Raw genomic sequence first — 55750 nt, forward strand, 5'->3', positions numbered from 1 at the left:
GCTGATGACCCCGGTCCCGCCGACGAAGAGTGTCCGTGTTGCCGCCATGCCTGTCTCCTGCTCCCTCGCCGACCGACCGATTCCCCCGAAGCCCTCAGCGTAGCGCGGCCCGGGCGTACACTCCACGGCACCCCCGTCCCGATCCCGAAGGAGCTCCTCCCGTCGTGTCCGCCCTCCGAACCTGGCCAGGACTCGCGGTCGCGTGCGTCGTCGCCGTCGTGCTCGCGATCGTCGTCACCGCCATCGTCGGCGCCGTCCTGCGGGCGGTCGCCCGCCGGCGCACCTGGCCCGAACTGCTGGTCAGGAACGCGCGCGTGCCGTTCCGCCTCTTCCTGCTCGTCGCCGTGCTCTGGATCGCCATCGCGGTCGCCCTGCCGCCGGAGGTCCCCGCGGGCTGGCAGCAGGGCATCCAGCACACCATGCTGATCCTGTCCATCGTCACCGGCGTCTGGTTCGCCGCGGCGATGGTGGTCTTCGTGGAGGACCTCGGCCTCGCCCGCTACCGGCTCGACGTGCCGGACAACCGGTACGCGCGAAAGGTGCGCACGCAGGTGCTGATCCTGCGGCGCCTCACCGTGGTCGCGGCGGTGGTCATCGGCCTGGGGGCGGTGCTGCTCACGTTCCCGGCGCTGCAGGCGGCCGGTGCGAGCCTGCTGGCCTCCGCCGGCGTCATCGGCATCATCGCCGGTGTCGCGGCGCAGTCGAGCCTCGCCAACCTGTTCGCGGGCATCCAGTTGGCCTTCAGCGACGCCATCCGCCTCGACGACGTCGTGGTGGTCGAGCAGCAGTGGGGGACGATCGAGGAGATCACGCTCACCTACGTCGTCGTGCACGTGTGGGACGACCGTCGGCTCGTGCTGCCGTCGACCTACTTCACCACGAAACCGTTCGAGAACTGGACGCGCCAGCACAGCGAACTGCTCGGCTCCGTCGAGTTCGACCTCGACTGGCGGGTGTCACCGGCGGGGATGCGGTCCGAGCTCAACCGCATCCTGGCCGCCACCGACCTGTGGGACGGCCGGACGGGCGTGCTGCAGGTGACGGACGCGGTCGCCGGCTGGGTGCGAGTGCGGGTGCTCGTCACCGCCAAGGACGCTCCGACCCTGTTCGACCTGCGCTGCCTCGTCCGCGAGCGTCTCGTCGACTGGATGCAGCGGTACGCGCCGGCGTCGCTCCCGCGCTCGCGCGTCGAGCTGGTGGAGCCTCCCGCGCCCACCGTCCCGACCGCGCGCGCCCAGTCGCAGTCGCACGACGAGGCCCGGCTCTTCGGCGGTTCGCCCGAGAAGGAGCAGCGCGGCGCGCAGTTCACCGAGGCGATCCCGGTGGTTCAGCAGGACGCGGAGGGGGAGGAGCAGGCCCGGCCGTGAGGACGCCTGGGGGACGTCGGCTCTCACGGCCGGCGTCGCTCAGCCGAGGGATTCCGCGGCGGCGACGATCACCCCGGTGACGACATCCGGCGCTGCGAGCATGGAGACGTGTCCGGCAGGGGTTTCCACGATCGTGGAGCCGGCGCGTTCGGCCATGCGGCGCTGGGCCGCGGGAGGGATGATGCGGTCTTCGGTGCCGACGAGCGCCCAGCTCGGCAGCTGACGCCAGGCGGGAGGGCCGGCGGGCCCGACGTTGGCGGCCAGCGCGATGGGGCGCTGGGTCGCGAACACGAGTTCGCGGACGGCGGGGTCGAGGTCCTGCGCGAACGAGTCGTGGACGGTGCTCGCCTTCAGGTACGCGTCCGCGTCGCCCTCCGGGGCTCCCGGGTAGCCGACGACGTCGAGCACGGCGGTCGGATCGGGCACGTCGAGCGCGGATCCCGTGCCGGCGAGCAGGCCGACCACGTTCTCCCCGTCGTCGGGCAGGAACGCGTCGACGTAGACGAGGGCGCGCACATCGCCGCCGCCGAGCGCGGCACCGCTGATGACGGCGCCGCCGTACGAGTGACCGGCGAGGACCACGGGTCCGCTGGTGCGCTGGGCGACGGCGGAGGCCACGTAGGCGGCGTCCCCGGCGATGCCGCGCAGGAGGTTCGGGACGGTGAGCACGGTGAAGTCGCGCTCACGCAGCGCCGTGATGACGGGGTTCCAGCTGGACGCGTCGGCCCAGGCTCCATGGACGAGGACGATGGTGGGGAGTGACACGGGGTTCCTTCCGTAGTGCCGTACCGGGACGAGGCAGTGGGGTCGTGCGGGAGAGGCGGTGGAACAGCCACAGAGTAGGGGACCGGTCCGCGCGCGGCTAGCCCCGCGACCGCTCACAGCGAAGACTCAGCATCAGTGGGACCAACCAGCGCCCCTGCGCTGTTCTCCTCAGTGCGGGCCGCAGCAGGCGGCAACCGCACCGAGGAGGAATCGTGACACAGGAGAACGTGACACCGCGCTACACCAAGGACCCGGATGCGATCGGGCGCCTCACCAAGCGGCAGTACGCCGTGACCCAGGAGGCGGCGACCGAGCCCGCCTTCCGCAACGAGTTCTGGAACAACCACGAGGACGGCATCTACGTCGACGTCGTCTCGGGCGAGCCGCTGTTCTCGTCCACCGACAAGTTCGACAGCGGATCGGGCTGGCCGAGCTTCACCCGGCCGATCGAGTCCGCCGAGATCATCGAGAACACCGACCGCACGTTCGGGATGCGCCGCACCGAGGTCCGCTCCGGCCAGGCCGACAGCCACCTGGGGCATCTGTTCGACGACGGTCCCATCGCCGAGGGCGGCATGCGCTACTGCATCAACTCCGCCGCGCTCCGCTTCGTCCCGCTCGCCGAGCTGGAGCAGCAGGGCTACGGCGTCTACCGCCGGCTTTTCGAGAAGTAAAGGAGAACGAACGAATGACGACAGAGAAGGCGATCCTCGCCGGAGGCTGCTTCTGGGGCATGCAGGATCTGATCCGCAAGCGCCCGGGAGTCACCGGCACCCGCGTCGGGTACACCGGCGGCGACGTGCCGAACGCCACCTACCGCAACCACGGCACCCACGCCGAGGCGATCGAGATCGAGTACGACCCCGAGCGCACCTCCTACCGTGAGCTGCTGGAGTTCTTCTTCCAGATCCACGACCCCTCGACGAAGAACCGCCAGGGCAACGACGTGGGCACCAGCTACCGGTCGGCGATCTACTACACCGACGACGAGCAGCGCCGCGTCGCGGAGGACACCATCGCCGACGTCGACGCCTCCGGGCTCTGGCCCGCGAAGGTCGTCACCGAGGTGGAGGCCGCCGGGCCGTTCTGGGAGGCCGAGCCCGAGCACCAGGACTACCTGGAGCGCATCCCGTGGGGCTACACCTGCCACTTCGCGCGCCCGGGCTGGGTGCTCCCGAAGCGGTCGGAGTCGCTCGCGAGCTGATGACCGGATCACGAGGGGTGCGTTGCGAGACGCGCCCCTCGTTGCGTGCGTGCGCCCGTCAGGCGCGTTCGAGCAGGACCGCCACCTCCAGGTGGCCGGTCTGCGGGAACATGTCGAGCACGCGGCCGGTGCGGATGCGGTAGGACGGCATGCGGGCCAGGTCGGTCGCGAGGCTCTTCGGGTTGCAGCTGGAGTACACGACGTGCGGGATGTCGGAGCCCTCGAGCCAGTCGGCCAGCTCCGTGCCGATGCCGCGCCGCGGCGGGTTCACGATCACCAGCTCCGGAGCCGTCTTCGCCCGCAGCGCGAACGCGGTCGCGTCTTCCGCGCGGAACGCGAGCTGGGGGAGGCCCGCCGCCGCGGCCGTCGAGCGTGCGCTCTTCACCGCCTCCCGGCTCGTCTCCACGCCGACCACGCGCCGCCCGGGCGCCGCGCAGTGCAGCGCGAATCCGCCCACTCCGCAGTACAGGTCCCAGACGCTCGCCGGCGACACCTCGTCGACCCACGCGCTCACCTGGCCGTACAGCTCCTCGGCCACCGCCGTGTTCGTCTGGAAGAAGCTCTGCGGACGCAAGCGCAGGGGGACCCCGCCGACCCGCATCACCAGCGACGCGTCCGGCGTCAGCACGATCTCCCGGTCGCCCTCGACCACCGCCTTGTGCTCGGACTGGATGTTGGCCGACACCACGCGTGTGTTCGGCAGCTCCACGAGCAGCGAGGGCAGCTCGCGCCGGATGCGCGCGACCGCCGACTCGTCCCGCAGCACGAACCGGATCATCAGCTCGTCGTCGGGGGAGAGGGTGACGAGCACGTACTTCAGCTCCCCGCGCCGTTCCGGCACGCTGTAGGGGACCAGCCGCGCGCGCGTGATGAACCGGGCGAGCACCGGCAGGGCGGCGCGCACCCCCGGCGCGCAGATCCCGCACTCCTGCAGGTCGACGCCCCGGCCGCGCTCGTCCAGGATGCCGATCGTCGGCTGCTCCAGCGTGCCGCCGACCACCATCTTCGCCTTGTTGCGGTACCCGGACTCCGCACTAGCGACCGGCGGCAGCCACGCGGCGTCCCCGAAGGGCGCCAGCAGCACACGGGCCGACCGATCCTTCTCCGCCAGCTGCTCGGCGTACGGCACACCCATCAGCGTGCACGACCGGCACACGCCGGCATCGAAGTACGAGCAGTCCATGACCGGTCAATGGTACGCGGTCACGGCCGGGCGGAGTCGCCCGCGCTGCTCAGCCGGGCTCTGACCCGGCTGCCGCCTCTTCCACGCGTCGTATCGCCGCGCGCGGGTCGCCGCCGAGCAGGTGTCGCCGAGCGGGATCGTGCAGGAAGTACCGGACGATCGGCGCGACCACGTTCGGATCGGAGCCGATCCAGTACGGCGCGATGCGAATCCGTTCGCCCGATGTGGTCGTGAGGAGGAGGTGAGCGCCGCGCAGGTCGACGACACCGACCGTCGCCACCTCGTCCCAGGTCAGGCGAATACGTCCGGCCCCTCGCGTTCCGGAGACGCCGTGCTCGGTCAGCGTGAGGCCGGCCGGGATCCGGAGGATCCACACCTCGTGTGCGACGACGCCCACCCCCACGAGGCCGATCCCCAGGACGTACCAGCGCTCGACGTCGACCGGCCCCGCGGAGGGGATCGCCAGGTACCGGAGGATGAGGAAGGCGACGGCGGGCGCGAGCAGGAGAAGCCCCAGCACGAGGAACGTCGAGCGCACGGCGCGCGTCGGAGTGAATCGAACGCCTCCGGGCGACGGATCGATCCGGATCGAGCGCGGGGATGTCGACTCCATCACTCCACGGAGCCCGACTCCGCACCCCAGAACCGCGACCGCCAGCAATCCCGTGCCCACCTGGAGCGCGACGCTCTCGGCGACGAACGCGACCACGGCGATGACGGCGGCTGCGAGCACGAAGAACGCGGTCACGCCCAGCGGGCTGTAGCCGCGTGGACGGATCGTCACGCCGGACGCCCCCTGCGTGGCCAGACGAGGACGGAGGACGGACATCGACATTCCCCCCGTGCTGTGCGTGTTCGACTCGGATTCAGACACTACCAATCGGTCCCCGCACACGACGAAGGCCCCTCTCCCGCAGGAGAGGGGCCTTCGTCGTGTTCCGGTGCCCCCAGTAGGATTTGAACCTACGGCCTTCTGCTCCGGAGGCAGACGCTCTATCCCCTGAGCTATGGGGGCCAGGAGTGCCCGTCCAGGCTAGCATCACTTTTCCGTCGCGCTCGCACAGCCGGGTGCGAGTGCCGGCGGCCGTGTGGGTCAGCCGGCGGGCAGGTTCCCCAGCACGTTCTCCATGAGCGGTGCGGCGTCGCCGGGCTCGAAGAAGGCGGTGGATTCGGCGACGATCCAGAAGGCGCCGCGGAAGATCTGCACCTGTCCGGAGTCGCCGGTCTTGAAGTAGCCCTCGATGGGCGGGGCGCCGTAGGTCGGGACGGGCTGCGCGTCGGTGATCGCGGCGTTCTTGAGCGCGTCGAGCTGGCTCGCCGGCGGCTGGGCGACGGCGATCTGGATGACGTCGCCGCTGGTCTGGTTGAGCCAGGAGCAGGTGGCGCCCTGCCAGTCGGCGACCTTCTTCTCGAGGCTGCCGTCCTTGGGCTTGTAGTCGGGGTTGGGGCCGAAGTTGGGGTTGTAGGCGTACAGCTGGTCGGCGGTGACGATCTGGTCGCAGGTGAGCGTGACGGGGGTGGCCGGCTCGGTGGGCGTCGGCGTGGGCGTGGCCGACGGCTTGGTGGTGGCGGCCCCTCCGCCGGTGGTGGCCGTGGGGGAGGCGGACGGGCTCGCGGTCGGGGCGCAGCCGGCGAGCGCGAGCGCACCGGTCAGGGTCGCCGCGACGACGACGGCGCGGAGGGCGGATCGGGCGGAGTAGGGCATGGTGGCGCTCGGTCTTCCGTGTCGGCGTGTACGTCCCGTCGAGACTATCAAGCGGTCGCGCGGCGCTCCCCGCCGGGACGGCACGGCCGCCCGCTTCGTTAGGGAATCGATGCCTTCCCGCGCCCGGTAGAATCGGTCCTCATGACTCCCGCAGACCTCTCCGCCGCCCTGCTCGACATCGTGACCGCGGTCGTCGACCGGCGCCGAGCGGAGGGTGCCGACCTCGGCGAGCTGACGATCACCCTCGACGACGTGCCCCTCGAGCGGCCGAAGAACCGCGAGCACGGGGACTGGGCGTCCAACGTCGCCATGCGCCTGGCCAAGAAGGTGGGCGCGAACCCGCGGGAGCTCGCGACCGAGATCGCCGAGGCCGCGGCCTCCATCGACGGCGTCGCCTCGGCCGAGATCGCCGGCCCCGGCTTCATCAACTTCCGTCTCGACGCGGCCGCCGCCGGCCAGCTGGCGCAGACGATCCTGGAGGCCGGCGAAGCGTACGGGCGCAGCGACGTCTACCACGGCCTGCTCGTGAACCTGGAGTTCGTCTCCGCCAACCCGACCGGCCCGATCCACATGGGCGGCGCCCGCTGGGCCGCGGTGGGCGACAGCCTCGCGCGCATCCTGCAGGCCGCGGGTGCCGACGTCACGCGCGAGTACTACTTCAACGACCACGGCTCGCAGATCGACCGCTTCGCGCGGAGCCTGCTCGCCGCCTACCTCGGCGAGCCGACGCCCGAGGACGGCTACGGCGGCGCCTACATCGGCGAGATCGCCGCGACGGTGGCCGACGGCTTCGACGGCGACCTCGCCTCCCTCCCGCGCGACGAGCAGCAGGAGGTCTTCCGCTCGCGCGGGACGGCGCTCATGTTCGAGGAGATCAAGAACCGCCTGCACTCGTTCGGGGTCGACTTCGACGTCTTCTTCCACGAGGACTCGCTGCACGAGTCGGGCGCCGTCGAGCGCGCCATCCAGCGCCTCCGGGAGCAGGGCCACATCTTCGAGGCGGACGGCGCCATCTGGCTGCGCACCACGACCTTCGGCGACGACCGCGACCGCGTCATCATCCGTTCGAACGGCGAGCCCGCCTACATCTCCGGCGACCTCGGTTACTACCTCGACAAGCGCGAGCGCGGCTTCGAGCAGAACATCATCATGCTCGGCGCGGACCACCACGGCTACATCGGCCGCATGATGGCGATGACGGAGGCCTTCGGCGACGTGCCGAACGTCAACCTCCAGATCCTCATCGGGCAGATGGTGAACCTCGTCAAGGACGGCGAGCCGATGAAGATGTCCAAGCGCGCCGGCACGATCGTCACGCTCGACGACCTCGTCGACGCGGTGGGCGTCGACGCCGCCCGCTACTCGCTGGTCCGCTCGTCCACCGACTCGCAGCTCGACATCGACCTCGACCTGCTCAGCAAGCGCAGCAACGAGAACCCCGTCTACTACGTGCAGTACGCCCACGCGCGCACCTGCTCCGTCGCGGCCAACGCCGCGAAGGCGGGCGTGGACCGCAGCGTGTTCCGCCCGGAGCTGCTCACGCACGAGAGCGAGAGCGCGCTGCTCGGCGCGCTGCAGGAGTTCCCGCGCGTGGTGGCCCAGGCCGCCGAGCTGCGCGAGCCGCACCGCGTCGCCCGCTACATCGAGGAGGTCGCCGGGCTGTACCACGCGTGGTACGCGGTCCGCGACGGCTCCACCCGCGTCATCCCCTTCGGCGAGGAGCCGGTCACCGACGCGCACCGCACCCGCCTCTGGCTGAACGACGCCACGGGCCAGGTCATCCGCAACGGCCTCGGGCTCGTGGGGGTGTCCGCTCCCGAGCGGATGTGACCGGATGAGCGAGCAGCCCACCCAGATCCTCCCCGACCCGGCGGCCACGCCGGGCACGACGTCCGCACGCACGCGACGGCCCCGCTGGGTGCGGGTGCTGCTCTGGACCCTGATTCCGCTGGTCGTGCTGATCGTGCTGCTCGTCGTCGCCGACATCGCCGCGCGCGCGTACGCCGAGCAGCGGGTGTCGTCCGAGATCGAGAAGAGCCTGCCGGCGGAGATCTCCGGCGACGTGCACGTGCACATCGGCGGGGTGTCGGTGCTGCAGCAGTACCTCGCCGGCACCTTCCAGCGCGTGGAGCTGGACGCGCCGGAGCTGACGGTCAAGGGGGCGCCGCTCAGCGCCTCCATCGTCGCGACGGGCGTTCCCACCGACTTCAGCAAGCCGATCTCGGCCGCGACGGGCACGCTCAGCATCTCGCAGGCGTCGCTCAACAAGCTGGTCACGATCCCCGGTGCGACCGGCGACATCACCCTCGGCGACGGCGTCCTCGGTTACAAGGGGAGCATCGACCTGCTCGGCCTGCCGGTCGGCTACTCGGTCACGGCGACGCCCAAGGCGGCCGGCAAGGAGGTGCTCCTCCAGCCGGACAAGGCGTCCCTCGACACGGGCTCCGGCGCCGACGTCAACCTCACCCGGCTGCTGCAGGCGCTCACCGACCAGGGCCCGTTCCCGGTCTGCGCCGCCCAGTACCTTCCCGACGGCGTCCAGGTCTCCGACATCGCGATCACCCCTGGCCACGCCACCGTCACGCTGACGGCGCACGATTTCGTGATGGACGAGAAGTTCCTCGGCAGCAAGGGGAGCTGCACGTAACACTGTCCGGAGGCTCCCGGCAGCATCGGTAGACTTCTCGTACTTCTCCACCGGCTTCAGGGGCCAATCCGGGTCCGCTCGCCTGAGAGACTCCCACTCGTCGTTCCCGTGAGGTTCTCCCTATGGCTCCGAATCCCCTCGCACCCCCGTGGCTGCATGTTCCGGACGATGCGAACGCGCTCGTCCCCGGTCTCTGGTCCCGCACCGTCGTGCGCGACGAGGGGGAGGTCATCGTCGGAGGCGTGCGCGCGTCCGATCTGGCCGCCCGGTTCGGCACCCCGCTCTACGTCATCGACGAGCGGGAGGCGCGGGAGCGCGCCGCCGAGGTGCGCGACGCCCTGCAGTCCGCCTTCGCCGAGGTCGGCACCGCCGCGAAGGTCTACTACGCGGGCAAGGCCTTCCTCTCCATCGAGGTCGCGCGCTGGATGGCCGACGCCGGTCTCAACATCGACATCTGCTCCGGGGGCGAACTGGCCGTGGCCCTGGCCGCGGGCGTCGACCCCGAGCGGCTCGGCTTCCACGGCAACAACAAGTCGATCGCCGAGATCGACCGCGCCGTCTCCGTCGGCATCGGTGCGATCATCATCGACAGCCTGCAGGAGATCGACCGCGTCGCCGATGCGGCCGAGCGGCACGGGCGCGTGCAGAACGTCCGGCTCCGGGTGAACAGCGGCGTGCACGCCCACACCCACGCGTTCCTGGCCACGGCCCACGAGGACCAGAAGTTCGGCATCGCGCTCGGCGATGCGGCCGACGCCGTGGCGCGCATCCGCTCGCACGCGGGACTGCGCTTCCTCGGCCTCCACTGCCACATCGGCTCGCAGATCTTCGGCGCGGACGGGTTCGTGGAGTCCGCCGCCCGGCTGCTCGCCGTGCACCGCGACCTCCTCGCCGGCGGCGACGTGCCCGAGCTCAACCTCGGCGGCGGCTTCGGCATCGCCTACACCTCCGTCGACGACCCCGCGCCGATCGCCGAGCTGGCGCGCCGCATCGCGGAGACCGTGGCCGCGGGATGCGCCGAGCTCGAGATCCCGACGCCCGTCGTCGCCTTCGAGCCGGGCCGGACGATCATCGGCACCGCCGGGCTCACCCTCTACACGGTCGGCACCACCAAGGACGTGCTCGTCGCGGCCGAGGACGACGGCGAGACCGCGGTGCGCCGCTACGTGAGCGTCGACGGCGGCATGAGCGACAACGCCCGCCCGGCGCTCTACGGCGCCGACTACTCCGTCCGGCTGGCCGGCCGCGTGTCGGACGCCGCCCCCGCGCTCGTCCGCGTCGCGGGCAAGCACTGCGAGAGCGGCGACATCGTCGTGGACGCCGAATACCTCCCCTCCGACGTGCGGCCCGGCGACCTGCTCGCCGTCCCCGCCACCGGCGCCTACTGCTGGTCGCTGGCGAGCAACTACAACTATCTCGGCCGCCCGCCCGTGATCGCGGTGCGCGACGGCGACGCCCGCGTGATCGTGCGCGGCGAGACCGAGGCGGATCTGCTGGCGCGCGATGCCGCGTACGACGGCACCGCCGGTGAAGGAGTCAACCGATGATCGAGTACCGCAACCTCCGCGTCGCCCTGCTCGGGGCCGGGTCCGTCGGATCGCAGGTGGCGCGTCTGCTGCTGGAGCAGGGCGACGAGTTCGCCTCCCGCGTCGGGGCCCGGCTCGAGCTCGTCGGCATCGCCGTGCGCGACGTCGACGCCCCGCGCGACGTCGACCTGCCGCGCGAGCTGTTCACCACCGACGCGAGCTCCCTCATCCTCGGTGCGGACATCGTCGTGGAGCTGATGGGCGGCATCGAGCCGGCCCGCGGCTACGTGCTGGAGGCCCTCAACTCCGGGGCCGATGTCATCACCGCGAACAAGGCGCTGCTGGCCACCCACGGCCCCGAACTGTTCGAGGCGGCCGAGCAGGTCGGCGCACAGCTCTACTACGAGGCCGCCGTCGCGGGCGCCATCCCGATCATCCGTCCGCTGCGCGACAGCCTCGCCGGCGACCGGGTCAACCGCATCCTCGGCATCGTGAACGGCACGACGAACTTCATCCTCGACCGGATGGACGTCAACGGCGAGAACCTGCAGGACGCCCTGGCGACCGCCACCGAGCGCGGCTACGCCGAGGCCGACCCGACCGCCGACATCGGGGGATACGACGCGGCGCAGAAGGCGGCCATCCTCGCCAGCCTCGCGTTCCACACCACCGTCCCGCTCGACCGGGTCTACCGCGAGGGCATCACCGGCATCACCACCGCCCAGGTGGATGCCGCCCGCGAGGCCGGCGCCGTCATCAAGCTGCTCGCCATCTGCGAGCGCATGACCGATCCGGAGACGGGAGAGGAGGGCGTCTCGGCCCGCGTCTACCCGGCCCTGATCGACCGCCACCACCCGCTCGCCGCCGTGCACGGCGCGCACAACGCCGTCTTCGTGCAGGCGGGAGCCGCGGGCGACCTCATGTTCTATGGCGCAGGTGCCGGCGGTGTCGAGACGGCCTCGGCCGTGCTCGGCGACGTCGTCTCGGCCGCCCGCCGCCACGTCGTCGGCGGCCCGGGTGTGGCGGAGTCGACGCACGCCGACCTCCCCGTGCTCGACATCGGCCGGGTGGTCACCCGCTACCAGATCACGCTCGACGTGACCGATCAGCCGGGCGTGCTCGCGTCGGTCGCGCGCATCCTGAGCGACGGCGGGGTCAGCGTCGAGACCATGCAGCAGTCGGTGCCGAGCACGACGGGAGCCGTCGTCATCTCGGGTAACGCTGCGATTCACGGCCCGGGCGCGCCCACCGCTACCCTGGTCATCGGTACCCACGAGGCCGAGGAGGCCGCTCTGGCGGCGACCGTGGAGGCGCTCGCGGCCAGCGATGTCGTGACCGCCATCTCATCCGTTCTCCGAGTCGAAGGATCGTAATGCCCGAGAAGTCCTACAGCCGGCAGTGGCGTGGCGTCCTGCGCGAGTACGCGGACCGCCTGAACATCTCGGAGGCGACGCCGATCGTGACGCTCGGCGAGGGCGGCACGCCGCTCATCCCGGCCGCGGCGCTCTCCGCCCGCACCGGCGCCGACGTCTACGTCAAGTTCGAGGGCATGAACCCGACCGGGTCCTTCAAGGACCGCGGCATGACCATGGCGATCTCGAAGGCCGTCGAGCACGGCGCGAAGGCCGTGATCTGCGCCTCCACCGGCAACACCTCCGCCTCCGCCGCGGCGTACGCGACGCACGCCGGCATCCAGGCCGTCGTGCTCGTGCCCGAGGGCAAGATCGCGATGGGCAAGCTCAGCCAGGCCATCGCCCACAACGCCCAGCTGCTGCAGGTGCAGGGCAACTTCGACGACTGCCTCGACATCGCCCGCGACCTCGCCACGAATTACCCGGTGCATCTGGTCAACTCGGTGAACCCCGACCGCATCGAGGGCCAGAAGACGGCCGCGTACGAGGTCGTCGAGGTGCTCGGTGACGCACCGGACTTCCACATCGTCCCCGTCGGCAACGCCGGCAACTACACCGCCTACCACCGCGGCTACACGGAGGAGCTGCAGCGCGGCGAGACCACCAGGCTGCCCCGGATGTTCGGCTTCCAGGCCGCCGGCAGCGCCCCGATCGTGCTCGGCCACCCCGTCAAGGACCCGGACACCATCGCCACCGCGATCCGCATCGGAAACCCCGCCTCGTGGGAGCTCGCGCTCAACGCCCGGGACGACAGCGACGGCTACTTCGGCGCGATCGACGACGCCAAGATCCTGGAGGCGCACCGCATCCTCTCGTCCGAGGTCGGCATCTTCGTCGAGCCGGCGTCCGCGATCAGCGTCGCCGGCCTGCTCGAGCGTGCCGAGGCCGGCGTCATCCCCGCGGGCTCCACGGTCGTCCTCACGGTCACCGGCCACGGCCTGAAGGACCCGCAGTGGGCCCTCCGCACCGCGGACGGCTCGGACGTGCAGCCCACGGTCGTCCCGATCGACACCGCGACCATCGCCGACGTGCTCGGGCTCGTCCCGAGCGGAGCGACGGCGTGACGTTCTCGGCCGACGCGCTGCGCGGCCGCTCCGTCCAGGTCAAGGTCCCCGCGACCAGCGCCAACCTCGGCCCCGGGTTCGACACCCTCGGCCTGGCGCTGGCCCTCTACGACGAGCTGCAGGTCTCGGTCCGCGACGAGCCGGGCGCGACGGTCGAGGTCATCGGCGTCGGCGCCGGCGAGGTGCCGACCGACGAGACCAACCTGGTCGTCCGCGCGATCGCGCACACCTTCGAGTCCGTCGGCCACCCGCTGCCCGGCCTCTCGCTGGTCGCGCGCAACAGCATCCCGCACGGTCGGGGGATGGGATCCTCCGGCGCCGCCATCGTGTCCGGCATCATGGCGGCCAAGGGCCTGCTCGAAGGCGTCGTCGAGTTCGACGCCCAGAGCCTGCTCGCGCTCGCCAACGACATGGAGGGGCACCCCGACAACGTCGCGCCCGCCCTGTTCGGCGGCCTGACCATCGCGTGGGTCACCCCCGAGGGACCGCAGTTCAAGAAGCTGATCGTGCACCGCGGCGTCTCGCCCCTCGTGCTCGTCCCGTCGCACGTCATGTCGACGGCGCTGGCCCGCAGCCTCCAGCCGGAGTCCGTGCCGCACGAGGACGCCGTCTTCAACGTCTCCCGCTCCGCCCTGCTCGTCGCCGCTCTCATCCAGAGCCCCGAGCTGCTGCACGCCGCGACCGAGGACAAGCTCCACCAGAGCTACCGCGCCTCGGCGATGCCCGAGACCAACCGTCTCATCACGCTGCTGCGCGCGCGCGGCTTCGCGGCCGTCGTCTCCGGCGCCGGTCCTTCGATCCTCGTGCTCTGCAGCGATCCGAGCCAGCGGCTCGCCGCCGCCGAGCTCGTCGCGAGCGAGGCCGAGTCCGATTGGCAGCCGCTCATGCTGGCGGTCGATTTCAAGGGCGCGACGGTCACCCCCGTCGCCGTCGAGAGCGCGGACACGCCCGCCGCCTAGCGTCAAAAACGCCGGGGGCGAGGTGGTAAACTGTGCGTGCACCCGTGAAGAACCCGCCTCACGAGCGAATTCAGCTTCCGGGTGATCTCATAGCAATCATGCCGTCATTCCTGCCTGCGTGCCCGGATGTCCGGGGCGCACCGTAGCGCGGATCAGAACGCAGCTCGGTCAAGGCAGTTCATGTGACGAGTGCTCCACAGCGACGCGCAGAGAGCGCGTCGGGGGAAAGGAATCCTCTTCAGTGACTGATGTCGAACTCCACGCCGGGGGCGTGGACACCAGCGACCTGACCTCGCTCAAGGTGGCGGAGCTCCAGGCTCTCGCCTCCCGGCTGGGCCTCCAGGGCGCAAGCAAGCTTCGCAAGGGCGAGCTCGTCGAGGCGATCGCGGCCGCCCGCGCCGCCACCCTGCCGGAGGTCGCGGTCGAGGCCGCCGCCCCGGTCGAGGTGATCGCCGAGACCGTGCCCGCCGACGCGCCGGCCGCCGACCACGCGACCGCCGCCTCCCAGGTGCTCATCGAGCCGCTCATCGCGGAGCCGGCCGCCGCCGAGTCCGTCGAGCCGGCCGCCGAGACCGCTGTCGCGGATGCCGCGCCGGCCGCTCAGCAGGCGCAGGAGCCGCGTCGCCGCGGCTCGCGCCGTGCCTCCAGCCCCGACGGCACCAGCCTCACCGCCAACGGGCACGTCAACTCCGGCGAGACCGGCGTCGAGTCGCTCATCCCGGACGTCGACGCCCTCCTCGACTCCGCTCTCGCCTCGCGCGAGCAGGCGCAGCGCGACGGCCAGGGCGGCGGACGCCGTCGCCGCGGCCGCGGCCAGGGCGCCCAGCAGGACCAGAACGGCGAGCAGCAGCAGCCGGAGCAGAGCCGCGAGGCCGAGCAGAACGCGCAGGGCGCGCAGACCGCACCCGCCGAGCAGGGCGACGCCCAGGTTCCGGCCGAGGGCGAGCAGCAGTCCCGCTCTGGCCGCCGCAACCGCAACCGCAACAAGAACGGCCAGAACCAGAACGGCCAGGGCAACCAGGGCGACCGTCAGCAGGGCCAGCAGGGTCAGCCCAAGGACCTCCAGGGCGGCGACGAGCAGAAGCAGGGCGACCGCCAGCAGGGCGACCGCCAGCAGAACCGCGGCCCGCAGCAGCAGGACGCCGAGGGCGAACGCTCCGGCCGCTACCGCGACCGCAACCGCAAGCGCCGCGGCGGCCCCGGCGACGAGTTCGAGCCCGAGCTCGCCGACGACGACGTGCTGCTCCCCGTCGCGGGAATCCTCGACGTGCTCGACAACTACGCGTTCGTCCGCACGACCGGCTACCTCCCGGGTGCGAGCGACGTCTACGTCTCCCTCGGCCAGGTCAAGAAGTACAACCTGCGCAAGGGCGACGCCGTGGTCGGCGCCATCCGCCAGCCGCGCGAGGGCGAGAACAACAGCCGCCAGAAGTACAACGCGCTGGTGAAGGTCGACTCCATCAACGGCCAGACCGTGGAGGAGGCGGCCAGCCGCGTCGAGTTCGGCAAGCTGACCCCGCTCTACCCGCAGGAGCGCCTGCGCCTGGAGACCGAGCCCACCAAGGTCACCCAGCGCATCATCGACCTGGTCGCCCCGATCGGAAAGGGCCAGCGCGGTCTCATCGTCGCGCCCCCGAAGGCCGGCAAGACCATCGTGATGCAGCAGATCGCCAACGCGATCACCACGAACAACCCCGAGGTGCACCTCATGGTCGTCCTGGTGGACGAGCGTCCCGAAGAGGTCACCGACATGCAGCGCACGGTCAAGGGCGAGGTCATCGCCTCCACCTTCGACCGCCCCGCCGAGGACCACACCACCGTCGCCGAGCTCGCCATCGAGCGTGCCAAGCGCCTGGTGGAGCTGGGCCACGACGTGGTCGTGCTGCTCGACTCCATCACCCGCCTGGGCCGCGCGTACAACCTGACCGCTCCGGCGTCCGGCCGCATCCTGTCCGGCGGCGTGGACGCGGCGGCGCTGTACCCGCCGAAGCGCTTCTTCGGCGCCGCCCGCAACATCGAGCACGGCGGCTCGCTGACCATCCTCGCCTCGGCGCTGGTCGAGACCGGCTCCAAGATGGACGAGGTGATCTTCGAGGAGTTCAAGGGCACCGGCAATATGGAGCTCCGCCTGTCGCGCCAGCTGGCCGACAAGCGCATCTTCCCCGCGGTCGACGTCAACGCCTCCGGCACCCGCCGCGAGGAGATGCTGATGGCGCAGGACGAGGTCAAGGTGACCTGGAAGCTGCGCCGCGCCCTCGCCGGGCTCGACCAGCAGCAGGCCCTTGAGATGGTCCTCGGCCGCCTCAAGGAGACCTCGAGCAACGTCGAGTTCCTGATGCAGGTGCAGAAGTCGATGCCGCAGCCGACCAACGGCCACGGCACCGCGCACTCGCACGGTCACGAGAACGACCACCGCTAGCTGAGAGAGTGCCCGTCCGTCACGCCGTGTGCGTGCCGGGCGGGCACTTTTCCGTTCCCGGACCCCGCCGGTCCCGGATCCCTCCCGCGAGAAAGCAGCCCCCATGTTCGAATCCGTGAACAGCCTCATCGCCGAGCACGACGACCTCCAGCAGCAGCTCTCCGACCCCGAGCTGCACAGCGACCCGGTGCGCTCCAAGAAGGTGAACCGCCGCTACGCCGAGCTTTCGCGCATCGTCGCCGCGTACAACGAGTGGAAGCAGCTCTCGGACGACCTGGAGGCCGCGCGCGAGCTGGCCGCGGAGGACGCCGCGTTCGCCGAGGAGATCCCCGGCCTCGAGCAGTCCGTGGAGGAGACGGGGGAGAAGCTGCGCCGTCTGCTCATCCCGCGCGACCCCAACGACAGCCGCGACGTGATCATGGAGATCAAGATGGGCGAGGGCGGCGCGGAGTCGGCGCTCTTCGCCGGCGACCTGCTGCGGATGTACCTGCACTACGCCGACTCCAAGCGCTGGAAGGCCGAGATCATCGAGCAGACCTCGAGCGATCTGGGCGGCATCAAGGACGTCCAGGTGGCGTTCAAGGGCTCCTCCAGCGACCCGGCCGAGGGCGTGTGGGCGCACCTGAAGTACGAGGGCGGCGTGCACCGCGTGCAGCGCGTGCCGGCGACCGAGTCGCAGGGCCGCATCCACACCTCCGCCGCGGGCGTGCTGGTCTTCCCCGAGGTGGATGAGCCGGAGGAGGTCGACATCAACCCGAACGACCTCAAGATCGACGTGTTCCGTTCCTCCGGCCCCGGCGGGCAGTCGGTCAACACGACCGACTCCGCCGTGCGCATCACGCACGTGCCGACCGGGATCGTCGTCTCGATGCAGAACGAGAAGAGCCAGCTGCAGAACCGCGAGGCGGCGATGCGCGTGCTGCGTGCCCGCCTGCTCGCCAAGCAGCAGGAGGAGGCGGACGCCGAGGCCGCGGAGTTCCGCAAGGGCCAGATCCGCACGATGGACCGCTCCGAGCGCATCCGCACGTACAACTTCCCGGAGAACCGCATCGCGGACCACCGCACCGGCTATAAGGCGTACAACCTCGACTCCGTCATGAACGGCGCGCTCGAGCCCGTCATCGAGTCGAACATCCTCGCCGACGAAGAGGCCCGCCTCGCCGACCTCGGCAACGACTGACCGCCGAGTACGAAGAGACCCGGCGGCTCGTCAGATGTAGAGGGCGGGGTCGAGCCAGTCGTCGCCGGCGATCTGCTCGTGGCCGGAGCGACGATGCGCGCGGGCGGGGACGCCGGTGAGCACCGAGTCGGGCTCGGCGTCTTTCGTGACGACCGCGTTCGCGCCGATCACGCTGCGCTCGCCGATCGTGATGGCGCCGAGCACCTTCGCACCCGCGCCGACGATCACGCCGTCGTGGATGGTGGGGTGGCGCTTGCCGTGCCCGCTCCCGCGGCCGCCGAGCGTGACGCCGTGGTAGAGCATCACGTCGTCGCCGATCCACGTGGTCTCGCCGATGACGACGCCCATCCCGTGGTCGATGAAGAACCGGCGGCCGATGCGGGCGCCGGGGTGGATCTCGATCCCGGTGAGGAACCGTGCGAACTGCGAGAGGAGGCGGGCGGGCGTGCGCAGCCCGCTCCGCCACATCCGGTGCGCGACCCGGTACGCCCAGACCGCGTGGAGCCCCGAGTACGCCAGAGCGACCTCGGTGGTGGTCCGTGCGGCCGGGTCGTGCCGGCGTGCGTTGCGGATGTCCTCCCGCACTCGTCCGAAGGGCAACGTCAGTCCTGCAGATCCGCCCACAGCGGCGTGGAGATGTACCGCTCGCCGGTGTCGCAGACGATGGCGACGATGGTCTTGCCGGCGTTCTCTGGCCGCTTGGCCTGCTCGAGCGCGGCCCAGACGATCGCACCGGACGAGATGCCGGCGAGGATGCCCTCCTGGCTCGCGAGCTTCTTGGCCACCTCGATCGCGTCGTCGAACGACACGTCGGCGACCTCGTCGTAGACGGTGGTGTCGAGGATCTCGGGGACGAAGTTGGCGCCGATGCCCTGGATCTTGTGCGGTCCGGGCTTGCCGCCGTTCAGGATGGGGGAGTCGAGCGGCTCGACGGCGACCACCTTCACGCCGGGCTTGCGCTCCTTGAGCACCTGGCCCACGCCGGTGACCGTGCCGCCCGTGCCGACGCCGGCGACGAAGACGTCGACCTCGCCGGCCGTGTCGGCCCAGATCTCCTCCGCGGTCGTGGCGCGGTGGATGGCGGGGTTGGCCTCGTTGGCGAACTGCCGGGCCCAGATGGCGTTGTCGGAGGCGGCGACGATCTCCTGCGCCTTCTCGACGGCGCCGCGCATGCCGTCCGGCCCGGGGGTGAGGACGATCTCGGCGCCGAACGCGCGCAGGAGCACGCGGCGCTCCTTGCTCATCGTCTCGGGCATGGTGAGGATCACCTTGTAGCCGCGGGCCGCGCCGACCATCGCGAGCGCGATGCCGGTGTTGCCGCTGGTGCCCTCGACGATCGTGCCGCCCGGGCGGAGCGCGCCGGCCTTCTCGGCGGCGTCGATGATCGCGACGCCGATGCGGTCCTTGACGCTGCCGGCGGGATTGTCGAACTCGAGCTTGACGAGCACGGTGGCACCGGTGCCCTCGGCGAGCCGGTTCAGCCGGACGAGCGGCGTGCGGCCGACCGTCTCGGTGACGTCGGCGTAGATGTGACCCTTGACCTGTTCTGACATGGCCTCTTCCTCGTGGCGGAGAGTGGACGGGGAGCGTCTCCCACTCTAATCCGCGTCGGTGTCGCGGGGACCACTGTGACGGTGCGGGATGGGCGGCCGCCGATGAGGATAGGCTCGGTGGGCCATGCCTCCCGAGACCCCTGCCGCCGACCGCCCGGACGCATCCGCGGCGCTCACCGTCCGCTCCCTGCTCGAACGCACCGCGACCGTGCTCGCGGCCGCGGGCGTGCCCGACCCGGAGGTGGACGCCGAACTGCTCGTCGGCCACGTGTTCGGAGTGAGCCGGGGACGCGTGCAGGCCCTCACCGTGATGGGCTCGTCCGTCGAGGCGCAGGACGCCGAGCGCGTCCGCGAGCTGACCGAGCGCCGCGCCGCCCGCGAGCCGCTGCAGCACATCACCGGACGCGCCGCCTTCCGCTCCCTGGAGCTCGCCGTCGGCCCCGGCGTGTTCGTCCCGCGTCCCGAGACGGAGCAGGTGGCGCAGTTCGCGATCGACGCGCTCCGGTCGGTGCCGACGGCCGAACCGGTCGCTGTGGATCTCGGCACGGGGAGCGGCGCGATCGCGCTCGCCCTGGCCACGGAGGTCCCGCACGCGCGGGTCTTCGCGGTCGAGAACTCGCCGGAGGCGTTCGTGTGGACGCGGCGCAACGTCGACGAGGTCGGCGCCACCAACCTGCGGCCGGTGTTCATCGACCTGGCCGACGCCCTGCCCGAGCTCGACGGCACGGTGGACGTCGTCATCTCCAACCCGCCCTACGTGCCGGACGCGGCCATCCCGCGCGACCCGGAGGTGCGGCTGTTCGATCCGGCCGCCGCCCTCTACGGCGGGGAGGACGGCCTGGATGTGGTGCGCGTGATCTCCCGCGTGGCCCAGCGGCTGCTCCACCCCGGGGGCACCCTCGTGCTCGAGCACGGCGAGCTGCAGGGCGCCGCCATCCGGGCGCTGCTCACGGCCGACGGCTGGCGCGCGGCGGCGACGCACCGCGACCTCACCACGCGCGACCGGGCGACGACCGCACTGCGCTGACGCCGCGGCCCGGTGGGGCACAGCGTCGGCTCAGCGGAGCGCGGTCTCGGCAGAGCACCCTCTCAGCGGGCGCCGTCTCAGCGGGCGCGCCGCTCGGCCTCCCTGGCCGCCTTCTCGGCCTCGCGCTGCAGACGCTCGCGAGCCCGCTCGATGGCCTCCCGCTCCCGTTTGCGCGCCTCCCGCAGCGCCTTCTCCGCCTCGCGGCGCTGTTTGGCCGCCTCGCGAACCGCTTTGTCGTTCGGGACGGCCTCGGGCCGCGGCTCGGCGGCGGTGACCGGTTCGCCGGCCGCGCGTGCGGCGACATAGCGCTCGATCCCGTCGAGGATGCGCTCGAGGCCGAACGCGAAGTCGTCCTGGCCGTCGTCCCCGTCGTCCGAGTAGGCGCCGGAGCGGATGAGCGGTGCGAGATCGGGGAACCGCTCCGGCGTCACCAGCTCGCCGAGCGCGGCGGCGAACGCCTCGCCGCTCTGTGGGGGAGCGTCGTCGCGGCGGGACAGGCGCAGGTCGCGTTCCACGATGCCGACGGCGCGGGCGTAGGACGACAGCAGGAGGGCGACGGACATCTTCTCGGCGTCCGCGAGCGGCAGCCCGCGCATCTCGCGCAGACCCCAGTCGAGCACGGCGAGGTTGTTGGGCATCATCGGTGCGCCCGTGATCGGGATGTCCGGGAACCACGGGTGCGCCTCGATGATGCGGATGCTCGCCATCGCCCACCCCCGGAGCCCCTGGCGCCAATCCGTGGAGCCATCGCCCTCGTCGTCCGGCGGGATGGGGACGTCGCAGACCGTGTCCTGCATCAGGGCGAGCACGTCGTCCTTGCTGGTGACATAGCGGTAGAGCGACATCGTGGTGAAGCCGAGGTCGCCGGCGATGCGGCTCATCGACACCGCGGCCAGGCCGTCGGCGTCGGCGATCGCGATCGCGGTCTCGACGATGCGCTCGATGCTGAGCTCGCGCTTGGGGCCGCGCTGGGGGCGTTCGGCGACGCCCCAGCTCAGCGCGACGGCGCGGGGGAGCGCGTCCTCGACGGCATCGGGCATCTGCTCCGCCTTCCTCGCTGCCGGTCCGGGACGGATCCGGGACCGGTCGTTGACATCCATCCTAGAACTGTGTATCACTTAAACGAAATCGTATGCACCATAAACAGTTTGGTTGATACACAGAAAGGGAACGCCATGACGACAGCGGCGATCGAGATCAGGGGACTGCGCAAGGCCTTCGGCGCGCAGACCGTCCTCGACGGCATCGACCTGCGGGTGGAGGCGGGCAGCGTCTTCGCCCTGCTCGGCCCGAACGGAGCGGGCAAGACGACGCTCATCTCCATCCTCTCCACCCTCGTCGACCCCGACAGCGGCACGGCGACCGTCTGCGGCCACGACGTGGTCGCCGACCGCGAGGGCGTGAAGGAGTCGATCAGCCTGACCGGCCAGTCCGCCGCCGTCGACGGCGTCTTGACGGGGGAGGAGAACCTGCGCATGATGGCGCGGCTCTCGGGCTACACCGCCGCGGGGGCGCGCCGACGCGCGAGCGAACTGCTGGAGAGCTTCGACCTGGCCGGCTCGGCGCGCAAGCGCGTCGCCACCTACTCCGGTGGGATGCGCCGCCGGCTCGACCTGGCGCTGAGCCTGGTCGCCACACCGCCGGTGATCTTCCTCGACGAACCGACCACCGGCCTCGACACCCGCAGCAGGCAGGCGCTGTGGGACATCATCGACGGCCTCGCGCGCGCAGGGACGACCATCCTCCTCACCACCCAGTACCTGGAGGAGGCCGACCATCTGGCCGACCGGATCGCCGTGCTCGATCATGGCGTCATCGTCGCCGAAGGGACCGCGGCCGAGCTCAAGGCCCTGGTCGGCGGCGAGGTCGTCGAGCTGCGGGGCCGCAACGACGAGGTGCTCCGCGAGCTCCCCACCGACGGCACCGTCGACGGGCTGCGTGCCGCCATCGACGAGCTCGACGACCTCGCCCTCCCCGGCGCGTCCATCGGCATCCGCAAGCCGAGCCTCGACGACGCCTTCCTCGCCCTCACCACCCAGAAGGAGGCTGTGCGATGACCGCCCTCGCACCCACCCGCACCACCGTCTCGCCGCTCACCAGCACCGCCGTCTTCATCGGCCGCAGCGTCCGCCACTCGCTGCGCAACGTGGAGGCGCTCACCATGGCGATCGTCCTGCCGGTGATGCTCATGCTGCTCTTCACCTTCGTCTTCGGCGGAGCGCTCGACACCGGCGGGGGATATGTCGACTACGTCGTGCCCGGCATCGTCCTGCTCTGCGCCGGGTTCGGCGCGTCGAGCACCGCCGTCGACATCGCCCAGGACATGAGCGACGGCATCGTCGACCGCTTCCGCACCATGCCGCTGCGCTCGCGCGGCGTCGTCACCGGGCACGTCGTGGCGAGCCTCGCGCGCAACCTCGTCGCGACGGGTGTCGTGATCGCGGTGGCGCTCCTGGTCGGGTTCCGGCCCACCGCGAACGCGCTCGAGTGGGTGGCGGCGCTCGCGATCGTCGCCCTCTTCATCCTCGCGATCACGTGGCTCTACGCCGGGATCGGCATCGCCGCGAAGAACCCGACCGCCGCTTCCGGCTACGGGTTCGCGCTGCTCTTCCTGCCCTACCTGTCGAGCGCGTTCGTCCCGACCGACACGATGCCCCAGTGGCTGCAGTGGATCGCCCAGAACCAGCCGATCACGCCCATCATCGAGACGATCCGGGCGTTCCTGTTCGGTGACGACCCGGGGTCGGAGCTGTGGTGGGCGCTGGGCTGGTGCGCGCTGATCATCGCGGGCGCCTACGTGTGGGCGGCGTGGCTGTTCCGGCGCAAGGCGGGGAGGCGCTGAGCGCGCCCGATCACTGCTGACGCAGCACGACGAGGAAACGTTCCCGTTCCTCGTCGTGTTGCGTCGTCAGCGACCGGAACTCCTCCTCGAACTCCCTGATCACGCGTGTCGCAGAGCGGATGTTCTCCTCTGCGAACTCGGATACGCGCTGGAAGCCGCTGCGGAATCCAGGGTCCTCGCTGACTCCCTGCCGTGCGGCGTGCTGGTGGAAGTCGTCCCGAATGCGGTCGATCTGAGATCGGTACTGCGCCAGCAGCTCTTCCGCCGCCTCGAGGCGGCGCCGCGCGTCCGCGCGTTCCGTGTCCTGCCGGGCCTCCAGGTGGGCGAGCGATGCGTCATCCGTCATGCGATGCTGTCCACCCCTGCGGTGTAGTCGGTGTGCGCGGTGAGGTCGGCGATGCCCGTGGTGACTTTGTCGGCGACTTTGCCCGACAGGACGTGCTTGCCCGCATCGGCGGTGGTCAGCACGCGATGGATCTCCGTGCCGAGCCGTTCGATCGCGGCCGACTGGTTCTCCCGGATCGCCGCGTATCGGCGACGGATGTCCGGCGGCAGGGTGGCGTGCAGCAGTGCGTTCACCGAGGGGAGAAGGAGGCCGTCGATCGACCGTCCGTCAGCGGCGCCTCCGGCGTCGCGCATGATGCCGTCCAGCGTTCCGTACTCGTCGAGGGAGTTGTAGGTCACGTTCTTTCCTCGTCTGTCTAGTGCCCGGCGAAGGCCGCAGCCGATCGGGCGTCCTGCGTCATCGCGTTCACCACGGTGGCGCGGATGCCGGTGTGGAGCGCCTCGACCGTCGCCAGCTGGCGGGCGATGAGCCTGTTCACCGATTCGACCGCCTCGTGATCGAGGTTCTGGTGCACCCCGAGCGCGTGCGCCGCGACGCAGTTCTCGACGTCGGCGGCCGAGACCTGCGGATGGAACAGGGTGTATTCGCGCATCGCATCGTTCAGCTCGGACTGCATCCGCGACTCGAGCTTCTTATTGGCGGTTCTGATCGCCTTCAGCTGCTCGCTGATGCCTTCGATGTCGTCGGCCAGCGCGAGCGCCGGTTTCATCGCGACGAGCACCTTCGGATACGGGGAGGACGTGTCCAGGGCCCAGATGGTTCGCGCCGCGCTCGTCTGCCCGGCGTTGTAGAGGATGACACCGAAGTCGACCTCCGCGGCACCGGTGCCCGCGATGTTGCCCGCGGAGTCGAACGTGTAGCCGCTGTGAATGCCGGTCCCGTCGAACAGGTTGTGATAGTCGGCCAGGGGCCTGTGGGGAACGTCCTCGACGAAGACGGCGGCGCCGGACTGGTTGCCTTTGGCGTTGCCGACGACGTCGAACATGTTGACGTAGTTCGTCAGTGGGTTGAGGCCGGCGGCGTTCTGCTCCGTCAGCCAGGCCTGCGTCGCGGGGGACATGATGCGCCACGGGTCCGGGGCATTGAACGTCGTGCTCGGCCAGCGCTTCTCGGCCGCGACATACAGTGCCTGATATCCGCCCAACGAGTGGCCGACGGTAGTGAACGCGGCACCGGGGTGGAGCGCCTCGACCCGCTCGGCGAAGTCCAACGCCTCCTCGGCCTGGGCGGAGTGTGTGGCGAGCACCACCCCGACGTCGGCGGCAACATCGTGCAGGTCGCCGAAGTTCGTGCCGGCGTAGGCGATGTAGATCTGTGACTCGTCGACAACGCCGTTGATGATCGGTGCCACGGCCATCCCCTGGAAGCCGGTGGTCACGTTGGCCGAGACCTCGGTGATGTGCCATTGCTGCTTTGTCGGGTCGTGGGAGGTGAAGAACGCGCTTCCCGCGTGGTATCGAGGGTTCGGATTGAGAGGATCTACCCGGTAGGCCGCTCTCGAGATCGAGCTGAAACTTTCGTCAGTGATCACGGCAGCACCTCGGAGGATCCGTCGCTGTAGTGCACGTTCGTGGATCTAGTAGGGGGGAGGCTGTCCGGGGCGGGTAGCGGATCGCCGCCTAGCTCCGATGGTCCCATGATCATTCGATAGTCCTCGCCGGCGATGGTCACGACTCCGTTCGCAGCCCAACTCCCTGCGCCCGAGATGGTTCCCTCGCTGGTGTATCTGATCGCCTCCGTGGCTGGAAATCTCTCTCTGAACGTTATGGCTGTCGACCTCTGCAGTTCGTGGTTCTCTTCCGGCGTGGTGGTCATTTGCCGCCTCGCCTCTGCTATAGCGCCCGCCACCTCTCCCACCGTGCCCACTGCGTCTCCGATCACATTCGCCACTATTCCGAACGCGATGCACCCGGCAGTCCCGAGGGCGACAGCGGCGGCGATTGCGAGAACACGCCTGCGCATCGCTACAGCGCCCCCGAGCTCACGCGCGTTTCGGTGGCGCTCGTCGTGGCCACGTCGACGACCGTGCGGACAGCGTCGAAGGCGTTTGCCGACACCGTTCCTGCTGCTGCGCCCTGTTCCATCCGCCCAGAATGGCACAGAATCTGAGGTTTCAGTGGATGTATATCAGTATCTCTACCGATTGGTCATGCGCCCGATCCGGTCCAGACCCGTCCGCAGCGTCAAGAGGCTGACGACTACGCCGCGCGCTCGGCGACCCGCTCGACCGCGTCGAGCAGGCCGTCCGGCGTGCGGAAGAGGTGCGCGTGGATCCCCAGCGAGGCCGCGGACTCCACGTTCTCCACCATGTCGTCCGCGAAGAACGTCTCCTCCGGCTGCGCGCCGTAGCGCTCGAGCACGCGCTCGTACACCACCGGGTCGGGCTTGCGCGCGCCGTAGTCGGACGAGGCGCGCAGGTGTTCGACACCGAGGATGGGCACCAGCTCGGGGGCGAGCCGGGTCAGCCGGCGGGCGACGAGGGGGCCGTTGTTGGTGAGGAGGGTGGCCGTGCCGAGCTCCTGGGCGCGTTCGACGGCGCGCAGCGAGGTCGGCCAGGGCGTCATCGCGGCGCCGCGGATGCGGAGGAAGTCCTCTTCGCTCACGGGGACGCGCAAGGCCGTCCGGAGCGCGTCCAGGTACTCCACCTCGTCGGCGAACGCGCCGGCCTCCGCCGCCCACTCGCCCTCGTGATGCCACCACCGTTCGCGCAGCTCGGCGAGGCTGAGGCCGGTGAGCTGCGACATCCCTGCCATCCGGCGCCGCCAGTCGTACTCGTAGAGCACGTTGTCCATGTCGAAGACGAACAGCACCGGTTCAGTGCTCCCGCTCGGCGAAGGCGTGGATGGCGTCGAGCAGTGCGTCCGTGTCGAACGAGCCGTCCTCCCGCTTGGTGAAGTGGTGGGCGTGCATCCCCGCCTCGCGGGCGCCCTCCACGTTCGGGAGGGAGTCGTCGAAGAGGATGGCGTTCTGCGGCTCGACGCCGAACCGGCCGAGGGCGCGGGTGTAGATGCGGCGTTCCGGCTTGCGGGCGCCGAGCACGGCGGAGACCAGGTCGTTGTTCTGCAGCACGTCCACGATCTCGGGCGTGAGCACCGGGAGCGAGTCCTTGAAGGGGATGGGGTTGTTCGACAGCAGCGACACCGTGCCGAGCGAGGCGGCCTCGTGCAGGGCCGCGATCGAGCCCGGGATGGGCGTCATCGCGGCCTTGCGGGCGTCCTGCCACTGCCCGAGGGTGAGGCGTGCGCCCGTGACATCGGCGAACGCCTCCAGGTACTCCTCGCTGGTCGAGTACTCGCCGATCTCGGCGGCGCGCTCGTGCCCTCCCGCCCACCAGGTGGAGGCCAATCGGTACTGACTCACGCCGCTCAGCTCGGCCAGCCGGGGGAGCCGCCGGTGGAAGTCGTAGTCGTAGAGCGTCTTGTCGCAGTCGAAGAAGTAGACGTCCATCCCTACCAGTATCGACCGTGAACGCAGGGAACCTTGCAGCGGCTCAACTATCATGGGTGCCGTCATGGCACCCATCTACGACTGCTCGGTCGACTCCGAGCTCCTCTCCGGCATGCGTCTGGCCCGTTCGGCCATCGGACGCGGCGAACTCGTCGTCATCCCCACGGACACCGTCTACGGCGTCGCGGCGGACGCCTTCTCGCCCGCCGCGGTGCAGCGGCTGCTCGACGCGAAGGGCCGCGGCCGCCAGTCGCCGCCGCCCGTCCTCGTCCCGGGCATCCCGACGCTCGCCGCGCTCGCCGAGTCCGTGCCGCCCGAGGTCGACGCGCTCGTCAAGGCCTTCTGGCCGGGCGGACTCACCATCGTGCTCCCCGCGGCACCCTCCCTGGTCTGGGACCTGGGGGAGACCCGCGGCACCGTGGCGCTGCGCATGCCGCAGGACACCATCGCCCTCGAACTGCTGTCGGAGACCGGCCCGCTCGCCGTCTCCTCCGCCAACCTCACCGGTCGCCCCGCCGCCCGCACCGCCGCGGAGGCGGAGGCCATGCTCGGCGACTCGATCTCCGTCTACCTCGACGGGGGAGAGGCGGGCGCCTCCTACGAGCGCGTCGAGGGCAAGGACTCCTCGTCGACCATCGTCGACGCCACCGCCCTCGCCTCGGGCGCGGGCACGCTGCGCATCCTGCGCCACGGCGTCATCTCGGCCCAGCAGCTGCGCGAGGTCGTCGGCGACGCCCTCGAGCCGGACGAAGCCCCCGCGCCGACCGCCACGGACAGCTGATCCCGTGATCCTCCTCCTCGCGCTCGCGCTCATCTCGGCGGTGATCACCTTCGGGATGTCGCTCGTCGTCTACCGGGTGAGCCTGAAGTACCGGCTGTACCCCAAGATCCGCGATCGCGACGTCCACACGCGGCCGACGCCGCGGCTCGGCGGCATCGCGATGTTCCTGGGCATCATCGTCGCGTTCGGCGTCTCGTGGCTGCTCTCGAGCCAGTTCGGCGTGCTCTCGCTGATCTTCTCGGACAGCGGGCCCATCCTCGCCATCCTGGGCGCCAGCCTGCTGATCGTCGTCATCGGCGTCGCCGACGACATCTGGGACCTGGACTGGATGACCAAGCTGGCCGGCCAGTTCGTCGCGGCCGGGCTCATCGGCTGGCTGGGCGGCGTGCAGATCCTGTCGCTGCCGATCGGCGGGCTCACCGTCGGCTCGCCCATCATGAGCATCGTCATCACGCTGTTCGCCATCGTGCTCGTGATGAACGCGATCAACTTCATCGACGGCCTGGACGGCCTGGTCGCGGGTGTCGCCCTGATCGCCAACGGCACGTTCCTCATCTACACGTACCTGCTGCAGCGCGAGATCAGCCCGCAGAACTACTTCAGCCTGGCGGGCGTGATCGCGGCCATCCTGGTCGGCGCGTGCGCGGGATTCCTGCCGCTCAACTGGCACCCGGCCAAGATGTTCATGGGCGACGCCGGCGCGCTGCTGATCGGCCTGCTGATGGCGACCTCGGCCATCTCGGTGACGGGCACGATCAACCCGGAGACGCTGCAGACGCTCGGCAAGTCGTCGCTCGTCCCCGCGTTCATCCCGATCATCCTGCCGTTCGCCGTGCTCATCGTCCCCCTGCTCGACTTCGGCCTCGCGGTCGTCCGGAGGCTGCGGGCGGGCAAGTCGCCGTTCAGCGCCGACCGCAAGCACCTCCACCACCGCCTGCTCGACATGGGGCACACGCACCTGCACGCCGTCCTGATCTTCTACGCGTGGACGGCCGTCGTCTCGATCGGCTCCCTCCTCTTCTTCTTCGACCCGTACTGGATGGCGATCGTCTTCCTCGCCATCGGGCTCGTCGTGTGCGCCGTCTTCACGCTCGCGCCGCTCAGCCGCCGCAAGCTCACCGAGGCCGCCGCCGAGCTGGCGCCGGCCGGCACCGAGGAGGCGGCCGAGACCGCCCGCTACGACCAGCTCGACGCCGCCAGTGAGCGGCACCCCTACTCCGACCCGACGCCGGCCGTCGGCCCGCCCGCCCCCACCCACGAGGAGTCACGATGACCGCCCCCCAGGACGGCGCCCCCGCGCCGCGACCGACGGGTCCGCCCGCCCAGCCCACCTCGACGCCCGTCCTCAAGGACGTGCTCAAGTACGGGCTCATCCTCGCCCTGGCGATCGCCATCGTCGGCGCGCTGCTCGGCGGCGTGTTCGCGGGGTGGATCGGCGTGACCAGCGCGCTCATCGGAACCGTCATCGCCGCCGTGTTCCTCAGCATCACCGCGCTCAGCATCCTGATCGCCAACCGCTTCATCGGCTCCGACCTCTTCGTCGGCCTGTTCTTCGGCATCGTGCTGGGCGGCTGGATCGTCAAGTTCGTGCTGTTCCTGGTGCTCGCGATCCTGCTGCGCGACCAGCCCTGGATCAACCCGACGGTCCTCTTCCTGAGCCTCATCGCGGGCGTGATCGGGTCCCTCGTGGTCGACATGATCGTGGTCTTCCGCTCCCGCGTGCCCTACGTCAGCGACGTGTCGCTGCCGGGCGAGAAGCGCTGAGCCGTATCCGATTCGTTACGCTGCGAAAACTCTTGTAGAGTTGTCAGTGATCCCCCACCCGTACGCGCATACTCGCTCCACTTGCGCATCTTTTCGGGTGTCCACTTGTTCGTCGTCGCGAGGGCTTTCAGCTCGACGCCCCGAAACAGGAGATAGCGCTGTTAGCTAACGCTGTGAACCTGCTGGTCCAGGCCGCAAGCTCCGATGATGGTAGCTTCAACGGTCCCTCGATCAACGAGTTCTTCCCACCGACCCTGTTCACCATCGGCGGACTCGAGTTCAACCGCATCATCGTGGTTCGACTCATCGCCCTCCTCGCCCTGATCCTGGTCTTCTGGCTCGGGACGCGGAAGATGCGTCTCATCCCCGGACGATTCCAGTCCGTGGTCGAGATGGGACTCGACTTCGTCCGAGTCAACGTCGCCGAAGACCTGCTGGGCAAGAAGGACGGCCGCCGGTTCCTGCCGCTGCTGACCACCATCTTCTTCATGGTGCTGTTCTTCAACCTGACGGGCATCATCCCCTTCCTGAACATCGCGGGCACGTCGGTCATCGCGCTGCCCCTGCTGCTGGCGATCGTCGCGTACATCGCGTTCATCTACGCCGGCGTCAAGAAGAGCCCCAAGAACTTCTTCAAGAACGCGCTCTTCCCGCCCGGCGTGCCGTGGTTCCTCTACATCATCGTGACGCCGATCGAGTTCGTCTCGACGTTCATCCTGCGCCCGGTGACGCTCACGCTCCGACTCCTGATGAACATGGTGGTCGGACACCTTCTGCTGGTCCTGTTCTTCACGGCCACCTCGTTCTTCTTCTTCACCGCCGGCAGCTGGTGGTCGCTCTTCGGAATCGGCACCTTCGCCTTCGGCTTCGTCTTCACCCTGTTCGAGATCCTGGTCGCAGTCCTGCAGGCCTACGTCTTCGCACTGCTCACCGCTGTCTACATTCAGCTCGCAGTCGCCGAGGAACACTAAGAACGATCCGCGCACCCGCACGGATCGCCATCACGGAAGGAAACACATAACGTGGACATCGCTGCAATCAACGGCAACATCGCCACCGTCGGTTACGGCCTCGCGGCCATCGGCCCGGCCATCGGCGTGGGCATCGTCGTCGGCAAGACCATCGAGGGCGTCGCCCGTCAGCCCGAGCTGGCCGGCCGTCTCCAGGTCCTGATGTACATCGGTATCGCGTTCACCGAGGCGCTCGCCTTCATCGGTATCGCTACCTACTTCATCTTCCAGTAATCCTCTTTATCCCTCGTCAATAAGGAGGAAAGATGCTCAACAGTGTGGTCGTGGCGGCCGCCGAGGAACAGCACAATCCGCTGATTCCCGCGTGGCCGGACATCATCGGCTCGCTGATCTGCTTCATCATCATCCTGTTCTTCTTCTGGAAGCTCGTTCTTCCCCGCATGAAGAAGCTGCTCGATGAGCGTGCTGAGGCGATCGAGGGCAACATCGCGAAGGCCGACGAGGCTCAGCACAAGGCGGAGGCGCTGCTCGAGGAGTACACCGCGCAGCTCGCCGACGCCCGTGCCGAGGCCGCGAAGATCCGCGAGACCGCCCGTACGGACGGACAGAAGATCGTCGCAGAGGCCAAGGACAACGCGACGGCCGAGGCCGCGCGCGTCACCGCGACCGCGCAGGCGCAGATCGAAGCGGAGCGCCAGGGCGCTCTCGTCTCGCTGCGCAGCGAGGTCGGCTCCCTCGCGATCGACCTCGCCTCCGGCGTGGTCGGCGAGGCGCTCACCGACGACAAGAAGTCGCAGGCCATCGTCGACCGCTTCCTGGCGGACCTCGAGGCCGGCGAGAAGGCAGGATCGAGCAAGTAATGGGAAGCGCCACCAGAGAAGCATTGGCCCGGTCCGTGTCGGCTCTCGCCGGCCTGGGATCCAAGGCCGATCTGGCGACGGCTGAGGACCTGTTCGCCGCAGGACGAGTCGTCGCCGACTCCGCCCAGCTCCGCGCGGTCCTCAGCGACCCCTCGGCCGACGCCGCCGGCAAGACCGCGCTCGTGAAGCGCGTGTTCGGTTCGCTCTCCGCTCCGGCGGTCGAGCTGCTGGTGTCGGTCGCCTCCGGGCGCTGGTCCGGCCAGAACGACCTGCTCGACGCGATCGAGGAGCTCGGTATCCGCTCCATCGCCGCGTCGGCACCGCGCAACCTCGACATCGCGGCCGAGCTGCTCGCGTTCGGAGGCGCCGTGACCTCCGATGCGCAGCTCGAGCTCGCGCTGCGCAGCAAGCTCGCGGCGCCGGAGGCGAAGGCGGACCTCGTCTCGCGTCTGCTCGACGGCAAGGCCTCGGCCCAGACCGTCGCGATCGTGCGCCAGCTGACGCTGCAGCCCCGTGGCCGCAGCATCCGCGAGTCGCTCCGTTCCGCAGCGCGGACGGTCGCGGCGCAGGACGGCCAGACGATCGCCACGGTCGTGACCGCGGCGGCCCTGCCCGACGCGCAGGTCGAGCGCCTGCGTGCCAGCCTCGCCGCCCGGTACGGCGACCTCAAGCTCAACCAGGTCGTCGACCCGACGATCATCGGAGGGCTGCGTGTGCAGATCGGCGACGACGTCATCGACGGCAGCATCGCCTCGCGCCTCTCCGAACTTCGACTTCAGCTGGCGGGCTGACCGCCCTCTATACGAGAAACCCAGGTAGGGAACTAACGATGGCAGACATTCAGATCAGCCCCGACGAGATCCGGGATGCGCTCAAGGAGTTCGTCTCGAACTACGAGCCGGCGCAGGCAGGCACCACCGAGGTCGGACACGTCCTGGACGCGTCCGACGGCATCGCCCACGTCGAGGGACTCCCCGGCGTGATGGCCAACGAGCTCATCCGCTTCGCGAACGGGACCCTGGGCCTGGCCCAGAACCTCGACGAGAACGAGATCGGCGTCGTCGTGCTCGGCGAGTTCGACGGCATCGTCGAGGGCATGGAGGTGACCCGCACCGGCGAGGTCCTCTCCGTCCCGGTCGGCGACGGCTACCTCGGCCGCGTCGTGGACCCGCTCGGCAACCCGATCGACGGTCTCGGCGACATCGCCTCCGAGGGCCGCCGCGAGCTCGAGCTCCAGGCTCCGGGCGTCATGCAGCGCAAGTCGGTGCACGAGCCGCTCCAGACCGGTATCAAGGCGATCGACGCCATGATCCCCGTCGGCCGCGGCCAGCGTCAGCTGATCATCGGCGACCGCCAGACCGGCAAGACGGCGATCGCGATCGACACGATCATCAACCAGAAGGCCAACTGGGAGTCGGGCGACGTCAACAAGCAGGTCCGCTGCATCTACGTCGCCATCGGCCAGAAGGGCTCGACCATCGCCTCGGTGAAGGGCGCGCTCGAGGACGCCGGCGCGATGGAGTACACCACCATCGTCGCGGCCCCCGCCTCCGACCCGGCCGGCTTCAAGTACCTCGCCCCCTACACCGGCTCGGCCATCGGCCAGCACTGGATGTACGGCGGCAAGCACGTCCTGATCATCTTCGACGACCTGTCGAAGCAGGCAGAGGCCTACCGCGCCGTCTCCCTCCTCCTCCGTCGTCCGCCGGGACGCGAGGCCTACCCGGGTGACGTCTTCTACCTGCACTCCCGCCTGCTGGAGCGTTGCGCCAAGCTCTCCGACGAGCTGGGCGCCGGCTCGATGACCGGTCTGCCGATCATCGAGACGAAGGCCAACGACGTCTCGGCGTACATCCCGACCAACGTGATCTCGATCACCGACGGCCAGATCTTCCTCCAGTCGGACCTCTTCAACGCCAACCAGCGTCCCGCCGTGGACGTCGGTATCTCGGTCTCCCGAGTCGGCGGCGACGCGCAGGTCAAGTCGATCAAGAAGGTCTCCGGCACGCTCAAGCTCGAGCTCGCCCAGTACCGCTCGCTCGAGGCGTTCGCGATGTTCGCGTCCGACCTCGACGCGGCCAGCCGTCGTCAGCTCGCCCGTGGCGCGCGCCTCACCGAGCTGCTCAAGCAGCCGCAGTACTCGCCGTACCCGGTGGAGGAGCAGGTCGTCTCGATCTGGGCCGGCACCAACGGCAAGCTGGACGAGGTCGCCGTCGAGGACGTGCTGCGCTTCGAGGCCGAGCTGCTCGACCACCTGCGCCGCAACACCGACATCCTCGGTACGCTCCGCGACACCAACGTGCTCGACGACGCGACCGTGGAGAAGCTCGGCGCCGAGGTCGACAAGTTCAAGCTCGAGTTCCAGACCGGCGAGGGCAAGCCGCTCGCCTCGGTCGGCCGCGAGGAGTTCGAGGCCATCGCGGAAGAGGACGTCGACCAGGAGCGCATCGTCAAGGCGAAGCGCTGATCCACCGGATCAGTTAGGTACTTAGGAGACACATGGGAGCCCAGCTTCGGGTCTACCGGCAGAAGATCAAGTCTGCCCAGACGACCAAGAAGATCACCCGTGCGATGGAGCTGATCTCCGCCTCACGCATCCAGAAGGCACAGGCGCGAGTGGCCGCCTCCTCGCCGTACGCCCGCGCGATCACGCGCGCGGTGTCGGCGGTGGCGACCTACTCGAACGTCGAGCACGTGCTGACCACCGAGCCGGAGAAGATCGACCGCGCAGCGATCGTCATCTTCTCGTCGGACCGTGGACTCGCGGGCGCGTTCAACTCGAACGTGCTCAAAGAGTCGGAGAAGCTCGCAGAGCTGCTCCGCAGCCAGGGCAAGGACGTCGTCTACTTCCTCGTCGGACGCAAGGCGCAGGGCTACTTCAGCTTCCGCCGCCGCGCGTTCGAGCGCGTCTGGGTCGGCAACACGGACGCCCCGGAGTACGAGCAGGCCAAAGAGGTCAGCGACGCGATCCTGGAGTCGTTCCTGCGTGACTCGGCGGACGGCGGCGTGGACGAGATCCACATCATCTACAACCGCTTCGTCAGCATGCTGACCCAGGAGCCGCAGGTCGTCCGCCTCCTGCCGCTCGAGGTCGTCGAGGGCGTGGAGGAGCCGGACCGCACGCAGGTCCTGCCGCTCTACGAGTTCGAGCCTGACGTCGGCACGGTGCTGGACTCGCTGCTCCCGGTGTACATCGAGAGCCGCATCTTCAACGCCATGCTCCAGTCCGCGGCCTCCAAGCACGCGGCCACGCAGAAGGCGATGAAGGCGGCGAGCGACAACGCCGACAAGCTCATCACCGACTACACGCGACTCGCGAACAACGCCCGTCAGGCCGAGATCACCCAGCAGATCTCCGAGATCGTCGGCGGCGCGGACGCGCTGAGCGGCGCCAAGTGACACCCGGCCGAGAAGTTTCACAACGAGAAGAGAACGAATCATGACTACCGCTACCGCCGAGGCCCAGGCTTCGACCGCGCAGCCGGCCGGCGTGGGACGCATCGCCCGCGTCACCGGTCCGGTCGTCGACATCGAGTTCCCGCACGACTCGATCCCGGGCATCTACAACGCTCTGAAGACCACCATCACCATCGGTGAGAACTCGACCGAGATCACCCTCGAGGTCGCCCAGCACCTCGGTGACGACCTGGTCCGTGCCATCGCACTCAAGCCGACGGACGGTCTCGTCCGCGGCGGCGAGGTCCGCGACACCGGCGCGCCGATCTCGGTGCCCGTCGGCGACGTGACCAAGGGCAAGGTGTTCGACGTCACCGGCCAGATCCTCAACGCCGAGCCGGGCGAGACGATCGAGATCACCGAGCGCTGGCCGATCCACCGCCAGCCGCCGGCGTTCGACCAGCTCGAGTCGAAGACCCAGCTGTTCGAGACCGGCATCAAGGTCATCGACCTCCTCACCCCGTACGTGCAGGGTGGAAAGATCGGCCTCTTCGGTGGTGCGGGCGTCGGCAAGACCGTCCTCATCCAGGAGATGATCCAGCGCGTCGCGCAGGACCACGGTGGTGTGTCGGTGTTCGCCGGTGTCGGCGAGCGCACCCGTGAGGGCAACGACCTCATCCACGAGATGGAGGAGGCGGGCGTCTTCGACAAGACCGCCCTCGTCTTCGGCCAGATGGACGAGCCGCCGGGAACGCGTCTGCGCGTCGCCCTCTCGGCCCTGACCATGGCGGAGTACTTCCGCGACGTGCAGAAGCAGGACGTGCTGCTCTTCATCGACAACATCTTCCGCTTCACCCAGGCCGGCTCCGAGGTCTCGACCCTGCTGGGTCGCATGCCCTCCGCCGTGGGCTACCAGCCGAACCTCGCCGACGAGATGGGCCTCCTCCAGGAGCGCATCACCTCGACCCGTGGTCACTCGATCACCTCGCTGCAGGCGATCTACGTCCCCGCGGACGACTACACCGACCCGGCGCCGGCGACCACCTTCGCCCACCTGGACGCGACCACGGAGCTCTCGCGAGAGATCGCCTCGAAGGGTCTCTACCCGGCCGTCGACCCGCTGACCTCGACCTCGCGCATCCTCGACCCCCGCTACCTGGGCGCCGACCACTACCGCGTGGCCACCACGGTCAAGCAGATCCTCCAGAAGAACAAGGAGCTGCAGGAGATCATCGCCATCCTCGGTGTCGACGAGCTCTCCGAAGAGGACAAGATCACGGTGTCGCGTGCGCGCCGCATCCAGCAGTTCCTCTCGCAGAACACCTACATGGCGAAGAAGTTCACCGGTGTCGAGGGCTCGACCGTCCCGCTGAAGGACACCATCGAGTCGTTCGACGCCATCGCCAAGGGCGAGTTCGACCACGTCGCCGAGCAGGCCTTCTTCAACGTCGGTGCGATCACCGACGTCGAGGAGAAGTGGGCGCAGATCCAGAAGGAGAACGGCTGATCATGGCTGTCCTCAACGTGAGCGTCGTCGCCGCGGACCACGAGGTGTGGTCCGGTGAGGCGAGCATGGTCGTGGCACGGACCGTGGAGGGGCAGATCGGTATCCTGCCCGGCCACGAGCCGCTGCTCGCCATCCTCGCCACCGGCGAGGTGCGCGTCACCCTGAACGGTGGGGAGTCCATCTCGGCGCAGGCCGACGACGGCTTCCTCTCCGTGGAGAACAACACGGTCACCATCGTGGCCCGTCAGGCCGAGCTGGTCTGACATGTCCGACCAGGCAGCCCCGCTCGACCGCCAGTTCGGTGACGTCCGCGTCCCCGTGCTGGTGGTGATGGCGGGGCTGCCCGGGTCCGGCAAATCCACCATCGGGGAGATCACGGCGGGCCGCATCGGTGCGACCCTGATCTCGGTCGACCCGATCGAGGCGTCGATCCTGCGTGCCGGGATCGACTCCGACCAGCCCACGGGCCTCGCGGCGTATCTCGTCGCCGAGACGCTCGCGGAGCAGGTGCTGGTCTCCGGCCGGTCCGTCGTCGTCGACGCGGTCAACGCCGTCGAGCCCGCCCGCCTGCAGTGGCGCGACCTCGCGGAGCGCTGCGGCGTCCGCCTGCACGTGGTCGAGACCGTCTGCTCTGACGACGAGCTGCACCGCGACCGCCTCGGCAAGCGCGACGTCCCGATCTCCGGCCACGCGGTCGAGCAGAGCATCGAGGAGTACGACGAGTGGAGGGGCGCCGCCGCTGCGCTCCCGCGGATCACCCTCGACACCTCGCTCCCGCTCGGCCAGAACGTCGAGGCGGCGATCGCCTTCGTGGAGCGCTAGGGTGCTCATCCTCCTTCCGCCCTCCGAGACGAAGAGGGACGGGGGATCCGGCGCGCCTCTGGATCTCGACGCCCTGCGCTTTCCCTCGCTCCGGCCCGTGCGCCGGGAGGTCGTGGATGCGGTGCTCGCGCTCTCCGCCGATCGCGACGCGGCGGTGCGCGCCCTCAAGCTTGGGCCGAAGCAGGCGGGGGAGGTGGACCGCAATCGTGCGATCCTCACGTCGCCGACGATGCCCGCCCTCCACCGCTACACCGGCGTGCTCTACGACGCCCTCTCGCCGGAGACGCTCTCGCCGACGGCCGAACGCTTCGCCGCGTCGGCCGTCGCCGTGAAGTCCGCCCTGCTCGGACTGGTCGGCGCCGCCGACCTCATCCCGGCCTACCGGCTCTCGTTCGACTCGCGGCTGTCGCTGGAGCGCGGGGTGCCCTCGCTCAAGAAGCGCTGGGCGCCGGCATCCGGGGCCGCTCTGCGGGAGCACGGCGGCCTCCTCCTCGACCTGCGGTCGGAGGGGTATGCGGCGCTCGGGCCGCTCCCGCAGCGGGCGGGCGCCCACTACGTGCGGGTGCTGGCGCGCGACGAGAGCGGCAACGTGCGGGCGCTCAACCACTTCAACAAGCAGGCCAAGGGGCTGCTCACGCGGGCTCTGCTCGAGGCGGGTATCGATTTCGCCACGACGGCGGAGCTGCTGGAGTGGGCGGCGTCGGAACGCTACGAGCTGACCGAGGCGACGGACGGTTCGGGAGATCTCGAGCTGGTGGTTCCCGAGGTCGCGGGTTCGCCGGGAAAGCTCATGGCCGTGCTGCGCACCGCGGAGGTCTGACGGTTTCGCCCGCGCGTGCGATTTTGCCTCTTGCATCGACGCAAAAGTGAGATAAGCTCACAACAAGCGAGAGGGTCCTCGGATCCGCGAAGCGGGACGCCGCGGGGGTGTCAGCGCGACTCGCAGAATAGTCGGGCCGACGAAGCTCTCGACGTGTCATCCCACGTCGACGTCGGGGTCGTGTGTGAGGGAGCGGAGAGCCGCGTGCGGTCGGGCACGAGCGGACGCTCCCTCGCCAGCGAGAACGATCCCGTCGACGGAGCGTCGGCCCGACTTTTCGCTGTGCACGGACACCGTCGCGCCGCTACGCCTGTGCGGCGCGGAAGCAGCCGACGAAGTGGTCGTCGACCATCCCCGTCGCCTGCATCAGCGCATACATCGTCGTGGGGCCGACGAACCGGAACCCGCGTCGGCGCAGCTCCTTGCTCATCGCGGTCGACTCCGCGGTCACCGCGGGCACGTCCGACCAGGCGCGCGGGCGGGCGCTCTCGGGTGCGCGCGGCGGGGCGAAGCCCCACATGAGCTCGTCCAGCGGCACGTCCAGCGCGAGGGTCGCCCGCGCGTTCGAGATGGTCGCCTCGATCTTGCCCCGGTGCCGGATGATGCGCTCGTCGCCCAGGAGACGCAGCACGTCCGCCTCCGTCATCGCGGCGACCCGCTCGGGGTCGAACCCGTGGAACACCTCCCGGAAGGCGGGGCGCCGGCGGAGGATGGTGATCCAGGACAGCCCCGCCTGGAAGCCCTCGAGGCAGAGCTTCTCGTAGAGGGCGCGCGGATCGCGCTGCTCGCGGCCCCACTCCTCGTCGTGGTAGCGGCGGTACTCCGCGTCGGCTCCCGGCCACGAGCAGCGGTCGAGGCCGTCGTCGCCGTGGATGATCGCGGCGCGGGCGGAGGGCGGGGGAGTGGTCTCGGTGGTGGTCGGAGCGGCGGCGGTCGGGTCGTCCGTGGTCATGCTGCCAGCATGATCCCTTCGTGCTCGAGCAGCCACAGTTTCGTCGGAACGCCTTCGCCGCCACTGTAGCCGGTCACCTTGCCGCTCGTCGACAACACACGGTGGCAGCCGACGATGATCGGCACCGGGTTGGCTCCGACGGCCCCGCCGATCGCGCGGCCGTAGCCGGCGTAGCCGAGGGAGAGCCCGAGCTCGCCGTACGACGTCAGCGTGCCGAACTCCAGGCTCTGCAGGCGCTCCCACACGGCGACGCGGAACGGGGTGCCCTCGAACCGCACGGGGACGTCGAACTCCCGGCGGGCGCCGGCGAAGTACTCGTCGAGCTGCCGCACCGCCTCGTCGAGGACGGCCGTGCCGCGCTCGGGATGCTCGTCGAGCGGGAGGCGGCCGCCGCGCTCGATGGAGAGCGACGTCACGGCCTCGCCGTCGCTCGTGAGCTCGATCCGTCCGATCGGGCTCGGTGTGCGAAGGAGGTACGCGAAGCTGGTCATGACTCGACTCTAGAAGCAGCCGCCGACGGTTTCTCGCGGAAATCGGACATCGGGCACAACTCGCGTTCCGCCCCGCCCTGTGGAGGGGATGCTGCCGCGTCGAGCACCGCGGCCGCCCGTCCTACACTCGAATCATGGCGAACATCGAATACCGCACCCTCGGCCGTTCCGGCCTCGTCGTCTCCACGATCGGCCTCGGCTGCAACAACTTCGGCCGAACGGGGACCGCCTCCGAGACGCAGGAGGGTACGGACGCGGTGATCGGCGCGGCCATCGACGCCGGGGTGACCCTGTTCGACACGGCCGACATCTACGGCGCCGAGCGCGGCCTCTCGGAGTCCCTGATGGGCAAGGCGCTCGCGGGCAAGCGCGACCGCATCGTCCTGGCCACCAAGTTCGGGATGGACATGGCGGGCACGAACGGTCCGGACTGGGGCGCACGCGGGTCGCGACGCTACATCCGCCTGGCCGTGGAGGCCTCCCTGCGCCGCCTGCGCACCGACTGGATCGACCTCTACCAGCTGCACCGCCCCGACGGGATCACGCCGATCGAGGAGACGCTCGACGCGCTGGACGACCTGATCGCCGAGGGCAAGATCCGCTACATCGGGCACTCCAACCTCGACGGCTGGCAGATCGCCGAGGCCGAGTTCACCGCGCGTCTGCACGACCACCCGAAGTTCATCTCCGCACAGAACGAGTACAGCCTCCTGGTCCGCGACGCCGAGCGCGAGGTGCTGCCCGCGGTCAACGCGTACGGCCTGGGCTTCCTCCCGTTCTTCCCGCTGTACAACGGGCTCTTCACCGGCAAGTTCTCCCGCGAGGGCGGTCCGGCGGACAGCCGCATCATGTCGATCCGCAAGCACCTCCTCGACGACGCCCCGTGGGACCGGATCGAGGAGTATCAGGCGTTCTGCGACGAGCGCGGCGTCAGCATGCTGGCGGCGACGTTCGCCTGGCTGCTCGCCCAGCCGGGGCTCACCAGCGTCATCGCCGGAGCGACGAAGCCCGAGCAGATCGTCGCCAACGCCGAGGCGGCGACCTCCTGGACCCCGACGCCGGACGAGGTCGCCCGGATCTCGGAGATCTTCGCGCCCGCGGCCTGACACCCTCGCCCGTTCGCTCTGAGCGAACACGAGAAGTGTTGTGAGTGAGCACTCACTCCGCGTAGAGTCGCCCCGTGATTCCTGAGGATGTCGTACCCGACACGGGCGAGCTCGCGGACGCGTCGCCGCGGCAGCGGGCTCAGCCGCTGTCTCCGGACGACCGCAAGGCGATGATCATCGATGCGGTCATCCCGCTCTTGATCGAGCACGGCCGGGCGGTCACCTCGCGCCAGATCGCCGAGGCGGCCGGGATCGCCGAGGGCACCGTCTTCCGCGCCTTCGGCGACAAGGAGACGCTGGTCTCGGCGGCGATCGAGAAGTACCTCGACCCCGAACCGCTGCGTGAGGCGCTGCGGGCCATCGACCCGGCGCTTCCGCTGGAGCACAAGGTGCGGGCCGTCATCCTCCTGATGCGCGAGCGGTTCCAGAGCGTCATGCGCATGATGGCCGTCGTCGGCACCGAGCGCCCCGCCGTGCCGCAGGAGCGGCACGAGTTCGTGCGGATCATCGCCCGCCTCATCGAGCCGGAGGCGGCGGCGCTCAACCTGCCCCCGGAGCGCGTCGCCTACGTGCTGCGGCTGCTCAGCTTCTCGTCCGCGTTCCCCGCCCTCAACGAGGGGATGGAGTTCAGCGTGGACGAGCTCGCCCGCATCGCGCTCCTCGGGGTCGCCGGCCGGCCGTTCGTCGTCTTCACGCCCGCGGGCGCATCCACCACCAGCAGCACCAGCAGCGCCGACGCGGCGCACGACTAGGAGGTCGCACATGCTCCTGAAACTCCTCGGCCGGTACCTCCGGCCGCACTGGCGCCTCCTCGTCGGGGTCGTCGTCTTCCAGCTCGCGCAGTCGCTGCTGTCGCTCTGGCTGCCCACGCTCAACGCCGACATCACCGACAACGGCATCGCCAAGGGCGACACCGGCTACATCCTGATGGTCGGCGCCGAGATGCTCGGCGTGACGCTGGTGCAGGTGGCGTGCTCGATCGCCGCGGTCTACTTCGGCGCCAAGGTCGCGATGCGCGTCGGTCGCGACCTGCGCACGGCGATCTTCCACAAGGTGGGGGAGTTCTCGGAGCGCGAGGTCTCGCGGTTCGGGGCGCCCTCCCTCATCACCCGCAACACGAACGACGTGCAGCAGGTGCAGATGCTGGTGCTGATGACCTGCACCCTGCTCGTCTCGGCCCCGATCCTGGCGATCGGCGGCATCATCCTGGCGATGCAGCAGGATCTGGAGCTCTCCTGGCTCATCGCGGTGAGCGTCCCCGTCCTGCTGATCGCCGTCGGGCTGATCATCTCCCGGATGGTCCCGCTGTTCCGCCGCATGCAGGAGCGGATCGACCGGGTCAACCGCGTGCTCCGGGAGCAGCTGACCGGCATCCGCGTCATCCGCGCGTTCGTCCGGGAGGACGTCGAGACCGACCGGTTCGCGGTCGCCAACGACCAGGTCACCGAGACGGCCCTGAAGGCCGGCCGCCTGTTCGCGCTGATGTTCCCGATCGTGATGCTCGTGCTCAACGTCTCGAGCGTCGCGGTCATCTGGTTCGGCGGCTTCCGGGTGGACGACGGCTCGATGCAGATCGGCACGCTCACCGCGTTCCTCCAGTACCTCATGCAGATCCTGATGGGCGTCATGATGTCGACGATGATGGCGGTGCTGGTCCCGCGTGCGGCGGTCTGCGCCGACCGGATCAGCGAGGTGCTGGGCACGGAGGCGTCGGTGCGGGCACCGCAGAACCCCGTGACCGAGCTGCCCTCGCACGGCACCGTCGAGTTCGTGGACGTCGGCTTCGCCTATCCGGGCGCCGACCAGCCGGTGCTGAGCGATGTGACGTTCCTCGCCCGGTCCGGAGAGACGACCGCGATCATCGGCAGCACGGGTTCCGGTAAGACCACGCTCGTGAACCTGGTGCCGCGGCTCTTCGACGCGACCAGCGGCCTCGTCCTGGTGGACGGGGTGGATGCGGCCGAGCTCGACCCCGAGCTGCTCTGGTCGCGCATCGGTCTCGTCCCGCAGCGGCCGTACCTGTTCTCCGGCACGGTCGCCTCCAACCTCCGCTACGGCAAGCCGGACGCGACGGACGACGAGCTCTGGCAGGCCCTCGAGATCGCGCAGGCCACGGAGTTCGTGAAGGCGATGCCCGAGGGGCTGGAGTCGCCGATCGCGCAGGGCGGCACCAACGTCTCCGGAGGCCAGCGGCAGCGCCTCGCGATCGCCAGGGCCCTCGTCAAACGGCCGGAGATCTACGTCTTCGACGACTCGTTCTCCGCGCTCGACACCGCCACGGACGCGCGACTGCGGGCGGCGCTGACCCGCTCGGTGTCCGACGCGACGATGATCGTGGTCGCCCAGCGCGTCTCCACGATCGTCGACGCCGACCAGATCATCGTGCTCGAGGACGGCCGCGTCGTCGGTCGCGGCACCCACGACGAGCTCATCGAGAGCAATCCCACCTACGCCGAGATCGTCTCGTCGCAGCTGACCGCGGAGGAGGCGGCATGAGCCAGGACACGGAAGACCGTCCGGCGCCCGCGCGCCCGCCCGTCCGGCGCGGCCCCGGTGGGGGCGGCCCGTTCGGCGGCATGGGGATGCCGGCCGAGAAGTCCCTCAACTTCGGCCCCTCCGCGCGCCGGCTGGCCGGTCAGCTGAAGCCGGAGCGCTGGGCGATCGTCTTCGTCACGCTGCTGGCGGTGGTGAGCGTCGTGTTCGCGGTGCTCGGGCCGAAGCTGCTCGGCAACGCGATCAACCTCGTCTTCGCCGGAGCGCTCTCGAAGCAGTTCCCGAGCGGGGTGACGCAGGCCCAGGTGATCACCAAGCTGCGCGCCGACGGTCAGGGGCAGTTCGCCGACCTCCTCTCGGGCACGACCTTCACACCCGGCGCCGGCATCGACTTCGTCGCGGTCGGCCACGTGCTGATGTGGGTGCTCGCGCTCTACATCGCGTCGTCGGTCTTCAGCTACCTGCAGGCGTACGTGCTGAACGGCGTGACCCAGCGCACCGTGTACCGGCTCCGGGAGGACGTGGAGGCGAAGATCCACCGTCTCCCGCTGACGTACTTCGACAAGATGCAGCGCGGCGAGCTGCTCAGCCGCGTGACGAACGACATCGACAACATCTCGCAGACGCTCCAGCAGACGATGAGCCAGCTGCTCACCTCCCTGCTCACGGTCGTCGGCGTGGTCGTGATGATGTTCGTCGTGTCGCCGCTGCTCGCCCTGATCGCGCTGATCACCATCCCGCTGACCCTGCTCGTCACCTCCCTGATCGCGAAGCGCTCGCAGAAGCTCTTCGTGGCGCAGTGGCGCAGCACCGGCGAGCTGAACGGCCAGATCGAGGAGGCCTTCACCGGCCACGCCCTCGTCAAGGTCTTCGGCCGGCACCGCGAGGTGGAAGCCCGGTTCGGCACGAAGAACGAGGAGATGTACGAGGCGAGCTTCGGCGCGCAGTTCATCTCGGGCATCATCATGCCGGCGATGATGTTCGTCGGGAACCTGATGTACGTCGCCATCGCCGTCGTGGGCGGGCTCCAGGTCGCGAGCGGGGCGATGCAGCTCGGCGACGTGACCGCGTTCATCCAGTACTCGCGTCAGTTCACGCAGCCGTTGACCCAGCTGGGCTCGATGGCGAACCTGCTGCAGTCCGGGGTGGCGAGCGCCGAGCGCGTCTTCGAGCTCCTGGACGCGGACGAGCAGTCGGCCGACCCGGAGCACCCGAAGAGCCCCGAGGGGACCAAGGGCCGCCTCGCGTTCGAGGACGTCTCGTTCCGGTACACCGCCGACAAGCCGCTCATCGACGACCTCTCGCTGGTCGCCGAGCCCGGGCAGACGGTCGCGATCGTCGGCCCGACGGGCGCGGGCAAGACCACCCTGGTCAACCTGATGATGCGGTTCTACGAGCTGGACGGCGGACGCATCACGCTCGACGGCGTCGACATCGCCTCGATGACCAGGCACGACCTCCGGAGCCGGATGGGGATGGTGCTCCAGGACACCTGGCTGTTCAAGGGCACCATCCGCGACAACATCGCGTACGGGCGCCCGGGGGCGACTGACGAGGAGATCGTCGCGGCCGCCACGGCGACCTACGTCGACCGTTTCGTCCACTCGCTGCCCGACGGTTACGACACGGTGCTGGACGACGAGGGCGGCAACGTCTCGGCGGGGGAGAAGCAGCTGCTGACGATCGCGCGGGCCTTCCTCGCGCGGCCGAGCGTGCTCATCCTGGACGAGGCGACGTCGTCGGTCGACACGCGCACCGAGCTGCTCGTGCAGAAGGCGATGAGCGCGCTGCGGGCCGACCGCACCTCGTTCGTCATCGCGCACCGGCTGTCGACCATCCGGGATGCCGACCTCATCCTGGTGATGGAGGCCGGCAGCATCGTCGAGCAGGGCACGCACGCCGAGCTCCTCGCCCGGGGCGGCGCCTACTACACCCTCTACAACGCGCAGTTCGCGGCACCGGCGGAGGAGGCCTAGAGGCGGGCGGCGACCGAGCGCACCAGCCAGAAGACGCCGTAGGCGATCAGCCCGATCGCGATGAGCGCGAGGAGCACGGGCCCGAAGGGCAGGCCGACGAGCGCCTTCAGGCTGCCGTCGAGTCCGCCGGCCTTCTGCGGGTCGTAGGTGACGGCGCCCGCCACGACCAGGCCGCCGACGATGATCAGCGCGATGCCCTTCGCGATGTAGCCGACGCGGCCGAGCGTGGTGGTGACGCCCGCGAGCGCGTTCGGCGGCAGGCGCAGATCGCGCTCGAACCGGTGGGTGATGCCGTTGCGGAGGAAGACGATGCCGCCGGCCACGATCGCGAGGCCGATGATCGCGAGCACGAAGACGCCGCCGGGGAGCGCCAGCAGCCGCGCGCTCATCGTCTTCTCGGACGAGGACGCGTCGTGACTCCCGCCGAGCGCGATCGACGCGGCGACGCCGGCGAGGAAGGCGTAGACCACGCACTTGCCGAGCTCGGTGAGGCGCTTCCCCGCTCCCTGCACCGTCACGGCGACGAGGATCTGCCAGAGGGCGAGGACGACGAGCCCGGCGACGGCGAGCCAGACGACGAACAGGCCGCCGGGCACGGCGACGATCGCCTGCAGCGCACCGGACTGGTCGGCGTCGCCGGTGCCGCCGAAGGCGATCGCGAGGGCGATGCCGCCGATCAGGATGTGGAGCAGGCCGATGGTGGCCAGCCCCACGCGTGCGAGGGCGCGCACGGCGGGGTTGCGCTCGGCTCGGGAGGCGGTTCGGGTCGGTGCGGTCATACCGGGCACCGTACCCGCTCCACGGCGAGCAGGGACGAGGGTCCCACCGTCGCCGAAACTCAGGTACCGTAGATACTCGAGTCCGCCGCGCCATCGCGCAGGCGGCGCAATGTGAATAGAGGAGGCCGGCATGGACATCGACCTCAGCGTCTTGCGTCTCATGGAGCGCGAGAAAGAGATCCCGTTCGACGAACTGGTGCACATCATCGAGCAGGCGATCCTGACCGCCTACCTGAAGCACACCAACCAGGCGGAGTCGCGCCACGGCCACGGCCACACCGACGAGACCCCGGCCGCGCGCGTGCAGCTCGACCGCAAGACCGGCCACGTGAGCGTCTACGTGCCCGAGCTGGACGACGAGGGCAACGTCATCGGCGAGGCGGAGGACAGCCCGAGCGACTTCGGCCGCATCGCCGCCTTCGCGGCGAAGCAGGTCATCAACCAGCGTCTGCGCGACATCGCCGACGACGCCGTGCTCGGCGAGTTCCGCGGACGCGAGGGCGACATCGTCGCCGGCGTGATCCAGCAGGGACCCAACCCGCGCATGATCCACGTCGACCTCGGCAGCGTGGAGGCCATCCTGCCCCCCGAGGAGCAGGTCCCCGGCGAGGAGTACACCCACGGCTCGCGCATCCGCGTGTACGTCACGAGCGTTGCGAAGGGCCCGAAGGGTCCGTCGATCACCGTCTCGCGCACGCACCCCGCGCTGGTCCGCAAGCTCTTCGCGCTCGAGGTGCCGGAGATCGCCAGCGGCGTGGTGGAGATCGTCTCCCTCGCCCGCGAGGCCGGTCACCGCACCAAGATCGCCGTCCGCGCGACCGAGCCGGGCGTCAACGCCAAGGGCGCCTGCATCGGCGAGCTCGGCCAGCGGGTCCGTGCCGTGACCGCCGAGCTGAACAGCGAGAAGATCGACATCGTCGACTACTCGCCCGACCTCGCGACATTCGTCGCGAGCGCGCTCTCGCCGGCCAAGGTCACCAGCGCGTTCGTCATCGACGAGTCGCTCAAGGCGGTCCGCGCGCTCGTCCCCGACTACCAGCTGTCGCTCGCGATCGGCAAGGAGGGGCAGAACGCCCGCCTCGCCGCGAAGCTCACGGGCGCGAAGATCGACATCCAGCCGGACTCGATCCTCGATCGCGAGTAGGTGCGCGCCGGGTCACCGGGCGCGCGGGTGTAAGATGGAAGCTGTCAGAACGTGCGTCGGATGCCGTTCTCGCGCTCCCCGATCCTCTCTTCTGAGGGTCGTCGCCCGGAATTCGGAACTCGTGGTGGATCACTCCGCCACGCTCCCCGGGCGAGGCGCGTGGCTGCATCCGGTCGACGAGTGTCTCGACATCGCCCTCAAGCGGCGGGCCTTCGGGCGTGCGCTGAGGGTGGAGGGAGCACTCGACCCGACGGCCATCCGGGCCGCACTGAGAGAACAGGCTGAAGAACCAGTGACTTCACATGAGTGACAACCGATGAGCGGCTCGAAATGAGTCCCGTCCGCTACTAACGCCTGCCCTGTCCGGGGTGGGCCCCAGACAGGAGAATTGTGGCTGCAAAACCACGCGTACACGAGGTCGCGAGCGAGCTCGGCGTCGACAGCAAGGTCGCGCTCGCGAAGCTCAAGGAGATGGGCGAGTTCGTCAAGGGACCGTCCTCCAGCATCGAGCCCCCGGTCGCACGCAAGCTGCGTGCCGCCCTCGAGGCCGAAGGCTTCACCCCCGACAAGGCGGCCGCGGCCGCCCCCAAGGCGCCGGCTCCCGGCCCGCGTCCGGCTGCTCCGGGCCCCCGCCCGCAGGCCGCCGAGGCCGAGGCAGACTCCGGCGCGCCCAAGCCGCAGGCGCCGATGTCCGTCGCCGAGCGTCAGGCCGCTGCCGAGAAGGCCGCGGCTGAGAAGGCCGCTGCCGAGAAGGCTGCGGCTCAGACCACCGCGGAGGCCGCGCCCCAGGCCGGCACCCCGGCCGACGGTCCGTCCGACGCGGCGAAGCCGTCCTCGGCTCCCCGCCCCGGCGGCAGCGCCGGCGCCAACAGCAGCATCCCGCGCCCCGGTGCCCCGCGCCCGGGCAACAACCCCTACTCGTCCAACCAGGGCATGGGCCAGCGCCCGAGCACCCCGCGTCCGGGCAACAACCCGTTCTCGAGCTCGCAGGGCATGGGCCAGCGCCCGACCCCGAGCAACATCCCGCGTCCGGCTCCGCCGCGTCCGGGCTCGCCGCGCATCGGCGCGCCGGGTCAGGGCGGCGGCCAGGGTCGTCCCGGCGGCAACCGCCAAGGCGGCGGCGCTCGTCCCGGCTTCCAGCAGCGTCCAGGCGGCGCCGGTGGCGGCGCGGGCTTCCAGCGCCCCGGCGGCGCACCGGGCACGGCCGGAGGCTTCTCCGGTCCCCGTCCGGGCGGTGGCGGCGGTCGCGGTCGTGGACCGGGCGGCGGCACGGCCGGCGCGTTCGGTCGCGGTGGCGGCAAGAGCAAGGCTCGCAAGTCGAAGCGCGCGAAGCGTCAGGAATTCGAGATGCGGGAGGCCCCGTCGCTGGGCGGCGTGTCCGTTCCCCGCGGCGACGGCGGCACGGTCGTCCGACTGCGTCGCGGCTCCTCGATCTCCGACTTCGCCGACAAGATCGACGCGAACCCCGCGTCGCTGGTCACCGTCCTCTTCCACCTGGGCGAGATGGCGACCGCGACCGAGTCGCTCGACGAGGCCACCTTCCAGATCCTCGGTGAGGAGCTGGGCTACAAGATCCAGGTCGTCTCCCCGGAGGACGAGGACAAGGAGCTCCTCGAGGGCTTCGACATCGACCTCGACGCCGAGCTGGAGAACGAGTCCGACGAGGACCTCGAGATCCGCCCGCCGGTGGTCACCGTCATGGGTCACGTCGACCACGGTAAGACGCGACTGCTCGACGCCATCCGCAGCGCGAACGTCGTGGAGGGCGAGGCCGGCGGCATCACCCAGCACATCGGTGCGTACCAGGTGTGGACCGAGCACGAGAACATCGAGCGCGCGATCACCTTCATCGACACCCCGGGTCACGAGGCGTTCACCGCCATGCGTGCCCGTGGTGCGCAGGTGACCGACATCGCGATCCTCGTGGTCGCGGCCGACGACGGCATCATGCCGCAGACGGTGGAGGCGCTCAACCACGCCCAGGCGGCCGGTGTGCCGATCGTGGTCGCGGTCAACAAGATCGACAAGCCGGAGGCCAACCCGGCCAAGGTGCGCCAGCAGCTGACCGAGTTCGGTCTGGTCGCCGAGGAGTACGGCGGCGACGTCATGTTCGTCGACGTCTCCGCGCGGAACAACATCGGCATCCAGGACCTCCTGGACGCGGTGCTGCTCACCGCCGACGCCGGGCTCGACCTGCGTGCGAACCCGAACAAGGACGCCCGCGGTGTCGCGATCGAGGCCAAGCTCGACAAGGGCCGCGGTGCGGTCGCGACCGTGCTCATCCAGTCCGGAACGCTGCGCGTCGGCGACGCGATCGTCGCCGGCACCGCCTACGGCCGTGTGCGTGCCATGGCGGACGAGAACGGCGAGCCGGTCTTCGAGGCCGCCCCGTCGCGTCCGGTCCAGGTGCAGGGTCTCTCCAGCGTCCCGCGCGCCGGTGACACCTTCCTCGTCACCGAGGAGGACCGCACCGCGCGTCAGATCGCCGAGAAGCGCGAGGCCGCCGAGCGCAACGCGCAGCTGGCGAAGGCCCGCAAGCGCATCTCGCTCGAGGACTTCACCCGTGCTCTGGAAGAGGGCAAGGTCGAGGCGCTCAACCTCATCATCAAGGGCGACGTGTCCGGTGCCGTGGAGGCGCTGGAGGAGTCGCTCATGAAGATCGAGGTCGACGACTCGGTGTCGCTGCGCATCCTGCACCGCGGCGTCGGTGCGATCACCGAGTCGGACATCGACCTGGCGACCATCGACAACGCGATCGTGATCGGCTTCAACGTCCGCCCGGACGTCAAGGCCCGCGAGCGCGCTGCCCGCGAGGGCGTCGACGTGCGCTTCTACTCGGTCATCTACAACGCGATCGAGGACATCGAGAACTCGCTCAAGGGCATGCTCAAGCCCGAGTTCGAAGAGGTCCAGTCCGGTGTGGCCGAGATCCGCGAGGTGTTCCGCTCCTCCAAGTTCGGCAACATCGCCGGTGTCATCGTCCGGTCCGGAACGATCACGCGCAACGCCAAGGCGCGCGTCATCCGCGACGGCGTCGTGGTGGGGGACAACCTCGCCATCGAGTCGCTGCGCCGGTTCAAGGACGACGTCACCGAGGTGCGTACGGACTTCGAAGCCGGTATCGGCCTCGGCAAGTACAACGACATCCAGATCGGCGACGAGATCGAGACGACCGAGCTTCGCGAGAAGCCCCGCGTCTAGATCGATGCTCAGAAGGCCCGGCGGTTCATCCGCCGGGCCTTCCGGCTTCGCCACCACTGCGGAACGAAGGAGAAGCACTCATGGCCGACCCGGCACGCGCGAGGAAGCTCGCCGACAGAATCAAGGTCATCATCGCCAAGCGGCTCGACCGCGGTCTGCGCGATCCCCGTCTCGGTTTCGTGACGATCACGGACGTCCAGGTGACGGGTGACCTGCAGCACGCGACCGTGTTCTACACGGTCTACGGCACAGACGAGGAGCGCGAGGGCACGGCGGCGGCGCTCAAGGCCGCGACCGGCCTGCTCCGCACCGAGGTCGGCAAGAACATCACCGCCCGGCTCACGCCGACGCTGGAGTTCCAGCTCGACGCCATCCCGGAGAACGCCGCCCACATCGAGGACCTGCTCCGCGAGGCGCGCGAGCGCGACACCGCGGTGGCGGGGCTGGCCGCCGGCGCCGTCTACGCCGGCGACGAGGACCCGTACGTCAAGCCGCGCGACCTCGACGACGATGACGAGGCCGACGAAGAGGAGTGACCCCGTCGAGGTTCACGTCGTGGCGCTCATTCCGGCCGGTTTGACCGCCACGACGTGAATCTCGGCTAGGGCAAGGTGTACCCGCCCTGCGCCTCCACGGCCAGGCCGTCGGCGAGCAGCCCCGCCAGCGCGCGGTCCCGCTGGGCCGCGTCTGCCCAGACACCGTCGAGTTCGGCGGCCGTCACCGGGATGTGCGACGCACGCAGCTCGGCCAGGATGAGGCCGCGGACCTGACGGTCGCTGCCCTCGTACTTCTTCTGCACCGCTTTGCGCGGTCCGTCGTATGCCGGGTACCCGGCCGCCCGCCAGGAGCAGGTCGTGGCGAGAGGGCATTCGTCGCAGCGCGGGGTGCGGGCGACGCAGACGATCGCGCCGAGCTCCATCATGCCCGCGTTGAAGGCGGCCGCGGCCGGTCGATCGTCCGGGAGCAGAGCCTCCATCGCCGCGAGGTCGCGTCGCGCGCTCGGCGGCCCCGGCTCGCCCTGCCCGTCGACGGCACGCGCGATCACGCGCCGGATGTTGGTGTCGACGACGGGGTGCCGCTCGCCGTACGCGAAGACCGCGACGGCGCGGGCGGTGTAGTCGCCGATGCCGGGGAGCGCGAGCAGTTCGGTCACGTCGTCGGGCACCACGCCGCAGTGCCGCTCCGTGATCGCGACGGCCGCGGCGTGCAGCCAGAGGGCGCGGCGCGGGTAGCCCAGGGACTTCCAGGCGCGCACCGCCTCCCCGGAGGGCACGGCGGCGAGGGCGGCTGGCGTCGGCCAGCGCTCCAGCCACTCCTCCAGGCGCGGGATGACGCGGGTCACCGGCGTCTGCTGCAGCATGAACTCGCTCACCAGCGTTCCCCACGCGGTGAATCCGTCGCGGCGCCAGGGCAGGTCGCGGCGGTTGGCGTGGTACCAGTCGACGACGTCGGTCGCGAGGCTCACGCGCGCTTGGTCCGCTCGCGGTAGGCGCGCACACGGAGGCGGGTGGAGCAGGTGTCGCAGCACGCCTTGCGGACGTGGCTGGCGTCGAGGTAGATCTTGCGGCAGCCCGGGTCGCTGCACTGGCCGAAGTCCTGCGGGTGGTGGCCGAGGTCGGTGGTGGCGGACGCGACGATCCGGGCGAGAGCCGCCCGCGTGTCCGCCGGGTTGCGGGGCCGGAGCGCGTCGCTGCCGGCGAGCTCGAAGGCGGAGCCCGGAGCCCCGACGCCGCCGAGGACGCGCACCGCCTGCTCGGCGTCGGGGGAGCCCGGGGGCAGCGGGAGGCCGAGGGCGCCGGTCGCGAGGGTGCGGAGAGCCTCCCGGGTCGCCTGTGCGAGGGCGAGGTCGTCGTCGCCGGGAGGGGCGGTCGGAGCGAGCCCGACCGCGGCGAACCACTCCGCGAGGCGTTCCGGCGACGTGAGCCGGTCGAGCGGGTCCTCGGTGTACGGGTACCGCAGCGTCCCGAGCAGATCGGTCCACGCGGCGCCCGTGTTGAACACGAAGTCGAGTTCGGCCATGGCCCCAGTGTAACGGGTTGACACGTTACTCGGCACGTGAGAGCGTAACGCTGTGAACCGTTACCTGCCCGCCGACCGGTCCGTCGATCGCCACACGCTGTGGACGCGCGTCCTGCCGTTCCTCTTCCTGCCGATCTACGGCTCCGGCTACATCGCCGGAGCGCTCGGACTGCACGCGATGCGGCCGTTCGCGATGACCTTCTGGCGGTTCGCCATCGCCGGCGTCGTGGTGCTCGCGGTCGTCGCCATCCGGCGCCCCGCCTGGCCGCGCGGCTGGCGGCAGTGGTGGCCGATCCTGGTCGTGGGGCTGCTCATCCAGGTCGTCCAGTTCGGCGGAAACTACACGGCGATGGGGCTCGGGATGCCCGCCGGGCTCACCTCCCTGATCGCGGGCAGCTCCTCGCTCATGATCGCGATCGGGGCGGTGCCGGTGCTGCACGAGAAGCTCAGCGGGTGGCGGCTGGCGGGCGTGATCGTCGGGTTCGTCGGCGTGGCCGTCGCCCTCGCGGACCATCTGGGGGTGCCGAGCGGCCCGGTCGGCGTCTTCGCGGCGTTCAGCGCCGCCGTCGGGTACGCGGGCGGCTCGCTCCTGCAGCGCAAGCGTCTGCACGGCGTGGACAGCTGGGTGAGCGTCGGAATCCAGTTCCTCGTCGCGGCGCCCATCACCTTCGTGCTGGCCTCCTTCACCGGCGGCGTCGCGATCCCGCTCACCCCGGCCGCGCTGCTGCCCCTGGCGTGGATCGCGCTGGTGAACTCCGTGGTCGGCATGTGGCTGCTCGGGCAGATGCTGCGGCACCACACGGCGGCGACCCTGAGCGCCTGGAGCAACCTCATCCCTCCCTTCACCGCCGTGCTCGCGGTGCCGTTCCTCGGCCAGGCGCTGACGCCGGCGCTGGGCGTGGGGCTGGTGATCGCGCTCGTCGGCACGGCGCTGGTCGTGCTGCCGCCGCCGCGCTCGTGGCGGAGGAGCCGGAAGGCGCTCGCGGCGGTCTGCGACCCGCAGGGCGACCGGGAGCGTGACGAGGAGCCGCGCGCCGCCTAGGCTCAGGGCATGAGACTGCCTCCGACCCCGCGCGTGCTGCTCCTCCGGGAGGTGGCGGGGACGATCCGTGCCGCGTCGCCGCTCGGCCGGATCATCGTCGCGGTGGACGGCGGCGGCGGGACGGCGGCCTTCGCCGACGATCTGGCGGAGGTGTTCCGGGAGGCGGGCGCGGATGCGTTCCGCGCCTCGATCGGCGACTTCCACCGCCCCCGCGCGGCCCGGACCCGCTACGGCGCGGAGACGCCCGAGGACTACTACCGCTCGTCGTTCGACTACGTGACGCTGCGGCGCGTGCTGCTCGACCCGTTCCGGCTGGCCGGGAGCGCGGGGTTCCAGACCGCGGCGTTCGACGAGGAGCGCGACGTGCCGCTCGAGAGCCGCTGGGAGTCGGCCGGCCCGGACGCGGTGCTCGTGATCGACGGCGAGTTCCTGCTGCGGCCCGAGCTGCGCGGGGAGTGGAACGCGGCGGTGCTCCTGGTCAACGCGCCCGAGTGGGAGCTGTACGAGCGCGAGGCGAAGCCCGCCGAGGTCGCGGACGTCCTGGTCGACGACTCCGATCCGGCGCACCCGGTGCGCGTGGCCCGCTGAGCGTCAGCCCTGCAGGAGCGGGCGGAGGCGCGCCACGACCGTCCCGGGCACGATGAAGTCACCGCTGCCCTCGACCTCGTGCACGAGCGCCGTGAGCGCGGCGTTGACGGGCGCGCCGCGTCCGATGGCCGCCGCCTCGGCGACGACCGCCCCGTTGAGGTAGTCGATCTCGCTGCGCTGCCCGCGCCGGATGCTCTGCAGGGTGGATCCCGGATTGGGCGTCGCACCCATCCGGCGCTTCATCAGCAGGGGGACGAGCTGCGCGGCCCAGCGGGGTGCGGCGGCGACGAAGCGGAGGATGCGCTGATCGAGGCCCTGGATGCTGCCGTAGCGGATGCCGCGGTCGAAGCCGATGCGGGTGGCCTCCTGCATGCTCGCCGTGATGACGGCGCGCAGCCTCCGGTCGTCGAGCGTCTCCTGCGCGCTGAGGCCGGTGATCGCGGGCATCGCGTTGACCTGGTTGACGATGAGCTTGGTCCACTGGCAGCCCGTGAAGTTCTCGACCGCGAAGGCGGGCATCGCGGCGTCGAGGATGCGGGCCGCCTCCACCGCGGCCTCGGGCGCCGGTCCGTCGCCGGCGCCGAGGTAGGTGTTGGCGGTCGTCGTCACGGTGATATGGCCGGGGGAGAGGTAGCTGGAGGCGTAGAGCGCGAGCGCCCCGACGCACTCCGAGCCGGGCAGCAGCTCGGCCGCCTGGCGCAGGCCGGCCAGCCCGTTCTGCACCACGACGACGGTGATGCCGCGCAGGAGGTGCGCGTTCTCCTCGATGGCGACGCGGGCATCCTGCGCCTTCGTGCAGAGGAAGACCAGCTCGGGCGTGGTCTGCAGAGTCTCGGCCGCCTCCACGCGGGCGACGTGCTCGCCCCAGCCGCCGTCGAGGCGGAGCCCGTCCGCGCGGATGGCCGCCAGATGGTCGCCGCGGGCGGTCACTTCGACGAGATGACCGACACGGTCGAGCAGCGCCGCGACGGCGCCGCCGATCGCTCCTGCTCCGATGACGCCGATCCGCACGACGTCCAGCCTACGACGAGTGCGTCGGCCGGGCGGCGTGCGGATCGGCGATCGGCGATCGGAACGGTCAGGCGATCGGGATGGCGGTGGGCGCGTCGGCGTGCGGTGCGTCCGTGGCCGTCTCGACGGCTTCCCGGTCGGCGGCGGCCGCGGCAAGGCGAGCGGCGAGCCGGCGGCCCGGGAGGGCCAGGGCGATCACGGCGGCGAGGGCGAGCACGGCGGCCCCGACCCAGACGGCCGGGATGGCCGCGTCCACGTAGCCGGTCGGGGTCAGCGTGCCGCCCGCTCCCGTGAACACCGCGGTGAGGACCGCGACGCCGAGGGCGACGCCGATCTCCCGCAGGGTGGAGTTGGTGCCGGAGGCCTTCGCGTGATCGGCCGGGCGCATGTTGGCGAGGACGGCGGTCGAGCTCGGGGCGAAGACGAGCCCCATCCCGATGCCGGCCAGCAGGAACGGCGGCCAGATCTCGGAGTACGCGACGGTCGCCGAGAGCGTCAGGGCGATCCAGCCCATCGAGATGGTCAGCAGCACCAGGCCGACGACGATCGGCAGGCGGGTGCCCGTCCGGGAGGAGACGAGCCCGGTGAGCGGGGCGACGATCATCGGCGCGAGCGTCCACGGCATGGTCATCACGCCGGCCTCGAGAGGCGTGTGCCCCTGCACCACCTGGAGGAACTGGATGAGGATGAACACGGCCCCGAAGATCCCGAAGCTGAACGTCATGCCCACGAGGTTCGCCGCGGTGAAGCTGCGGTCGCGGAAGAGGCGCAGCGGGAGGAGCGGAGCCGGCGTGCGCGACTCCCAGAGCACGAACGCCGTGAGGAGCACGCCGCCGCCGATGAGGGAGATGAGCACCTCGGCGCTGTCCCAGCCCGCGTCGTTCCCGCGGACGATGCCGTAGACCAGCCCGAAGACGCCGGGGGCCGCGAGCAGCAGGCCGACGATGTCGGAGCGCACGCGGGCGCCGAAGCTGTTGGGCAGCGCGAGGAGCACGAGCGGCACGGCGATGACGCCGAGCGGAACGTTCAGCCAGAAGATCGCCTGCCAGTTCCAGCCCTCGACGACGGCGCCGCCGATCAGCGGGCCCAGGGCCACGCCGAGACCGGAGATGCCGCCCCAGATCCCGATGGCCGCCGGGCGCAGCCGCGCACTCACGCTGCCGGCGAGCAGGGTGAGGGAGAGGGGGAGGAGCGCTGCGGCTCCGGCGCCCTGCACGGCACGGGCCGTGATGAGCATCCACGGCTCGGTGGCGAGGGCCGCCGCCGCGCTGGAGAGGGTGAAGACGACGATGCCGCCGAGGAAGACGCTACGGCGGCCGAAGCGGTCGCCCAGGCCGACGGCCATCAGCATGAGGGTCGCGAAGCTGAGGGTGTAGGCGTT

Annotated in this window: 57 protein-coding genes and 1 tRNA gene (1 of these 58 cut by a window edge); 37 read left to right on the plus strand and 21 right to left on the minus strand. The window is 70.3% G+C overall.

All coding sequences use genetic code 11. From position 1 onward, the window contains the following. Nucleotides 1-164 precede the first annotated feature (164 nt). Nucleotides 165-1367, plus strand: coding sequence for a mechanosensitive ion channel domain-containing protein (locus BGO91_RS12835; protein ID WP_290473148.1), 1203 nt, complete (start codon nt 165-167; stop codon nt 1365-1367). Nucleotides 1368-1406: 39 nt separating this feature from the next. On the opposite strand, the gene BGO91_RS12840 is transcribed toward BGO91_RS12835, so the two are convergent. Beyond that, complete coding sequence (locus BGO91_RS12840) at nt 1407-2132, minus strand: alpha/beta hydrolase (RefSeq protein WP_290473149.1); 726 nt, start codon at nt 2130-2132, stop codon at nt 1407-1409. A 227-nt stretch (nt 2133-2359) separates the two neighbouring features. On the opposite strand from BGO91_RS12840, the gene msrB reads away from it, so the two are divergent. Then, nucleotides 2360-2806: a peptide-methionine (R)-S-oxide reductase MsrB gene (gene msrB / locus BGO91_RS12845; RefSeq protein WP_290473361.1), complete on the plus strand. Its 447-nt coding sequence runs from the start codon at nt 2360-2362 to the stop codon at nt 2804-2806. A 14-nt stretch (nt 2807-2820) separates the two neighbouring features. Further along, on the plus strand, nt 2821-3336 hold the full coding sequence (gene msrA / locus BGO91_RS12850; protein WP_290473150.1) for a peptide-methionine (S)-S-oxide reductase MsrA: 516 nt from the start codon (nt 2821-2823) through the stop codon (nt 3334-3336). Nucleotides 3337-3394: 58 nt separating this feature from the next. On the opposite strand, the gene rlmC is transcribed toward msrA, so the two are convergent. From rlmC to BGO91_RS12870, 4 genes are all read right to left on the minus strand, one after another. Beyond that, nucleotides 3395-4519 carry a 23S rRNA (uracil(747)-C(5))-methyltransferase RlmC gene (gene rlmC / locus BGO91_RS12855; protein WP_290473151.1) on the minus strand — a complete coding sequence of 375 codons (1125 nt, stop codon included), beginning with the start codon at nt 4517-4519 and terminating at the stop codon, nt 3395-3397. A gap of 49 nt (nt 4520-4568) precedes the next feature. Continuing rightward, a complete protein-coding gene (locus tag BGO91_RS12860) occupies nt 4569-5303 on the minus strand; it encodes a hypothetical protein (protein WP_290473152.1) in 735 nt (244 codons plus the stop codon). A gap of 158 nt (nt 5304-5461) precedes the next feature. Continuing rightward, nucleotides 5462-5534 (minus strand) — tRNA-Arg (locus BGO91_RS12865). A gap of 78 nt (nt 5535-5612) precedes the next feature. Further along, a complete protein-coding gene (locus BGO91_RS12870; protein WP_290473153.1) occupies nt 5613-6224 on the minus strand; it encodes an iron ABC transporter ATP-binding protein in 612 nt (203 codons plus the stop codon). A gap of 141 nt (nt 6225-6365) precedes the next feature. Here BGO91_RS12870 and argS point away from each other — a divergent pair, with 141 nt between their 5' ends. The 8 genes from argS to prfA all read left to right on the plus strand — a co-directional run bounded on the left by argS (nt 6366) and on the right by prfA (nt 17431). Next, nucleotides 6366-8054 carry an arginine--tRNA ligase gene (argS, locus tag BGO91_RS12875; RefSeq protein ID WP_290473154.1) on the plus strand — a complete coding sequence of 563 codons (1689 nt, stop codon included), beginning with the start codon at nt 6366-6368 and terminating at the stop codon, nt 8052-8054. Between the two features lie 4 nt (nt 8055-8058). Beyond that, complete coding sequence (locus BGO91_RS12880) at nt 8059-8871, plus strand: DUF2993 domain-containing protein (RefSeq protein WP_290473155.1); 813 nt, start codon at nt 8059-8061, stop codon at nt 8869-8871. Nucleotides 8872-8993: 122 nt separating this feature from the next. Next, complete coding sequence (gene lysA, locus BGO91_RS12885) at nt 8994-10418, plus strand: diaminopimelate decarboxylase (protein ID WP_290473156.1); 1425 nt, start codon at nt 8994-8996, stop codon at nt 10416-10418. Beyond that, complete coding sequence (locus BGO91_RS12890; protein WP_290473157.1) at nt 10415-11770, plus strand: homoserine dehydrogenase; 1356 nt, start codon at nt 10415-10417, stop codon at nt 11768-11770. The genes lysA and BGO91_RS12890 overlap by 4 nt, the downstream gene beginning before the upstream one ends. Next, nucleotides 11770-12873 (plus strand): threonine synthase, encoded by a 1104-nt coding sequence (gene thrC, locus BGO91_RS12895; protein ID WP_290473158.1) that lies wholly within the window; start codon nt 11770-11772, stop codon nt 12871-12873. Before BGO91_RS12890 ends, thrC begins: the two co-directional genes overlap by 1 nt. Then, on the plus strand, nt 12870-13832 hold the full coding sequence (thrB, locus tag BGO91_RS12900; RefSeq protein ID WP_290473159.1) for a homoserine kinase: 963 nt from the start codon (nt 12870-12872) through the stop codon (nt 13830-13832). Before thrC ends, thrB begins: the two co-directional genes overlap by 4 nt. Before the next feature lie 241 nt (nt 13833-14073). Further along, the gene (rho, locus tag BGO91_RS12905; RefSeq protein ID WP_290473160.1) at nt 14074-16251 is read left to right on the plus strand and encodes a transcription termination factor Rho; all 2178 of its coding nucleotides are present in this window, start codon (nt 14074-14076) and stop codon (nt 16249-16251) included. A 103-nt stretch (nt 16252-16354) separates the two neighbouring features. Beyond that, entirely contained in the window at nt 16355-17431 is a 1077-nt protein-coding gene (gene prfA / locus BGO91_RS12910; RefSeq protein WP_290473161.1) for a peptide chain release factor 1, read from the plus strand. 30 nt (nt 17432-17461) lie between these two features. On the opposite strand, the gene epsC is transcribed toward prfA, so the two are convergent. Both epsC and cysK read right to left on the minus strand, forming a co-directional pair. After that, nucleotides 17462-18031, minus strand: a complete 570-nt coding sequence (gene epsC / locus BGO91_RS12915; RefSeq protein WP_290473162.1) for a serine O-acetyltransferase EpsC — start codon at nt 18029-18031, stop codon at nt 17462-17464. A 2-nt stretch (nt 18032-18033) separates the two neighbouring features. Further along, a complete protein-coding gene (gene cysK, locus BGO91_RS12920) occupies nt 18034-18984 on the minus strand; it encodes a cysteine synthase A (protein ID WP_290473163.1) in 951 nt (316 codons plus the stop codon). A 124-nt stretch (nt 18985-19108) separates the two neighbouring features. Here cysK and prmC point away from each other — a divergent pair, with 124 nt between their 5' ends. Next, nucleotides 19109-20011 (plus strand): peptide chain release factor N(5)-glutamine methyltransferase, encoded by a 903-nt coding sequence (gene prmC / locus BGO91_RS12925; protein ID WP_290473164.1) that lies wholly within the window; start codon nt 19109-19111, stop codon nt 20009-20011. Nucleotides 20012-20088: 77 nt separating this feature from the next. On the opposite strand, the gene BGO91_RS12930 is transcribed toward prmC, so the two are convergent. Further along, nucleotides 20089-21051, minus strand: a complete 963-nt coding sequence (locus BGO91_RS12930) for a TetR/AcrR family transcriptional regulator C-terminal domain-containing protein (protein ID WP_290473165.1) — start codon at nt 21049-21051, stop codon at nt 20089-20091. A gap of 135 nt (nt 21052-21186) precedes the next feature. On the opposite strand from BGO91_RS12930, the gene BGO91_RS12935 reads away from it, so the two are divergent. Both BGO91_RS12935 and BGO91_RS12940 read left to right on the plus strand, forming a co-directional pair. Continuing rightward, a complete protein-coding gene (locus BGO91_RS12935) occupies nt 21187-22068 on the plus strand; it encodes an ATP-binding cassette domain-containing protein (protein ID WP_290473166.1) in 882 nt (293 codons plus the stop codon). Then, nucleotides 22065-22853: an ABC transporter permease gene (locus tag BGO91_RS12940; protein WP_290473167.1), complete on the plus strand. Its 789-nt coding sequence runs from the start codon at nt 22065-22067 to the stop codon at nt 22851-22853. The genes BGO91_RS12935 and BGO91_RS12940 overlap by 4 nt, the downstream gene beginning before the upstream one ends. Before the next feature lie 10 nt (nt 22854-22863). Here the strand turns inward: BGO91_RS12940 and BGO91_RS12945 are convergent, their stop codons facing one another. The 6 genes from BGO91_RS12945 to BGO91_RS12970 form a co-directional block, all read right to left on the minus strand. Then, nucleotides 22864-23199, minus strand: coding sequence for a hypothetical protein (locus BGO91_RS12945; protein WP_290473168.1), 336 nt, complete (start codon nt 23197-23199; stop codon nt 22864-22866). Then, on the minus strand, nt 23196-23537 hold the full coding sequence (locus tag BGO91_RS12950; protein WP_290473169.1) for a hypothetical protein: 342 nt from the start codon (nt 23535-23537) through the stop codon (nt 23196-23198). The genes BGO91_RS12945 and BGO91_RS12950 overlap by 4 nt, the downstream gene beginning before the upstream one ends. A gap of 17 nt (nt 23538-23554) precedes the next feature. After that, nucleotides 23555-24730 (minus strand): hypothetical protein, encoded by a 1176-nt coding sequence (locus BGO91_RS12955; RefSeq protein ID WP_290473170.1) that lies wholly within the window; start codon nt 24728-24730, stop codon nt 23555-23557. Then, nucleotides 24727-25080 (minus strand): hypothetical protein, encoded by a 354-nt coding sequence (locus BGO91_RS12960; protein WP_290473171.1) that lies wholly within the window; start codon nt 25078-25080, stop codon nt 24727-24729. The genes BGO91_RS12955 and BGO91_RS12960 overlap by 4 nt, the downstream gene beginning before the upstream one ends. Before the next feature lie 317 nt (nt 25081-25397). Next, the gene (locus BGO91_RS12965) at nt 25398-26009 is read right to left on the minus strand and encodes an HAD-IA family hydrolase (protein WP_290473172.1); all 612 of its coding nucleotides are present in this window, start codon (nt 26007-26009) and stop codon (nt 25398-25400) included. A gap of 4 nt (nt 26010-26013) precedes the next feature. Continuing rightward, nucleotides 26014-26646 (minus strand): HAD family phosphatase, encoded by a 633-nt coding sequence (locus BGO91_RS12970; RefSeq protein WP_290473173.1) that lies wholly within the window; start codon nt 26644-26646, stop codon nt 26014-26016. 64 nt (nt 26647-26710) lie between these two features. On the opposite strand from BGO91_RS12970, the gene BGO91_RS12975 reads away from it, so the two are divergent. The 13 genes from BGO91_RS12975 (at nt 26711) to BGO91_RS13035 (ending at nt 37567) form a co-directional block, all read left to right on the plus strand. Further along, nucleotides 26711-27427 carry an L-threonylcarbamoyladenylate synthase gene (locus tag BGO91_RS12975; RefSeq protein ID WP_290473174.1) on the plus strand — a complete coding sequence of 239 codons (717 nt, stop codon included), beginning with the start codon at nt 26711-26713 and terminating at the stop codon, nt 27425-27427. 4 nt (nt 27428-27431) lie between these two features. Next, complete coding sequence (locus BGO91_RS12980) at nt 27432-28700, plus strand: MraY family glycosyltransferase (RefSeq protein WP_290473175.1); 1269 nt, start codon at nt 27432-27434, stop codon at nt 28698-28700. After that, entirely contained in the window at nt 28697-29191 is a 495-nt protein-coding gene (locus BGO91_RS12985) for a hypothetical protein (protein WP_290473176.1), read from the plus strand. The genes BGO91_RS12980 and BGO91_RS12985 overlap by 4 nt, the downstream gene beginning before the upstream one ends. Nucleotides 29192-29364: 173 nt before the next feature. Next, entirely contained in the window at nt 29365-30162 is a 798-nt protein-coding gene (gene atpB, locus BGO91_RS12990) for a F0F1 ATP synthase subunit A (RefSeq protein ID WP_179699435.1), read from the plus strand. Between the two features lie 51 nt (nt 30163-30213). After that, nucleotides 30214-30435: an ATP synthase F0 subunit C gene (atpE, locus tag BGO91_RS12995; protein WP_018190348.1), complete on the plus strand. Its 222-nt coding sequence runs from the start codon at nt 30214-30216 to the stop codon at nt 30433-30435. Between the two features lie 32 nt (nt 30436-30467). Then, nucleotides 30468-31022, plus strand: a complete 555-nt coding sequence (locus tag BGO91_RS13000; RefSeq protein ID WP_290473177.1) for a F0F1 ATP synthase subunit B — start codon at nt 30468-30470, stop codon at nt 31020-31022. Beyond that, nucleotides 31022-31813 carry a F0F1 ATP synthase subunit delta gene (locus tag BGO91_RS13005; RefSeq protein ID WP_290473178.1) on the plus strand — a complete coding sequence of 264 codons (792 nt, stop codon included), beginning with the start codon at nt 31022-31024 and terminating at the stop codon, nt 31811-31813. The genes BGO91_RS13000 and BGO91_RS13005 overlap by 1 nt, the downstream gene beginning before the upstream one ends. Nucleotides 31814-31851: 38 nt before the next feature. After that, entirely contained in the window at nt 31852-33489 is a 1638-nt protein-coding gene (gene atpA, locus BGO91_RS13010) for a F0F1 ATP synthase subunit alpha (RefSeq protein WP_290473179.1), read from the plus strand. Between the two features lie 32 nt (nt 33490-33521). Beyond that, nucleotides 33522-34421, plus strand: a complete 900-nt coding sequence (locus BGO91_RS13015; protein ID WP_021763451.1) for a F0F1 ATP synthase subunit gamma — start codon at nt 33522-33524, stop codon at nt 34419-34421. Nucleotides 34422-34461: 40 nt separating this feature from the next. Further along, a complete protein-coding gene (atpD, locus tag BGO91_RS13020; protein ID WP_021763452.1) occupies nt 34462-35925 on the plus strand; it encodes a F0F1 ATP synthase subunit beta in 1464 nt (487 codons plus the stop codon). A 2-nt stretch (nt 35926-35927) separates the two neighbouring features. Continuing rightward, nucleotides 35928-36188 carry a F0F1 ATP synthase subunit epsilon gene (locus BGO91_RS13025; protein WP_021763453.1) on the plus strand — a complete coding sequence of 87 codons (261 nt, stop codon included), beginning with the start codon at nt 35928-35930 and terminating at the stop codon, nt 36186-36188. A gap of 1 nt (nt 36189) precedes the next feature. Beyond that, on the plus strand, nt 36190-36747 hold the full coding sequence (locus tag BGO91_RS13030; protein ID WP_290473180.1) for an ATP-binding protein: 558 nt from the start codon (nt 36190-36192) through the stop codon (nt 36745-36747). Between the two features lies 1 nt (nt 36748). After that, nucleotides 36749-37567 carry a peroxide stress protein YaaA gene (locus tag BGO91_RS13035; RefSeq protein ID WP_290473181.1) on the plus strand — a complete coding sequence of 273 codons (819 nt, stop codon included), beginning with the start codon at nt 36749-36751 and terminating at the stop codon, nt 37565-37567. Nucleotides 37568-37871: 304 nt separating this feature from the next. On the opposite strand, the gene BGO91_RS13040 is transcribed toward BGO91_RS13035, so the two are convergent. Next, complete coding sequence (locus BGO91_RS13040; RefSeq protein WP_290473182.1) at nt 37872-38519, minus strand: DNA-3-methyladenine glycosylase I; 648 nt, start codon at nt 38517-38519, stop codon at nt 37872-37874. Then, the gene (locus BGO91_RS13045) at nt 38516-39010 is read right to left on the minus strand and encodes a methylated-DNA--[protein]-cysteine S-methyltransferase (protein WP_290473183.1); all 495 of its coding nucleotides are present in this window, start codon (nt 39008-39010) and stop codon (nt 38516-38518) included. Before BGO91_RS13045 ends, BGO91_RS13040 begins: the two co-directional genes overlap by 4 nt. A gap of 134 nt (nt 39011-39144) precedes the next feature. Here BGO91_RS13045 and BGO91_RS13050 point away from each other — a divergent pair, with 134 nt between their 5' ends. From BGO91_RS13050 to BGO91_RS13065, 4 genes are all read left to right on the plus strand, one after another. Continuing rightward, nucleotides 39145-40116: an aldo/keto reductase gene (locus tag BGO91_RS13050; RefSeq protein ID WP_290473184.1), complete on the plus strand. Its 972-nt coding sequence runs from the start codon at nt 39145-39147 to the stop codon at nt 40114-40116. A gap of 74 nt (nt 40117-40190) precedes the next feature. Next, a complete protein-coding gene (locus BGO91_RS13055; protein ID WP_290473185.1) occupies nt 40191-40868 on the plus strand; it encodes a TetR/AcrR family transcriptional regulator in 678 nt (225 codons plus the stop codon). A gap of 10 nt (nt 40869-40878) precedes the next feature. Further along, nucleotides 40879-42612: an ABC transporter ATP-binding protein gene (locus BGO91_RS13060; RefSeq protein WP_290473186.1), complete on the plus strand. Its 1734-nt coding sequence runs from the start codon at nt 40879-40881 to the stop codon at nt 42610-42612. After that, complete coding sequence (locus BGO91_RS13065) at nt 42609-44585, plus strand: ABC transporter ATP-binding protein (RefSeq protein WP_290473187.1); 1977 nt, start codon at nt 42609-42611, stop codon at nt 44583-44585. The genes BGO91_RS13060 and BGO91_RS13065 overlap by 4 nt, the downstream gene beginning before the upstream one ends. Here the strand turns inward: BGO91_RS13065 and BGO91_RS13070 are convergent. Beyond that, nucleotides 44582-45364 (minus strand): DUF1206 domain-containing protein, encoded by a 783-nt coding sequence (locus tag BGO91_RS13070; RefSeq protein ID WP_290473188.1) that lies wholly within the window; start codon nt 45362-45364, stop codon nt 44582-44584. The two genes, BGO91_RS13065 and BGO91_RS13070, sit on opposite strands and share 4 nt — an antisense overlap. A 130-nt stretch (nt 45365-45494) precedes the next feature. On the opposite strand from BGO91_RS13070, the gene nusA reads away from it, so the two are divergent. From nusA to rbfA, 4 genes are all read left to right on the plus strand, one after another. Continuing rightward, nucleotides 45495-46508 carry a transcription termination factor NusA gene (nusA, locus tag BGO91_RS13075; RefSeq protein ID WP_290473189.1) on the plus strand — a complete coding sequence of 338 codons (1014 nt, stop codon included), beginning with the start codon at nt 45495-45497 and terminating at the stop codon, nt 46506-46508. Nucleotides 46509-46542: 34 nt separating this feature from the next. Next, complete coding sequence (locus tag BGO91_RS13080; RefSeq protein WP_081703873.1) at nt 46543-46818, plus strand: YlxR family protein; 276 nt, start codon at nt 46543-46545, stop codon at nt 46816-46818. Nucleotides 46819-46898: 80 nt separating this feature from the next. After that, complete coding sequence (infB, locus tag BGO91_RS13085; RefSeq protein WP_290473190.1) at nt 46899-49709, plus strand: translation initiation factor IF-2; 2811 nt, start codon at nt 46899-46901, stop codon at nt 49707-49709. An 80-nt stretch (nt 49710-49789) separates the two neighbouring features. Further along, on the plus strand, nt 49790-50245 hold the full coding sequence (gene rbfA, locus BGO91_RS13090) for a 30S ribosome-binding factor RbfA (RefSeq protein ID WP_290473191.1): 456 nt from the start codon (nt 49790-49792) through the stop codon (nt 50243-50245). Nucleotides 50246-50310: 65 nt separating this feature from the next. On the opposite strand, the gene BGO91_RS13095 is transcribed toward rbfA, so the two are convergent. Together BGO91_RS13095 and BGO91_RS13100 are read right to left on the minus strand one after the other, a co-directional pair. Further along, on the minus strand, nt 50311-51174 hold the full coding sequence (locus BGO91_RS13095; protein ID WP_290473192.1) for an A/G-specific adenine glycosylase: 864 nt from the start codon (nt 51172-51174) through the stop codon (nt 50311-50313). After that, complete coding sequence (locus BGO91_RS13100; RefSeq protein WP_290473193.1) at nt 51171-51728, minus strand: ABATE domain-containing protein; 558 nt, start codon at nt 51726-51728, stop codon at nt 51171-51173. Before BGO91_RS13100 ends, BGO91_RS13095 begins: the two co-directional genes overlap by 4 nt. A 52-nt stretch (nt 51729-51780) precedes the next feature. On the opposite strand from BGO91_RS13100, the gene BGO91_RS13105 reads away from it, so the two are divergent. Both BGO91_RS13105 and BGO91_RS13110 read left to right on the plus strand, forming a co-directional pair. Beyond that, nucleotides 51781-52770, plus strand: coding sequence for a DMT family transporter (locus BGO91_RS13105; protein ID WP_290473194.1), 990 nt, complete (start codon nt 51781-51783; stop codon nt 52768-52770). 9 nt (nt 52771-52779) lie between these two features. Beyond that, nucleotides 52780-53358 (plus strand): hypothetical protein, encoded by a 579-nt coding sequence (locus tag BGO91_RS13110; protein ID WP_290473195.1) that lies wholly within the window; start codon nt 52780-52782, stop codon nt 53356-53358. 3 nt (nt 53359-53361) lie between these two features. Here the strand turns inward: BGO91_RS13110 and BGO91_RS13115 are convergent, their stop codons facing one another. Both BGO91_RS13115 and BGO91_RS13120 read right to left on the minus strand, forming a co-directional pair. Next, entirely contained in the window at nt 53362-54369 is a 1008-nt protein-coding gene (locus BGO91_RS13115) for a ketopantoate reductase family protein (protein ID WP_290473196.1), read from the minus strand. Nucleotides 54370-54436: 67 nt separating this feature from the next. Next, on the minus strand, nt 54437-55750 hold the 3' portion of the coding sequence (locus BGO91_RS13120; protein WP_290473197.1) for a DHA2 family efflux MFS transporter permease subunit. It continues 186 nt past the right edge of the window; only the last 1314 of its 1500 coding nucleotides appear in the window; its start codon lies beyond the right edge, outside the window; the stop codon is at nt 54437-54439.

Origin of the sequence: Leifsonia sp. 71-9 (assembly GCF_001898805.1) — a bacterium.
Lineage (GTDB): Bacteria > Actinomycetota > Actinomycetes > Actinomycetales > Microbacteriaceae > Leifsonia.

Excerpts from the sequence above, each read along its gene's own strand:
- msrA (WP_290473150.1), top strand. The coding sequence starts at position 2,821 with ATGACGACAGAGAAGGCGATCCTCGCCGGAGGCTGCTTCTGGGGCATG.
- rlmC (WP_290473151.1), bottom strand. The coding sequence starts at position 4,519 with ATGGACTGCTCGTACTTCGATGCCGGCGTGTGCCGGTCGTGCACGCTG.
- BGO91_RS12870 (WP_290473153.1), bottom strand. The coding sequence starts at position 6,224 with ATGCCCTACTCCGCCCGATCCGCCCTCCGCGCCGTCGTCGTCGCGGCG.
- argS (WP_290473154.1), top strand. The coding sequence starts at position 6,366 with ATGACTCCCGCAGACCTCTCCGCCGCCCTGCTCGACATCGTGACCGCG.
- BGO91_RS12880 (WP_290473155.1), top strand. The coding sequence starts at position 8,059 with ATGAGCGAGCAGCCCACCCAGATCCTCCCCGACCCGGCGGCCACGCCG.
- lysA (WP_290473156.1), top strand. The coding sequence starts at position 8,994 with ATGGCTCCGAATCCCCTCGCACCCCCGTGGCTGCATGTTCCGGACGAT.
- BGO91_RS12890 (WP_290473157.1), top strand. The coding sequence starts at position 10,415 with ATGATCGAGTACCGCAACCTCCGCGTCGCCCTGCTCGGGGCCGGGTCC.
- thrC (WP_290473158.1), top strand. The coding sequence starts at position 11,770 with ATGCCCGAGAAGTCCTACAGCCGGCAGTGGCGTGGCGTCCTGCGCGAG.
- prfA (WP_290473161.1), top strand. The coding sequence starts at position 16,355 with ATGTTCGAATCCGTGAACAGCCTCATCGCCGAGCACGACGACCTCCAG.
- cysK (WP_290473163.1), bottom strand. The coding sequence starts at position 18,984 with ATGTCAGAACAGGTCAAGGGTCACATCTACGCCGACGTCACCGAGACG.
- prmC (WP_290473164.1), top strand. The coding sequence starts at position 19,109 with ATGCCTCCCGAGACCCCTGCCGCCGACCGCCCGGACGCATCCGCGGCG.
- BGO91_RS12930 (WP_290473165.1), bottom strand. The coding sequence starts at position 21,051 with ATGCCCGATGCCGTCGAGGACGCGCTCCCCCGCGCCGTCGCGCTGAGC.
- BGO91_RS12935 (WP_290473166.1), top strand. The coding sequence starts at position 21,187 with ATGACGACAGCGGCGATCGAGATCAGGGGACTGCGCAAGGCCTTCGGC.
- BGO91_RS12940 (WP_290473167.1), top strand. The coding sequence starts at position 22,065 with ATGACCGCCCTCGCACCCACCCGCACCACCGTCTCGCCGCTCACCAGC.
- BGO91_RS12945 (WP_290473168.1), bottom strand. The coding sequence starts at position 23,199 with ATGACGGATGACGCATCGCTCGCCCACCTGGAGGCCCGGCAGGACACG.
- BGO91_RS12970 (WP_290473173.1), bottom strand. The coding sequence starts at position 26,646 with ATGGACGTCTACTTCTTCGACTGCGACAAGACGCTCTACGACTACGAC.
- BGO91_RS12975 (WP_290473174.1), top strand. The coding sequence starts at position 26,711 with ATGGCACCCATCTACGACTGCTCGGTCGACTCCGAGCTCCTCTCCGGC.
- BGO91_RS12985 (WP_290473176.1), top strand. The coding sequence starts at position 28,697 with ATGACCGCCCCCCAGGACGGCGCCCCCGCGCCGCGACCGACGGGTCCG.
- BGO91_RS13000 (WP_290473177.1), top strand. The coding sequence starts at position 30,468 with ATGCTCAACAGTGTGGTCGTGGCGGCCGCCGAGGAACAGCACAATCCG.
- BGO91_RS13005 (WP_290473178.1), top strand. The coding sequence starts at position 31,022 with ATGGGAAGCGCCACCAGAGAAGCATTGGCCCGGTCCGTGTCGGCTCTC.
- atpA (WP_290473179.1), top strand. The coding sequence starts at position 31,852 with ATGGCAGACATTCAGATCAGCCCCGACGAGATCCGGGATGCGCTCAAG.
- BGO91_RS13015 (WP_021763451.1), top strand. The coding sequence starts at position 33,522 with ATGGGAGCCCAGCTTCGGGTCTACCGGCAGAAGATCAAGTCTGCCCAG.
- atpD (WP_021763452.1), top strand. The coding sequence starts at position 34,462 with ATGACTACCGCTACCGCCGAGGCCCAGGCTTCGACCGCGCAGCCGGCC.
- BGO91_RS13025 (WP_021763453.1), top strand. The coding sequence starts at position 35,928 with ATGGCTGTCCTCAACGTGAGCGTCGTCGCCGCGGACCACGAGGTGTGG.
- BGO91_RS13030 (WP_290473180.1), top strand. The coding sequence starts at position 36,190 with ATGTCCGACCAGGCAGCCCCGCTCGACCGCCAGTTCGGTGACGTCCGC.
- BGO91_RS13040 (WP_290473182.1), bottom strand. The coding sequence starts at position 38,519 with ATGACCACGGACGACCCGACCGCCGCCGCTCCGACCACCACCGAGACC.
- BGO91_RS13045 (WP_290473183.1), bottom strand. The coding sequence starts at position 39,010 with ATGACCAGCTTCGCGTACCTCCTTCGCACACCGAGCCCGATCGGACGG.
- BGO91_RS13050 (WP_290473184.1), top strand. The coding sequence starts at position 39,145 with ATGGCGAACATCGAATACCGCACCCTCGGCCGTTCCGGCCTCGTCGTC.
- BGO91_RS13060 (WP_290473186.1), top strand. The coding sequence starts at position 40,879 with ATGCTCCTGAAACTCCTCGGCCGGTACCTCCGGCCGCACTGGCGCCTC.
- BGO91_RS13065 (WP_290473187.1), top strand. The coding sequence starts at position 42,609 with ATGAGCCAGGACACGGAAGACCGTCCGGCGCCCGCGCGCCCGCCCGTC.
- BGO91_RS13070 (WP_290473188.1), bottom strand. The coding sequence starts at position 45,364 with ATGACCGCACCGACCCGAACCGCCTCCCGAGCCGAGCGCAACCCCGCC.
- nusA (WP_290473189.1), top strand. The coding sequence starts at position 45,495 with ATGGACATCGACCTCAGCGTCTTGCGTCTCATGGAGCGCGAGAAAGAG.
- BGO91_RS13080 (WP_081703873.1), top strand. The coding sequence starts at position 46,543 with ATGGAAGCTGTCAGAACGTGCGTCGGATGCCGTTCTCGCGCTCCCCGA.
- rbfA (WP_290473191.1), top strand. The coding sequence starts at position 49,790 with ATGGCCGACCCGGCACGCGCGAGGAAGCTCGCCGACAGAATCAAGGTC.
- BGO91_RS13100 (WP_290473193.1), bottom strand. The coding sequence starts at position 51,728 with ATGGCCGAACTCGACTTCGTGTTCAACACGGGCGCCGCGTGGACCGAT.
- BGO91_RS13110 (WP_290473195.1), top strand. The coding sequence starts at position 52,780 with ATGAGACTGCCTCCGACCCCGCGCGTGCTGCTCCTCCGGGAGGTGGCG.